The sequence below is a fragment of the Ruegeria sp. BJ6 genome (assembly GCF_056537885.1).
The window spans coordinates 112,486-167,980 of record NZ_JBQFSG010000007.1 but is presented as its reverse complement, the minus strand read 5'-3'; the positions used below and the strand labels follow the sequence as shown (position 1 = coordinate 167,980).

Annotated in this window: 59 protein-coding genes (2 of these 59 running past the window's edge); 38 read left to right on the top strand and 21 right to left on the bottom strand. The window is 59.7% G+C overall.

Annotated features, from left to right (window positions below; translation table 11 throughout):
- Positions 1 to 688, bottom strand: partial view of a hemin-degrading factor gene (locus tag ACR0D6_RS15485; protein WP_480766138.1) — the 5' portion only. Its footprint begins 368 nt before the window's first position; 688 of the gene's 1,056 nt are visible here — the first part of the coding sequence; it begins with the start codon at positions 686 to 688; its stop codon lies beyond the left edge, outside the window.
- 230 nt (positions 689 to 918) lie between these two features.
- On the opposite strand from ACR0D6_RS15485, the gene ACR0D6_RS15480 reads away from it, so the two are divergent.
- The 16 genes from ACR0D6_RS15480 (at position 919) to rarD (ending at position 17,110) form a co-directional block, all read left to right on the top strand.
- Complete coding sequence (locus ACR0D6_RS15480; RefSeq protein WP_480766137.1) at positions 919 to 2,931, top strand: TonB-dependent receptor domain-containing protein; 2,013 nt, start codon at positions 919 to 921, stop codon at positions 2,929 to 2,931.
- 20 nt (positions 2,932 to 2,951) lie between these two features.
- A complete protein-coding gene (locus tag ACR0D6_RS15475; protein WP_480766136.1) occupies positions 2,952 to 3,398 on the top strand; it encodes a hypothetical protein in 447 nt (148 codons plus the stop codon).
- A 4-nt stretch (positions 3,399 to 3,402) separates the two neighbouring features.
- A complete protein-coding gene (locus ACR0D6_RS15470; protein WP_480766135.1) occupies positions 3,403 to 4,071 on the top strand; it encodes a MotA/TolQ/ExbB proton channel family protein in 669 nt (222 codons plus the stop codon).
- On the top strand, positions 4,061 to 4,432 hold the full coding sequence (locus ACR0D6_RS15465; protein WP_480766134.1) for an ExbD/TolR family protein: 372 nt from the start codon (positions 4,061 to 4,063) through the stop codon (positions 4,430 to 4,432). The genes ACR0D6_RS15470 and ACR0D6_RS15465 overlap by 11 nt, the downstream gene beginning before the upstream one ends.
- On the top strand, positions 4,432 to 4,824 hold the full coding sequence (locus tag ACR0D6_RS15460) for an ExbD/TolR family protein (protein ID WP_480766133.1): 393 nt from the start codon (positions 4,432 to 4,434) through the stop codon (positions 4,822 to 4,824). Before ACR0D6_RS15465 ends, ACR0D6_RS15460 begins: the two co-directional genes overlap by 1 nt.
- Positions 4,821 to 5,645 carry a TonB family protein gene (locus ACR0D6_RS15455; protein WP_480766132.1) on the top strand — a complete coding sequence of 275 codons (825 nt, stop codon included), beginning with the start codon at positions 4,821 to 4,823 and terminating at the stop codon, positions 5,643 to 5,645. The genes ACR0D6_RS15460 and ACR0D6_RS15455 overlap by 4 nt, the downstream gene beginning before the upstream one ends.
- A 288-nt stretch (positions 5,646 to 5,933) precedes the next feature.
- Positions 5,934 to 6,503: a helix-turn-helix domain-containing protein gene (locus ACR0D6_RS15450; protein ID WP_480452358.1), complete on the top strand. Its 570-nt coding sequence runs from the start codon at positions 5,934 to 5,936 to the stop codon at positions 6,501 to 6,503.
- Positions 6,503 to 7,126, top strand: coding sequence for a LysE family translocator (locus ACR0D6_RS15445; protein WP_170655951.1), 624 nt, complete (start codon positions 6,503 to 6,505; stop codon positions 7,124 to 7,126). Before ACR0D6_RS15450 ends, ACR0D6_RS15445 begins: the two co-directional genes overlap by 1 nt.
- Positions 7,127 to 7,130: 4 nt before the next feature.
- Entirely contained in the window at positions 7,131 to 7,511 is a 381-nt protein-coding gene (locus tag ACR0D6_RS15440) for a GFA family protein (RefSeq protein ID WP_170655953.1), read from the top strand.
- Between the two features lie 15 nt (positions 7,512 to 7,526).
- Complete coding sequence (locus tag ACR0D6_RS15435; protein ID WP_480766131.1) at positions 7,527 to 9,974, top strand: GcvT family protein; 2,448 nt, start codon at positions 7,527 to 7,529, stop codon at positions 9,972 to 9,974.
- Between the two features lie 19 nt (positions 9,975 to 9,993).
- Positions 9,994 to 10,470, top strand: a complete 477-nt coding sequence (locus ACR0D6_RS15430; RefSeq protein WP_480766130.1) for a cupin domain-containing protein — start codon at positions 9,994 to 9,996, stop codon at positions 10,468 to 10,470.
- Positions 10,471 to 10,473: 3 nt separating this feature from the next.
- The gene (locus ACR0D6_RS15425) at positions 10,474 to 11,526 is read left to right on the top strand and encodes an alcohol dehydrogenase family protein (RefSeq protein WP_480766129.1); all 1,053 of its coding nucleotides are present in this window, start codon (positions 10,474 to 10,476) and stop codon (positions 11,524 to 11,526) included.
- Between the two features lie 13 nt (positions 11,527 to 11,539).
- Positions 11,540 to 12,433 (top strand): homocysteine S-methyltransferase family protein, encoded by an 894-nt coding sequence (locus tag ACR0D6_RS15420; RefSeq protein WP_480766128.1) that lies wholly within the window; start codon positions 11,540 to 11,542, stop codon positions 12,431 to 12,433.
- A 13-nt stretch (positions 12,434 to 12,446) separates the two neighbouring features.
- Positions 12,447 to 13,403 carry a GlxA family transcriptional regulator gene (locus ACR0D6_RS15415; RefSeq protein ID WP_480766127.1) on the top strand — a complete coding sequence of 319 codons (957 nt, stop codon included), beginning with the start codon at positions 12,447 to 12,449 and terminating at the stop codon, positions 13,401 to 13,403.
- Between the two features lie 89 nt (positions 13,404 to 13,492).
- Positions 13,493 to 15,946 carry a GcvT family protein gene (locus ACR0D6_RS15410; RefSeq protein WP_480766126.1) on the top strand — a complete coding sequence of 818 codons (2,454 nt, stop codon included), beginning with the start codon at positions 13,493 to 13,495 and terminating at the stop codon, positions 15,944 to 15,946.
- 258 nt (positions 15,947 to 16,204) lie between these two features.
- Positions 16,205 to 17,110: an EamA family transporter RarD gene (gene rarD, locus ACR0D6_RS15405; protein WP_480766125.1), complete on the top strand. Its 906-nt coding sequence runs from the start codon at positions 16,205 to 16,207 to the stop codon at positions 17,108 to 17,110.
- Here rarD and ACR0D6_RS15400 read toward each other — a convergent pair.
- The gene (locus ACR0D6_RS15400) at positions 17,101 to 17,814 is read right to left on the bottom strand and encodes an SGNH/GDSL hydrolase family protein (protein WP_480766124.1); all 714 of its coding nucleotides are present in this window, start codon (positions 17,812 to 17,814) and stop codon (positions 17,101 to 17,103) included. The genes rarD and ACR0D6_RS15400 overlap by 10 nt on opposite strands.
- A gap of 2 nt (positions 17,815 to 17,816) precedes the next feature.
- Positions 17,817 to 18,227 carry a nuclear transport factor 2 family protein gene (locus ACR0D6_RS15395; protein WP_480766123.1) on the bottom strand — a complete coding sequence of 137 codons (411 nt, stop codon included), beginning with the start codon at positions 18,225 to 18,227 and terminating at the stop codon, positions 17,817 to 17,819.
- Between the two features lie 96 nt (positions 18,228 to 18,323).
- On the opposite strand from ACR0D6_RS15395, the gene ACR0D6_RS15390 reads away from it, so the two are divergent.
- The 3 genes from ACR0D6_RS15390 (at position 18,324) to ACR0D6_RS15380 (ending at position 20,225) form a co-directional block, all read left to right on the top strand.
- A complete protein-coding gene (locus ACR0D6_RS15390) occupies positions 18,324 to 18,971 on the top strand; it encodes an RluA family pseudouridine synthase (protein WP_480766122.1) in 648 nt (215 codons plus the stop codon).
- Between the two features lie 184 nt (positions 18,972 to 19,155).
- The gene (locus tag ACR0D6_RS15385) at positions 19,156 to 19,590 is read left to right on the top strand and encodes a glyoxalase superfamily protein (protein ID WP_480766121.1); all 435 of its coding nucleotides are present in this window, start codon (positions 19,156 to 19,158) and stop codon (positions 19,588 to 19,590) included.
- A 218-nt stretch (positions 19,591 to 19,808) separates the two neighbouring features.
- Positions 19,809 to 20,225, top strand: coding sequence for a VOC family protein (locus ACR0D6_RS15380; RefSeq protein WP_480766120.1), 417 nt, complete (start codon positions 19,809 to 19,811; stop codon positions 20,223 to 20,225).
- Positions 20,226 to 20,264: 39 nt separating this feature from the next.
- Here ACR0D6_RS15380 and ACR0D6_RS15375 read toward each other — a convergent pair whose 3' ends face one another.
- On the bottom strand, positions 20,265 to 20,720 hold the full coding sequence (locus ACR0D6_RS15375; protein WP_170655979.1) for a GAF domain-containing protein: 456 nt from the start codon (positions 20,718 to 20,720) through the stop codon (positions 20,265 to 20,267).
- A gap of 97 nt (positions 20,721 to 20,817) precedes the next feature.
- Positions 20,818 to 21,990: a thiolase family protein gene (locus ACR0D6_RS15370; protein WP_480766119.1), complete on the bottom strand. Its 1,173-nt coding sequence runs from the start codon at positions 21,988 to 21,990 to the stop codon at positions 20,818 to 20,820.
- A 102-nt stretch (positions 21,991 to 22,092) separates the two neighbouring features.
- Here ACR0D6_RS15370 and ACR0D6_RS15365 point away from each other — a divergent pair, with 102 nt between their 5' ends.
- From ACR0D6_RS15365 to ACR0D6_RS15355, 3 genes are all read left to right on the top strand, one after another.
- Positions 22,093 to 22,431, top strand: a complete 339-nt coding sequence (locus tag ACR0D6_RS15365) for an STAS domain-containing protein (RefSeq protein ID WP_480766118.1) — start codon at positions 22,093 to 22,095, stop codon at positions 22,429 to 22,431.
- Positions 22,421 to 22,915: an ATP-binding protein gene (locus tag ACR0D6_RS15360; protein WP_480766117.1), complete on the top strand. Its 495-nt coding sequence runs from the start codon at positions 22,421 to 22,423 to the stop codon at positions 22,913 to 22,915. The genes ACR0D6_RS15365 and ACR0D6_RS15360 overlap by 11 nt, the downstream gene beginning before the upstream one ends.
- Positions 22,916 to 23,113: 198 nt before the next feature.
- Positions 23,114 to 24,691 carry a gamma-glutamyltransferase family protein gene (locus ACR0D6_RS15355; protein ID WP_480766116.1) on the top strand — a complete coding sequence of 526 codons (1,578 nt, stop codon included), beginning with the start codon at positions 23,114 to 23,116 and terminating at the stop codon, positions 24,689 to 24,691.
- Positions 24,692 to 24,726: 35 nt separating this feature from the next.
- Here the strand turns inward: ACR0D6_RS15355 and hspQ are convergent, their stop codons facing one another.
- A complete protein-coding gene (gene hspQ / locus ACR0D6_RS15350) occupies positions 24,727 to 25,053 on the bottom strand; it encodes a heat shock protein HspQ (protein ID WP_170655988.1) in 327 nt (108 codons plus the stop codon).
- A gap of 80 nt (positions 25,054 to 25,133) precedes the next feature.
- Between hspQ and ACR0D6_RS15345 the strand changes: the two genes are divergently transcribed.
- Positions 25,134 to 25,940, top strand: a complete 807-nt coding sequence (locus tag ACR0D6_RS15345) for an AEC family transporter (RefSeq protein WP_480766115.1) — start codon at positions 25,134 to 25,136, stop codon at positions 25,938 to 25,940.
- Between the two features lie 63 nt (positions 25,941 to 26,003).
- Positions 26,004 to 26,585 carry a transglycosylase SLT domain-containing protein gene (locus ACR0D6_RS15340; RefSeq protein ID WP_170655992.1) on the top strand — a complete coding sequence of 194 codons (582 nt, stop codon included), beginning with the start codon at positions 26,004 to 26,006 and terminating at the stop codon, positions 26,583 to 26,585.
- 15 nt (positions 26,586 to 26,600) lie between these two features.
- Here the strand turns inward: ACR0D6_RS15340 and ACR0D6_RS15335 are convergent, their stop codons facing one another.
- From ACR0D6_RS15335 to ACR0D6_RS15320, 4 genes are all read right to left on the bottom strand, one after another.
- Positions 26,601 to 27,197, bottom strand: a complete 597-nt coding sequence (locus ACR0D6_RS15335) for an outer membrane lipoprotein carrier protein LolA (protein ID WP_170655994.1) — start codon at positions 27,195 to 27,197, stop codon at positions 26,601 to 26,603.
- A 40-nt stretch (positions 27,198 to 27,237) separates the two neighbouring features.
- Complete coding sequence (locus tag ACR0D6_RS15330) at positions 27,238 to 30,168, bottom strand: DNA translocase FtsK (RefSeq protein WP_480766114.1); 2,931 nt, start codon at positions 30,166 to 30,168, stop codon at positions 27,238 to 27,240.
- Between the two features lie 14 nt (positions 30,169 to 30,182).
- Positions 30,183 to 31,364: an aminotransferase class I/II-fold pyridoxal phosphate-dependent enzyme gene (locus tag ACR0D6_RS15325; RefSeq protein ID WP_480766113.1), complete on the bottom strand. Its 1,182-nt coding sequence runs from the start codon at positions 31,362 to 31,364 to the stop codon at positions 30,183 to 30,185.
- 108 nt (positions 31,365 to 31,472) lie between these two features.
- Positions 31,473 to 32,801: an amidase gene (locus tag ACR0D6_RS15320; RefSeq protein ID WP_480766112.1), complete on the bottom strand. Its 1,329-nt coding sequence runs from the start codon at positions 32,799 to 32,801 to the stop codon at positions 31,473 to 31,475.
- A gap of 88 nt (positions 32,802 to 32,889) precedes the next feature.
- Here ACR0D6_RS15320 and ACR0D6_RS15315 point away from each other — a divergent pair, with 88 nt between their 5' ends.
- The gene (locus ACR0D6_RS15315) at positions 32,890 to 34,116 is read left to right on the top strand and encodes an FAD-dependent monooxygenase (RefSeq protein ID WP_480766187.1); all 1,227 of its coding nucleotides are present in this window, start codon (positions 32,890 to 32,892) and stop codon (positions 34,114 to 34,116) included.
- Here ACR0D6_RS15315 and ACR0D6_RS15310 read toward each other — a convergent pair.
- The 4 genes from ACR0D6_RS15310 to ACR0D6_RS15295 form a co-directional block, all read right to left on the bottom strand.
- Positions 34,113 to 34,298, bottom strand: a complete 186-nt coding sequence (locus ACR0D6_RS15310; RefSeq protein ID WP_170656004.1) for a Trm112 family protein — start codon at positions 34,296 to 34,298, stop codon at positions 34,113 to 34,115. The genes ACR0D6_RS15315 and ACR0D6_RS15310 overlap by 4 nt on opposite strands.
- Positions 34,295 to 34,936 (bottom strand): LON peptidase substrate-binding domain-containing protein, encoded by a 642-nt coding sequence (locus ACR0D6_RS15305; protein WP_170656006.1) that lies wholly within the window; start codon positions 34,934 to 34,936, stop codon positions 34,295 to 34,297. The genes ACR0D6_RS15310 and ACR0D6_RS15305 overlap by 4 nt, the downstream gene beginning before the upstream one ends.
- 27 nt (positions 34,937 to 34,963) lie before the next feature.
- Complete coding sequence (trxA, locus tag ACR0D6_RS15300) at positions 34,964 to 35,881, bottom strand: thioredoxin (RefSeq protein WP_480766111.1); 918 nt, start codon at positions 35,879 to 35,881, stop codon at positions 34,964 to 34,966.
- Between the two features lie 86 nt (positions 35,882 to 35,967).
- On the bottom strand, positions 35,968 to 36,756 hold the full coding sequence (locus ACR0D6_RS15295) for an exodeoxyribonuclease III (protein ID WP_480766110.1): 789 nt from the start codon (positions 36,754 to 36,756) through the stop codon (positions 35,968 to 35,970).
- Between the two features lie 275 nt (positions 36,757 to 37,031).
- Between ACR0D6_RS15295 and ACR0D6_RS15290 the strand changes: the two genes are divergently transcribed.
- On the top strand, positions 37,032 to 37,274 hold the full coding sequence (locus tag ACR0D6_RS15290) for a hypothetical protein (RefSeq protein ID WP_480730315.1): 243 nt from the start codon (positions 37,032 to 37,034) through the stop codon (positions 37,272 to 37,274).
- Positions 37,275 to 37,429: 155 nt separating this feature from the next.
- Here ACR0D6_RS15290 and ACR0D6_RS15285 read toward each other — a convergent pair whose 3' ends face one another.
- Positions 37,430 to 38,116 carry a response regulator transcription factor gene (locus ACR0D6_RS15285; protein ID WP_170656011.1) on the bottom strand — a complete coding sequence of 229 codons (687 nt, stop codon included), beginning with the start codon at positions 38,114 to 38,116 and terminating at the stop codon, positions 37,430 to 37,432.
- A 161-nt stretch (positions 38,117 to 38,277) separates the two neighbouring features.
- On the opposite strand from ACR0D6_RS15285, the gene ribA reads away from it, so the two are divergent.
- Positions 38,278 to 39,372: a GTP cyclohydrolase II gene (gene ribA / locus ACR0D6_RS15280; protein ID WP_480766109.1), complete on the top strand. Its 1,095-nt coding sequence runs from the start codon at positions 38,278 to 38,280 to the stop codon at positions 39,370 to 39,372.
- Positions 39,369 to 39,869 (top strand): L,D-transpeptidase family protein, encoded by a 501-nt coding sequence (locus tag ACR0D6_RS15275; protein WP_480766108.1) that lies wholly within the window; start codon positions 39,369 to 39,371, stop codon positions 39,867 to 39,869. The genes ribA and ACR0D6_RS15275 overlap by 4 nt, the downstream gene beginning before the upstream one ends.
- On the opposite strand, the gene ACR0D6_RS15270 is transcribed toward ACR0D6_RS15275, so the two are convergent.
- Positions 39,853 to 40,512, bottom strand: coding sequence for a YggS family pyridoxal phosphate-dependent enzyme (locus ACR0D6_RS15270; RefSeq protein ID WP_480766107.1), 660 nt, complete (start codon positions 40,510 to 40,512; stop codon positions 39,853 to 39,855). The two genes, ACR0D6_RS15275 and ACR0D6_RS15270, sit on opposite strands and share 17 nt — an antisense overlap.
- Before the next feature lie 109 nt (positions 40,513 to 40,621).
- The gene (locus tag ACR0D6_RS15265; protein WP_170656017.1) at positions 40,622 to 41,647 is read right to left on the bottom strand and encodes a porin; all 1,026 of its coding nucleotides are present in this window, start codon (positions 41,645 to 41,647) and stop codon (positions 40,622 to 40,624) included.
- A 269-nt stretch (positions 41,648 to 41,916) separates the two neighbouring features.
- On the opposite strand from ACR0D6_RS15265, the gene ACR0D6_RS15260 reads away from it, so the two are divergent.
- The 5 genes from ACR0D6_RS15260 to ACR0D6_RS15240 all read left to right on the top strand — a co-directional run bounded on the left by ACR0D6_RS15260 (position 41,917) and on the right by ACR0D6_RS15240 (position 47,216).
- Positions 41,917 to 42,423, top strand: a complete 507-nt coding sequence (locus tag ACR0D6_RS15260) for a DUF3576 domain-containing protein (RefSeq protein ID WP_170656019.1) — start codon at positions 41,917 to 41,919, stop codon at positions 42,421 to 42,423.
- A 72-nt stretch (positions 42,424 to 42,495) separates the two neighbouring features.
- Positions 42,496 to 45,036 carry a leucine--tRNA ligase gene (leuS, locus tag ACR0D6_RS15255; protein ID WP_480766106.1) on the top strand — a complete coding sequence of 847 codons (2,541 nt, stop codon included), beginning with the start codon at positions 42,496 to 42,498 and terminating at the stop codon, positions 45,034 to 45,036.
- Positions 45,023 to 45,514 (top strand): LPS assembly lipoprotein LptE, encoded by a 492-nt coding sequence (gene lptE / locus ACR0D6_RS15250; RefSeq protein ID WP_170656023.1) that lies wholly within the window; start codon positions 45,023 to 45,025, stop codon positions 45,512 to 45,514. The genes leuS and lptE overlap by 14 nt, the downstream gene beginning before the upstream one ends.
- Positions 45,511 to 46,539, top strand: a complete 1,029-nt coding sequence (gene holA / locus ACR0D6_RS15245) for a DNA polymerase III subunit delta (RefSeq protein ID WP_480766105.1) — start codon at positions 45,511 to 45,513, stop codon at positions 46,537 to 46,539. The genes lptE and holA overlap by 4 nt, the downstream gene beginning before the upstream one ends.
- An 80-nt stretch (positions 46,540 to 46,619) precedes the next feature.
- Positions 46,620 to 47,216: a glutathione S-transferase family protein gene (locus ACR0D6_RS15240; RefSeq protein WP_480766104.1), complete on the top strand. Its 597-nt coding sequence runs from the start codon at positions 46,620 to 46,622 to the stop codon at positions 47,214 to 47,216.
- Here the strand turns inward: ACR0D6_RS15240 and ACR0D6_RS15235 are convergent.
- A complete protein-coding gene (locus tag ACR0D6_RS15235) occupies positions 47,213 to 48,403 on the bottom strand; it encodes a TIGR03862 family flavoprotein (RefSeq protein ID WP_480766103.1) in 1,191 nt (396 codons plus the stop codon). The genes ACR0D6_RS15240 and ACR0D6_RS15235 overlap by 4 nt on opposite strands.
- A 46-nt stretch (positions 48,404 to 48,449) precedes the next feature.
- Here ACR0D6_RS15235 and ACR0D6_RS15230 point away from each other — a divergent pair, with 46 nt between their 5' ends.
- Entirely contained in the window at positions 48,450 to 48,746 is a 297-nt protein-coding gene (locus ACR0D6_RS15230; RefSeq protein WP_480766102.1) for an HNH endonuclease, read from the top strand.
- Here ACR0D6_RS15230 and ACR0D6_RS15225 read toward each other — a convergent pair whose 3' ends face one another.
- Genes ACR0D6_RS15225 through ACR0D6_RS15215 form a run of 3 tightly spaced genes read right to left on the bottom strand, consistent with a single transcriptional unit; the run spans position 48,747 to position 50,835 of the window.
- On the bottom strand, positions 48,747 to 49,484 hold the full coding sequence (locus ACR0D6_RS15225; RefSeq protein ID WP_480766101.1) for a VOC family protein: 738 nt from the start codon (positions 49,482 to 49,484) through the stop codon (positions 48,747 to 48,749). It abuts the gene before it with no gap.
- Entirely contained in the window at positions 49,481 to 50,089 is a 609-nt protein-coding gene (locus ACR0D6_RS15220; protein WP_480766100.1) for an enoyl-CoA hydratase/isomerase family protein, read from the bottom strand. The genes ACR0D6_RS15225 and ACR0D6_RS15220 overlap by 4 nt, the downstream gene beginning before the upstream one ends.
- A complete protein-coding gene (locus ACR0D6_RS15215) occupies positions 50,086 to 50,835 on the bottom strand; it encodes an SDR family oxidoreductase (protein ID WP_480452455.1) in 750 nt (249 codons plus the stop codon). The genes ACR0D6_RS15220 and ACR0D6_RS15215 overlap by 4 nt, the downstream gene beginning before the upstream one ends.
- Before the next feature lie 133 nt (positions 50,836 to 50,968).
- On the opposite strand from ACR0D6_RS15215, the gene ACR0D6_RS15210 reads away from it, so the two are divergent.
- The 4 genes from ACR0D6_RS15210 to ACR0D6_RS15195 all read left to right on the top strand — a co-directional run.
- Positions 50,969 to 52,492, top strand: a complete 1,524-nt coding sequence (locus ACR0D6_RS15210) for a DUF2125 domain-containing protein (RefSeq protein ID WP_480766099.1) — start codon at positions 50,969 to 50,971, stop codon at positions 52,490 to 52,492.
- Between the two features lie 117 nt (positions 52,493 to 52,609).
- Positions 52,610 to 53,956 (top strand): TldD/PmbA family protein, encoded by a 1,347-nt coding sequence (locus tag ACR0D6_RS15205; RefSeq protein ID WP_480766098.1) that lies wholly within the window; start codon positions 52,610 to 52,612, stop codon positions 53,954 to 53,956.
- A complete protein-coding gene (locus ACR0D6_RS15200) occupies positions 53,943 to 54,743 on the top strand; it encodes a 3'(2'),5'-bisphosphate nucleotidase CysQ (RefSeq protein ID WP_480766097.1) in 801 nt (266 codons plus the stop codon). The genes ACR0D6_RS15205 and ACR0D6_RS15200 overlap by 14 nt, the downstream gene beginning before the upstream one ends.
- Positions 54,740 to 55,495, top strand: partial view of a 3-deoxy-D-manno-octulosonic acid transferase gene (locus tag ACR0D6_RS15195; protein WP_480766096.1) — the 5' portion only. The gene runs 480 nt beyond the window's last position; the window shows 756 of its 1,236 coding nt (coding positions 1-756); it begins with the start codon at positions 54,740 to 54,742; its stop codon lies off the right edge, out of view. The genes ACR0D6_RS15200 and ACR0D6_RS15195 overlap by 4 nt, the downstream gene beginning before the upstream one ends.

The following is a 55,495-nucleotide window of genomic DNA, read 5'->3' as shown; positions in this document are numbered from 1 at the left end:
CCTCCAGCGCGCGCACCAACGGCTCGCCAGCGATCCGATATGCGCCCAGGCGATTCATTTTGAGCTTTGAAGTCAGGCGCAGGAATTGGTGGGTATCGGTCATCTTTGCCCATTCGGTGCGCAGGGCGTCGGCCTTTTCGGCGTTGGCCTTTGGCGCTTCGGCCGGTTGGCGGGGCGCGACATCGAGCACCTGCGCCTGATCTTCTGATTTCAGCGCCGCAACAAGGTCGTGCCAATGCCCATGGTTTGAATCGTCACGCAGATGAATCTTGTGCACCGCATCGCCCGCGGCATCAAAAAACTGCAAAGACCGCTTTGTTCCCTTGTCGCCGTCGCGTTCAACGGCAAAGGCATGGACCCAGTGTTTTGGGAACATGCGCAGATCAATATCTTCGGTCAGAACCATCGAGGCATGCGCGCCGGAATGATAGCTGTCGTACTGCCCTACTTTTTCAATCACACAGGACGGGTTCCGGGTGAGTGCCAGAACCTCACCCAGCCCGTTGAGGCGCGGGAAAATCTCGTCAAGATCTGCCGACAGCCGAGTCGCACCGTGGCCAACAAACGCGGCAACCAGCTGTGCCTCGGCAAGTCCGAGCGAGTCAGCAAGATCACGGTCACGACGTCCGGGGTTCTCATTGTATGCGGCACGCACCTGTTCTGGTGCCATAAGCGCCTGTTCCATCATGGTTTTCCCATCTGCAAGATTTGGATTTGGTTCAGCTGGCGCTGCGAGTGCTGATATCAGCCGCATGCTGGCAGGGGTCGTCAGAACGGCCCCGATTTATTGTTGACTAATTTAGTAAGCTTTATTAACGAACACAAGCCGCCAAATGGTGGATTTAAAAAACAACAAAAAAGACCAGCGCCAGCGCCCTGCCAGCCCTTCCGGTCCTTGTACGTATCGAAGGGACAGATATGCGTGCGCAATTACAGATGATGAGGCTGTGGGGAACAGCCTCAGGCCTCAGCCTTATGGCAGCCGCAGCCTGGGGGCAGGAACAGGGTGACGGTTTCCTAGGCACCCTTGAACTGGGCGAAAGCAAGCGGGAAATTCAGACGGATACTGCAGTTCCCGTGACCAACATCGATCAGGAAGAGATCAACGACCGGCAGGCGAACACAGTCGCGGAACTGATCGACAGCGTGCCGGGCGTGACCCTGGTGAACGGTTCGACCCCGCAGGGTTCAGGTATCAACATTCGCGGCTTCGGGGCCAACGGCACCTTTGGCACTGACCAGAAAGTGCTTGTCCTGATCGATGGAGCGACGACTGGCGGCGAGGAGCTGTACCGCATCGGCAACCAGCTGTTTACGGACCCGCAGCTGTACAAAAGTGTTTCGGTGATCCGCGGAACCGTTGGGTCGTTCGAATACGGCTCGGGTGTGGTCGGCGGTGTCGTTCAGCTGGAAACCAAGGACGCGTCCGACTTTACCGGAGGCGAGCCGGGATTCCGGTTCCGCCAGACGCTGGAGGGGTATTCGAACGGCAACGGATTTGCCTCGTCGTCGATCCTGGCCTGGCAGCCAATCGAGCAGGCCGAGTTCCTGTTGAACTATACCTATCGCGATCAGGACATTCAGCAGGACGGTAATGGACAGGACATCGGCAACAGCGCCTTCACGCTGCCGTCCTTTCTGGCCAAGGGTAAATACAGTTTTGGCGACAACCTCGAACATTCGCTGACTGCATCCTGGAATCAGTCCCAGTCAGAAGAGCGCGATGTGCCATATGACTCGTTTGGTACAACATCCGATGCATTTGGCAACGTTGACCGTGACATCGATACAAAAATTGCCATCTTGCGTTATCAGTACCGCCCGGCAGGCAACGACCTGGTCGATCTGGACGTCAACCTCAGCTATTCGGACCAGACAATCGACAGCTCTTATGTCGAGGGGTCCTCGAGTCTGGAGGGAACGCCCTTTTTCCCGTCAGTTCGGGCTCTGGCCGATGCGGATCATCAATACGAGACGACAAAGCTGACGGTGAAGAACGCGTCGTATTTTCAGACCGGAAACGTATCGCACGACCTGCGTACCGGTATCGAGTTCATCAATCGGGACCGGCTTGATGCGGCAGCGGCGCCCGGAGGCACCGACCGCCGGATCGCTGTGTTTGCGGTTGACGACATGCAGATCGGTGATCAGCTGACGATCACACCTGCGCTGCGGTACGAGACACAGGATATCAAGGGCAACAGCGACGCGACCCCCCCTGCAAACGCAAGCTATGACAACAGCGCTTTGATGGGCGGCCTTTCAGCGCGGTACGAGTTTGCCAGCGGCTTCGCGATTTTCGGCGGCGGCGCATACACCGAAAGCCTGCCGATCATCGACGATCTGGGTACGCCGATATTCATGACGCAACCCGAAAAATCGACGACCTGGGAAGCCGGGTTCTCGTATAATCAGGGCGATATCTTTGCCTCGGGCGACGTCGTGCGCGCCAAGGTAAACCTATATGACACAACCCTGCGGGACATTACGTCCTATTCAGGCGCAGATGAGGTCAATGCTCAGGGTGTGGAAATCGAAGCGTCCTATGCGGTGGCCAGCGGATTTTACGCCGATTTCAACGCCAATATTGTCAAAGCCACGGAAACCAGTGCAACCGGTTCCGAAACACGGTGGCGCAATGAACCGGCAGATACCGCACGGCTGACAGTGGGCAAACGGTTTGGCCGGACACTTGATGTCAGCTGGGAAATCCTGGGGTCCAGAGCGGGCTTTGATTCGTCGGGTAATCCAATCGGCGGCTATGGCCTGAACACGCTGCGCGCCACGTACCTGCCGCAAGAGGGCGCATTCGAAGGTTTCGAGGTACGCGTTGGCATCGAGAACATCTTTGACAAAGATTACCAGTCCAGCCTTTCGACCCGCAAATCGCCGGGGCGGAACTTTAAGCTGACGCTGGCGAAGACCTTCTGAGACAAGCGAAAGGGCCGGTCATGTCGACACCCCCATATTCCATCGTTCGAGCGGCCCTGCTGGCCCTGTCCCCTTTCGTGGGGACAGGGCCAGCAGCCGCCGAGGAACCTGTCCCCAACGGTGGCATATCCCTTGAACTCAGCGCGGCAGAGTTGCGCGGGCAGAGCTGCCTTCTGAGTTTCGTGGCCGAGAACACAACCAATGACGACCTCTCCGAGGTGGTTTTCGAAACGGTTCTGTTTGGCGCCGAGGGACAGGTCGCACTTTTGACATTGCTGGATTTCGAACAATTGCCGGTTGGGCGTCCAAGGGTCCGGCAGTTTCAGTTCAACGGCCTGAGCTGCGACCAAATCAGTCGCGTTCTGATCAACGGGGCCGAACAATGCCAGACCAAAGTCGGTCCGACGGATGCCTGCATGGATGCGCTGCGCGTCAAGAGCCGTCTGACCATCGACATGATCGGATAGCGGGATGACAGACATCAAACAATCTCTTCTCAATATTGTCGAACTGGGCGGCCCGGTTGTAGCCGTCCTGATCGCGACATCCGTCGCGACGCTGTCGCTGGTTCTATACAAGCTCTGGCAATACAGGGCGGCGGGCGTCTCCAGACATCTGGAACTTTCTCAGGCCATCGACGCATGGGACAGGGGCAACAAAGGCGAAGCCTGGACCCATCTGGACAAAAGCCGCAGCTATCTGGCGCCGGTGGTACGGATGGCGTTTTCCGGTGACGGGCAAAACCTGTCGGAACGCGCAGATGCCGAGGCCGAAGCCCGGTTTGCGCGGTTGGAGCAAGGCCTGAACGTGCTGGACATGGTGGCGCAGCTTGCTCCGCTGTTGGGGTTGTTCGGCACGGTCATCGGTATGATCGACGCATTCCGGACATTACAGGGAGCGGGCAGTTCCGTTGACCCGTCGCTGTTGGCTGGCGGTATCTGGGTGGCACTGCTGACAACTGCAGCCGGTTTGGCGGTTGCCATGCCCGCATCCATGATCCTGACCTGGTTCGAGGCCCGGATGAGACGCGAGCGCATTTTTGCAAATCGAGCATTTCGCACGGTATTTGCACCCGGTCATACCCTGTCAGAGCCGGAAGTCGGTTCGCCGCATAACGCGCTGGCCGCCAATGGCGCTTGATGTACTGAAGAAGCGGCGCAAACGCCTTTCGATGACATCGCTTATCGATGTCATCTTTTTGCTGTTGCTGTTCTTCATGCTGAGCTCGACCTTTTCCAAACATGGCGAGATCGAGTTGACGTCTTCGACTGGCGGGGGCGCAGATACGGACCGCACGGTTCGGTTCCTGAAACTGAATGCAGAACAAATTCTGCTTGATGGGCAGACTGTATCGCTGCAGCAGGTCACATCAGTTCTGCAATCCGATAAACCTCAGACCGTTGTGATCAGCCTTGGGCAGGAAACCACCTCGCAGCAATTGATTGACCTGATGGCAGTGCTGCGACCGGTAAAGCTTCTGCAAACCCGAGTGTTGGGATGATGCGGCTGGAATCTAGGCCCAAAAATGCCAGGGAACCGACGATTGCGTTGATCAACGTTGTTTTCCTGCTGTTGGTCTTTTTCATGATCGCAGGAACGCTGGCGCCGCCAATGAATAGTGATGTGCAGCTTGTGCAAACGCAGGATCTGGACGGGCGTGAACCGCCGGATGCTCTGGTGATCCGGGCGGATGGAACGATGGAATACCGGGGCGCCGAGCTGACGTCTGCGGCAGCCTATGTGGACCGGGCCTCGATCGATTTGCCTTTGGACGCGGTGCGGATCGTGCCGGATCGGTCCCTGCCGGCAATCCAGCTGGTCCGGGTCAGTTCGGATCTGCGGGCGCTTGGCGCAAAACAGATATTCGTGGTGACTGAAAGAGCGTTGCAATGATCCCTTCATCGTACCGTGTGGCTGTAATCGCAGTCTTCCTTGCCATTGCAACGCATGGTTTGGCCTTGCAGGATTATTCGACATCGGAACCCGCACAAACCGAGGGTAGCGGGTCGGTCGAGGTCGCCGCCTTCGGGTCATCTTTTAAGGATCTTGTCGACGGAGGGGCCGCATCGGCCCCGCCGCCATCGCGTCATCAGGCGCAACCGCCGCAGCCAACCCAACCCGTCGAAAAACAGACGCTCAGCCCAAACGCAAACGCTCCGGCCCTGCAGGGAACCACAGGGGTCAGCAAGGTGACGGCGCCTCGTGCCTCAAACACTCATTCATCGGCTGTTTCGCAAAAAGCCCTTGCGCCTGCGCAATCGACGAATGTTGTGAGCGCAAAAACAGCCAAGACTAAAATTAAGCCTGAAGCAGAGCCCAAACCCAAGGGTCAGGTCGCATCGCAACAGGGAAACGCAAACAAAACCGCCAAAAAGGGCAGCGACACAGGTCGCAAACGGGACGGTTCCAGCAAGGCCACACAGAACCGGGTCGCGTCGGCCAAGCAGGGCGATGCGGATGTGGATAATTACAAAGGTCTGGTGTTGCGGAAAATTTCTCGGACGCGGCGCAAAAGTGTCAACATTCGCGGAACTGCCGTGGTCCGGTTTCAAATAGCCGATAGCGGATCACTTGCGTCATTGTCGATCAGCCGCAGCTCGGGCTCAAAGCGTCTGGATCAGGTGGCATTGGCGCAGATCAGAACTGCGGCGCCGTTTCCGCCACCGCCCGCCGGTGCCCGGCGTAACTATACAATCGAGATCGTCGGTCAGTAGCATTCGGATCCTCTGGCAGGCTGCCGATGCCTGTTCTCTTCCATCTCTGTTCTAGGAAAACATGCCTCTGACGCGGCATGTGGATGTCATTGAGTGGCCGGCGCTGCGGTTCGGTAATTCAGGGCACACACAGCCGGGATCATTTGATCGCCGAAAAGGCTGGCCAACCCGCGTCGCTGGCTCGATACAGCCGGACTTGGATGTCTCGTGAAAAAATGCTTGGTTTTTTCATCAGATTGCGTCACGGTGAAAAACGAGGAGAAAATTTCACGAGATTCGGAGCGACAGGTGAACGACCAGGCCCCACACAGCGCGACACTTGGTGCCGATATCCGCGCCCTGAGAAAGGCGCGCGGGCTGACGCTTGCCGAAATTGCCGCAAAGCTTGATCGGTCGGTCGGCTGGTTCAGCCAGGTCGAACGCGACATGTCCGAGCCTTCGATCTCAGATCTGCGCCAGATTGCCCAATGTCTGGGTGTGCCGATGTCGATGCTGTTTGCCCATTCCGCGGCACCCGCCGATGAACAGGGATATGTCGTGCGCGCCGGGTCGCGCCGCCCTATGGGGTCGGGCGAGGAAGGGCTGATCGAAGAGTTGCTCTCACCCGACCTGACCGATGATTTCGAGATGGTGCATTCGACCTTTCAACCCCATTCCCGCATGCAGACCCCGGCGAACCGGCCCACGCAGGAGGTTGGTTACATGGTCTCTGGTCAGCTTGATCTCAGGATTGGCGGCCGTGCCTACACCGTGGGACCGGGCGACAGTTTCCGGATCAAGCACGAACCCTACCAGTGGTCCAACCCCTATGACGAGCCCGCCGTTGCCGTCTGGGTCATCGCCCCGCCGGTGTACTGATGAGTTTCGAGGCCTGGACCATATTCGCGCTGTTCTGGGTGGTGTTCGTCACCACACCGGGGCCGAATGCGGTCAATTGCATCTCGAACGGGATGAGCCTGCCGTTTCCCAAAGCGATGCTGGGTGTGCTGGCCATCCTGACACAGGCCAGTGCCTTTCTGATCCTGTCGGCGCTGGGTGTCACTGCCCTGATCGCGGCATCACCGACCGGGTTCTTCATCGCCAAGCTGATCGGCGCAGGGTTCCTGATCTGGCTGGGCGTGCGCGGCTGGATGAATTCCACAAGGCCAGTCCCGGCCACCGAACGCCCCGCGCGGCACATCTATCTGCACGCGCTGGCCGTCGCCACGATCAACCCCAAAAGCGTTGCAGGATACCTCGCGGCGTTTTCGCAATTCGTGCAGCCGGACGTGCCGATCTGGCAGCAGATGGCGGTGATTATGCCGACGGCTCTGATCATCACGACGCTCAGCTATACTGGGTTCACCCTGCTTGGCGCGCTGATGGGAAAGGCCGCGCTGGGGGCCGTCTTCAACACATGGGTTCGCCGGGTGATGGCGACCTGCTTCATCATCTACGGCGTGTTGCTGGGGGCCAGCACCACGCCCACAGCAAGGGGGTAAAGACATGCATACCGGTTCCTGCCTCTGCGGCGCCGTCGCATTCAATATTGATGGAGACCTGTCGCCACCATCCGCCTGCCATTGCGGCCAGTGCCGCAAGCAATCGGGCCATGTCTGGGCCTCGACCTCGACCCATCAGGACAACCTGAGCTTTACCGCCAGCGACACGCTGAGCTGGTTTCGCGCATCCGACATTGCAAAGCGCGGATTCTGCCGCGCCTGCGGTTCGTTCCTCTTCTGGCAGCACAACGACGAGGACACGATTTCGATTTCCATGGGGGCGCTGGACGCACCTACCGGACTGAAACTCGCCCGGCACATCTTTGTGGCCGACAAGGGCGATTACTACGACATCACGGACGACCTGCCCCAACGGGCGCAATAACAGGAACTGAAAGACATGAGTGATTTTCCGACAAAAGCCCGCGTGGTTATTATCGGTGGCGGTGTGGTGGGGACCTCCTCGCTCTACCATCTGGCCAAGAAAGGCTGGACCGACTGCGTCCTGCTGGAAAAGAACGAGCTGACCGCAGGCTCGACTTGGCATGCGGCGGGGAACGTGCCGACCTTCTCGACCTCGTGGGCGATCATGAACATGCAGCGGTATTCGACCGAGCTTTATTCCCGTCTGGGGGATGAGGTCGATTATCCGATGAACTATCACCAGACCGGCTCGATCCGTCTGGCGCATACGAAAGAGCGTGTGCAGGAGTTCGAACGCGCCTGCGCCATGGGGCGCTATCAAGGCATCGAGATGGAGATGTGGACGCCTGAACAGGCCAAGGAACAGTACCCGTTCCTTGAAACCCACGACCTTGAGGGCGTGCTGTTCGACCCCAGCGACGGTGACATCGACCCGGCGCAGCTGACACAAGCGCTGGCTAAGGGCGCCCGCGACATGGGTGCAAAAATCCTGCGCTTTACCCCTGCAACCGGCGTGACCCAGCACGACGATGGCACTTGGACCGTCAGCACCGAAAAAGGTGACATTGACTGTGACTATGTGGTGAACGCGGCAGGGTACTATGCCCAGCGCGTGGGTGAGTGGTTCAAGCCCTTTGGCGGGCGCACTGTTCCGATGATGGTGATGAGCCACCAGTACCTGCTGACCGAGGAAATCCCCGAGATCGAGGCATGGTCGAAGCAAAGCGGACAAAAGCTGCCGCTGCTGCGCGATGTGGATGTGTCGTACTACCTGCGTCAGGAAAAGCACGGCTTCAACATCGGCCCGTACGAGCCCAACTGCCGCGCGCATTGGGAAACCGAAGCCGACCCGATGCCGGACGATTTCAGCTTCCAGCTGTGGTCCGACGATCTGGACCGGATCGAGGACATCGTTGCCGACGCGATGGAGCGTGTGCCGTTGTCCGGTGAGGCCGGTATCTCGCGCATCATCAACGGCCCGATCCCCTATGCACCGGATGGCTTGCCTCTGATCGGTCCTATGCCCGGCGTGAAAAACGCGTTCGAGGCCTGCGTCTTTACCTTTGGCATCGCGCAAGGCGGCGGTGCTGGCAAGGTGCTGGCGGAATGGATCGTCGACGGGTTCACCGAGTGGGACATGTGGTCGGTCGATCCGCGCCGCTACACCGATTACACCGATCACGACTATTGCGTGAAAAAAGGCATGGAGGTTTACGGCAACGAATACGCCATGCACTTCCCGCATCACGAATGGCCCGCCGCGCGCGACAAGAAACTGTCGCCGGTACATGCCAAGGTCAAGGAACTGGGCGGTGTCATGGGCGCCTATAACGGGTGGGAGCGTGCTAACTGGTTCGCACAGCCCGGTGACGACGTGACCGAAGAAAGCACACACACATGGGGCCGGTCCGGCCCGTGGGAGCAGCGGATCAAGGAAGAATGCGAGGCCGTGCGAGACCATTGTGGCGTTTTAGATTTGCCAGGCTTCTCGCGCTTCATGGTCAAGGGAGAGGGTGCCGCCGAGGCACTGCGCGGTCTCGCAACCGGCGGTTTGCCCAAGGTTGGCCGGATGAACCTGATCTACGTCTCCGACGATCGTGGCCGTATCCTGACCGAAATGTCCTGCATTCGTCTGGGCGAAGATGAGTTCGTGATGATCACTGCTGCCACCGCGCAGTGGCATGACCGGGACATCCTGCTGAATGCGATGCCCGCAGGTGTCAGTGTCGAGGATGTGACCACCACACGCGACACGCTGATCGTCACCGGCCCGAAATCGCGCGAGATCCTGTCGGGTCTGACCGATGCGGACCTGTCGGCCGGATGGCTGACGCACCAGTCCGCAACCGTTGCAGGCCAGCCCGCCTATCTGATCCGCGTGTCCTTCGCCGGTGAACTGGGGTGGGAGGTTCATGCCCTGAACGAGCATATGCCTGCCATCTACGGTGCCATCATCGACGCAGGCGCCAAGCCGTTCGGCATGTATGCGCTGAACTCCTTGCGTATCGAAAAGGGCTACCGTGCGTGGAAGGGCGATCTGTCGACCGACTTCTCGCTGCTCGAAGGTGGGCTGGGCCGGTTCGTCAAGCTGGACAAGCCGCAGGACTTCCCCGGCAAGGCCGCGATCCAGAACGAAAAGCAGCAGGGCGCGAAAAAGCAGTTCGTTACCCTGCTGGTCGAGGCAAAGGATTGCGACGCGCCCTACATGTCCTGCATCTGGCATGATGGTCAGATCGTCGGTGAAACCACGTCCGGCGCATGGGGCTATCGCATCGATGCATCGGTCGCGCTGGGCATGGTGCGTCCGGATCTGGCAACCCCGGGCACCGAGCTTGAGGTCGAAATCTACGGCGAAAAGTGTCGCGCTGTGGTACAGGAAGATCAGCCGCTTTGGGACCCAGCGAACGAGCGGCTCCGCGCCTGATCGCGACAAGGAGGCCTCCATGGGCAAGCGCTATGCCAAACTGGGACCCGGTGAGGGTCCCAACTATGACTGGGAAAACGATCATACCTTTGTCAAAGTGTCCGGTCAGGACACCGGCGGCGCCTATACGCTCATGGAGGACAACCTCAAATCCAACTTTGCGCTGGGTCTGCATCGGCATGATAGCCATGCCGAGACATTCTATTTCCTCGAAGGTCAGGTCGATTTCTATGTCGATGGTGACTGGCATCGCTGCACTCCGGGCACCACGATGCACGTGCCACCCGGAGTGCCACATGCCTGCCGTGTCGCGGGCAACGCACCTGCGAAAATGCTCATGATTTTTCAGCCATCGGGTTTTGATGGGTTTCTGACGGAACTGGCAACGATGGATGAAGCGGATTTTGCAGATGAGGCGAAGATGGCCGATCTAAACGCCCGCTATGACATCGTGCCGATGGGGCCGGTGCCACCGCATCCGGACGACGGGGGCTGAGCGATGAGCATACCAGCCGTCATGTCCGGCGTTCACCTGACCTGCCACGGCGGGCCGGAGGCGCTGGAATGGCGCGACGACATTCCCGTTCCGACCGCCGGCCCCGGGCAGGTGCTGGTCAGGGTCGCGGCAGCCGGGGTCAACAACACCGATATCAACACCCGAGTCGGGTGGTATTCGTCCGATGTGACCGGGGCCACCGATGCCGTCGATCAGGATGTCGAGGCTGGAGGCTGGGGCGGCGCGCTGGCCTTTCCCCGCATTCAGGGCGGCGATCTCTGTGGCATTGTCGCGGCTGTCGGGGCCGGTGTTCCGTTCAAACCCGGTCAACGCGTGACCTGCCCGATCAACCTGCCGCGTTCGCGCCCCGGCAACCCGCACGGGTTCATCGCGCTGGGCTCGGAGATCGATGGCGCATTTGCCCAATATTGCCTCGTCGGCGCCGACGACCTGTATGACGTAACCGCTTCACCGCTTTCCAACGTGGAGATCGCCGCGATCCCCTGCGCATTTGGTACGGCCGAGAACCTGTTGACCCGCGCGGGTGTGACGGCGGGACACAAGGTGCTGATCACCGGTGCATCCGGTGGCGTCGGATTGGCGGCGGTGCAACTGGCCGCCCTGCGCGGTGCCGCCGTCTGGGGCGTGACCGGCCCGGCCAAGGCCGAAGTGGTCAAAGGACAGGGTGCAACGGACACGTTCGGCCGCGACGCCACCTTGCCGCAGGACATGTTCGATGTTGTCATCGACGTAGTAGGAGGCCCGGCCTGGCCCGGCCTGATCCTTGCGCTTAAACCCGGCGGGCACTACGCCGTGTCTGGTGCCATCGCCGGGCCGATGGTTCAGGCCGATCTGCGCGACATCTACCTGCGTGACATCACCATCCACGGATGCACCCATCAGGCGTTCGAGGTCTTTGGCCGGTTGGTTACACTGATGAACGAAGGCCGGATCAAACCGCTGATCTCAAAAACCTACCCTTTGCAGGACATTGCCAAGGCGCAGCAGGATTTTCAGTCCAAGGCGCTGCCCGGAAAACTGGTCCTGATCCCATGACGGAGGCTGACCAATGGCTGACATAACCCTACTGGATGGTTCGATCGGGCAGGAACTGGTCAAACGCAGCGGCGACCGCGCGACGCCGCTTTGGTCGACCCGCGTGATGATCGACCACCCCGATCTGGTGGGCGATGTCCATGCCGATTATTTCCGGCGGGGCGCCACCATTGCCACGACCAACACCTACGCCGTTCATCGCTCGCGTCTTGTCCGCGTGGGGATGGAGGATCAGGTTCCGAACCTGATCGACGTTGCGCTATCGCAGGCCGAACGCGCCCGCAAGGGAACCGCCGTTCGTATCGCGGGATCGCTCGGGCCGCTTCTGGCATCCTACCGCCCGGACCTGAACCCCGACCCCGCCGATGCCGCCGACAAATTTGCCGAGCTTGCCACCATGATGGCCCCGCGCGTCGATCTGCTCCTTATCGAAACCGTGTCGTCAGTACAGGAGGCCGAGGGCGCCCTGCGCGGCACGCAAGGCTGCGGAAAACCGGTCTGGCTGGCGCTGACAGTGATGGATGATGACGGCACCCGACTGCGTTCAGGCGAACCGTTGGGCGACATCGCCCCCCTTGTCGAGCGATTTGATCCGCAGGCCGTACTGATCAATTGCTCGCGCCCCGAGGCGATCCCGGCTGCACTGGGGATCATCGCCACGATGGGTCGCCCCTTTGGGGCTTATGCCAATGGTTTTACCCGCATCTCCGAAGGGTTCCTGAAAGACGCCCCTACCGTGGATGCGTTGGAACAAAGAACGGACCTTGGCCCCGGTGCTTATGCCGATCACGTCATGGGCTGGGTCGAGCAGGGCGCCACCATCGTCGGCGGCTGTTGCGAGGTCGGACCCGACCACATCACGGAATTGGCGCAGCGCCTGCGCGCAGCGGGCCACCGGATCGTCTGAGCGGGAGGGCACGATGACGACCGAACGGCAATGGCATTTCGACATTATCGTCGCTGACGGTTTCGTCCTCAGCGAACTGGCCGGGATCGTGGATGTGCTGCGCATCGCCAACCGGGTGTGCCCGCAGCCGCCCTTTACCTATCGCTATCGGTCCCTGACCGGGGGGGCTGTGTGCAGCAGCGCTAAGGCATCAGTGGAAACCGAACCGGTCTCGTCCCAGGCCAGTGCCGACTATGTGTTTGTCATCGGAAATTCCGACCCCGACCATCCCGCCCTGTCCCTGACCCGCGTCGTGTCGGATTATACCTATCGCGGTGCGCAGGTGTTTTTGCTGGCCGAGGCTGCAAGCCGCTATATCAAGGACAAGGGCGCGGATGATCACGCGACGCATTGGGAAAACGCCTCGTTCCTGCGCGAGCGTGGGGCCGGGTTCGACGCCAAGTTCTCAATCGCGACAGAGCACGGTCAGGTCGTCACCTGCGCCGGCATGGGGGCGACAGTCGATGTGGCGCTGTCGGTCATCGGGCGCCATATCTCGGGCGCGGGAAAGATGACCGTGGCGGATATCATGCTGCACGAGAACATCCGCGACTTCAGCTCAATGCAGCCCTTCTCAGGCGTCAAATCAACCACCACCGGCGACAACAAGCTGGACCAGTGCATCAAGATCATGCAGGCCAACATTGAAGAACCCGTGCCGATCAACGAAATCGTCTCGGCGCTTGGCCTGTCCAACCGCTCGCTGGAACGCAAGTTCAAATCCTATCTGGGCACAACCCCCAACAACTTCTACCGCGAAATGCGACTGGCCAAGGCCAACAACCTGCTGCTGAACACAACCATGAGCGTGCGCGAGATCGGCTTTGCCTGCGGTTTCCCGAATGGTTTCTCGGCCGTCTATAAAAGTGTCTACGGCATTACGCCATTCACCCTGCGCCGTCAGAGAAGGCGGGTGGATACCGAAGGGTGAAAACCCCAGCCGTTCTGACGCTTTTGATGGATTTCCTGCCGCCTCTACGTGGCAGTATGCGCCAAATCTGAAGATTCGGAGACTTCACAATGGTTGATCTTCCTACCAAGGCCCGCGTGGTCATCATCGGCGGCGGCGTTATCGGATGCTCGGTCGCGTATCACCTGACCAAAAAGGGCTGGAACGACGTTGTGCTGCTGGAGCGCAAACAGCTGACCAGCGGCACCACATGGCACGCGGCCGGTCTGATCGCGCAGCTGCGGGCGACAGCAAACATGACCAAGCTGGCGAAATACAGTCAGGAGCTTTATGGCTCGCTCGAGGAAGAAACCGGTGTGGCCACCGGGTTCAAGAGGGTCGGTTCGATCACTGTTGCGCTGACCGAAGAGCGCAAGGAAGAGATTTACCGCCAGGCCGCCATGGCGCGTGCCTTTGGCGTCGAGGTCGAAGAGATTTCGAACGAGCGCGTGGCCGAGCTTTATCCGCACCTCAACCTTGAAGGCGTCAAAGGCGCGGTTCATCTGCCGCTGGACGGACAGGGCGATCCGGCGAATATCGCACTAGCGCTGGCCAAAGGCGCACGCCAGCGGGGCGGCATTGTCAAAGAACGCGTGAAAGTCACCGATATTGTCAAGCAGGGCCGCAAGGTCACAGGCGTGGACTGGGTTGCCGACGATGGCAGCGCTTCGGGCCATATCGAATGCGACATGGTGGTGAACTGCGCCGGTATGTGGGGACACGAGGTGGGCCGCATGGCCGGTGTCAACGTGCCGCTGCACGCCTGCGAACACTTCTACATTGTCTCCGAGCCGATCGAGGGCCTGACCCCGCTGCCGGTGCTGCGCGTGCCTGACGAATGTGCCTATTACAAGGAAGACGCGGGCAAGATGATGCTGGGCGCGTTCGAACCCAATGCCAAGCCATGGGCGATGGACGGCATTCCTGACAGTTTTGAATTCGACCAGCTGCCCGAGGATTTCGACCATTTCGAACCGATCCTCGAAGATGCCTGCAACCGGATGCCAATGCTGGCCGAAGCGGGGATTCACACGTTCTTCAACGGCCCGGAATCCTTTACCCCAGACGACGCCTATCACCTTGGGCTGGCGCCCGAGATGGACAATGTCTGGGTTGCTGCCGGGTTCAACTCGATCGGCATCCAGTCCGCCGGTGGTGCGGGCATGGCGCTGGCCGAGTGGATGGACAGCGGTGAAAAGCCCTTTGATCTGGGTGATGTAGATATCGGGCGGATGCAGCCGTTCCAGGGCAACAAGAAGTACCTGTTCGAACGCTCGAAAGAGACGCTTGGCCTGCTCTATGCAGATCACTACCCCTATCGTCAGAAAGCCACGGCGCGCGGTGTTCGCCGGACGCCTTTCCACCATCACCTGAAAGAACAAGGCGCCGTATTTGGTGAACTTGCTGGCTGGGAACGCGCCAACTGGTTCGCGAATGAGGGGCAGGAGCGCGAATACCAGTACAGCTGGAAGCGCCAGAACTGGTTCGAAAACTCGGCCGCCGAGCACCGCGCCGTGCGTGAGAATGTCGGCATGTACGACATGTCTTCCTTCGGCAAGATCCGGGTCGAAGGTCCGGATGCCGAGGCCTTCATGAACAATATCGGTGGCGGCGATTACTCGGTGCCGAATGGCAAGATCGTCTATACCCAGTTCCTCAACCGCACTGGCGGGATCGAGGCGGATGTGACCGTCACCCGCCTGACCGAAACCTCCTATCTGGTTGTCACCCCGGCGGCGACGCGACTGGCTGATCAGGCGTGGATGCAGCGCCATGTAGGCGATTATCGCGTTGTCATCACCGACGTCACCGCGGGCGAGGGCGTTCTGGCGGTCATGGGCCCGAATGCGCGTGCGCTGCTGGAAAAGGTTTCACCGGCTGATTTCTCGAACGCCACCAACCCGTTCGGCACCGCGCAGGAAATCGAGATCGGCATGGGACTGGCCCGTGCACATCGCGTGACCTACGTGGGCGAGCTTGGCTGGGAGGTCTATGTCTCCTCGGACATGGCGGGGCACGTTTTCGAGACCCTGCATGAGGCAGGTCAGGACATGGGGCTGAAACTGTGTGGCATGCACATGATGGACAGCTGCCGGATCGAAAAAGGTTTCCGCCATTTCGGTCATGACATCACATGCGAGGATCACGTTGTCGATGCCGGCCTCGGCTTTGCGGTTAAGGTCGACAAAGGCAGTGACTTTATCGGGCGCGAGGCGGTGATTGCCCGCAAGGAAAGCGGGCCGAAAAACCGTCTGGTCCAGTTCAAACTGACCGATCCCGAACCGCTTCTGTTCCATAATGAGCCGATCATCCGCGACGGCGAATATGTGGGCTATCTGAGCTCGGGCAACTACGGTCACACGCTGGGCGGCGCCATCGGTATGGGTTATGTGCCCTGCGAAGGTGAAAAGGCCGCTGACGTGCTGGCGTCGAGTTACGAAATCGACGTCTGCGGCGTGAAGGTAAAGGCCGAAGCATCGCTGAAGCCGATGTATGACCCGAAATCGGAGCGTGTGAAGGTCTGATCCGATCAGGCAAAGGGGCTCTGCCCCCGCCGCGGCAAACCGCGTCTCTCGCGGAGTATTTTCCGGCCAGATGAACAAGGGTTCCTTCGTTCATCTGGCCTCAAATTCTCCGGAGCGCGAGGCAGAACCTCGCTATTTCCTTCTCCCTGCATATGAGATGACCCATCAAGGAATGTGATGGGTCGACCCACAGTTTACGGAGTTTTCAACGCCCCCCCGTTTGCCGTAGATACCATTGGTGTCAAACGGAGACGGTAAATGTCCGCAAACAGAAACCCAGACGAAAACGCGGATTCGCCAAAGGGGCTGGCGTTGGCGATCACTGCCTATGTTCTGTGGGGGTTTCTGCCGCTTTACATGAAGGCTATGGCGCATATCCCGCCCGTCGAAATTGTTGCTCACAGGATCATCTGGTCCGTCCCGGTCGCCGGGTTATTGCTGATTGTGCTTGGACGCACACGTGATCTCCAATCTGCGCTGCGTAACCCGAGGATGCTGGGAATGGCCTGCCTGACGGCGGCGCTGATTTCGGTGAACTGGGCGATTTATGTCTGGGCGATTGCCAATGGCAAGGCGCTGGATGCGGCGCTTGGCTATTACATTAACCCGCTTTTCAGCATTGCTCTTGGTGCGCTTTTGCTGCGCGAGCCGCTGAGCCGCACGCAAATTGCGGCGGTGGCTCTGGCGGCGGTGGGCGTTGTGGTTCTGGTGCTTGAGGCCGGAAAACTCCCCTGGGCGGCCTTGGGTATGATGATCACATGGGGGTTCTACGCGTTTTTTAAACGGTCCCTTCCCATCGGGCCAAATCAGGGCTTCCTGCTGGAGGTTTTGATCCTGCTGATCCCCGCCTTGGCCTATGTCACTTGGATGGGCGTGCAGGGGGCCGGAAATTTCGGAGTGGCGACGACAGACACTCTGCTGCTGGCTGGTGCTGGGATTGTCACGGCGGTTCCCCTGCTGGTTTATGCGAACGGTGCCAAACTGGTTCGTCTCTCGACAATGGGTATCCTGCAATACATTGCGCCGACGATGATCTTCATTACCGCCATCACCCTGTTCGGAGAGCACATAGACCGGGGCCGCATGATCGCCTTTCCGATGATCTGGGCGGCGCTGATCGTCTATTCAATTCCGATGGTGCGCCAGATGCGGGCTCAGTCCTGACTGCGAATGGCCAATGCCAGTTGCTCGGCCCACAAGGCATAGGCTCTGGGGCTTGGGTGATATCCGTCCGGGGCGGCTAGGGCCGGGTCTTCGGGCAAGTGCAATGACAGGTGCCGGGCCTGCGGAAACTGATTTGCGACCTGCTGCAATCCCTGATCCAACCGGCCCGCCTGCCGGCCCAACACCCAGGCTAAGGGCTGCGGCAAAGCCGGAAACCGGTGCATCTGCGGCACGCCCGAGAGCACGACACGGCGCACCCCGAGTGTGCCAGTCAGCAAATTCAGCAACTCTGTCTGCCGCCGCATGAACTGCGCTTTTGTCACGGCACGCGTCACGTCGTTCACGCCCAGAGCAGTCACTGCAACATCGAACTCGCCGCCGATGTCGCGCAGCCTGTCAATCGTGTCCGCGGTGGTGTGCCCTGTCGTTGCCTCGAGCCGCCATTCAACCGTGTGGTGCCTGCTCAGTTGACGGACCAACTGCCCGGCCAAAGCCTGTTGTTGCGTTCCCGCCCCGACCCCGGCGGCCGAACTGTCCCCGACGATCAGCAACCGCAAACGGGGTCCGCGCCCCTCGCGCCCTTCACGCGGACCTGCTGGTTCGGGCAGTAACTGTGCCTTACGCCGGACGGACAGCCCTTGAACAGCCAGAACCGGCAGTAGCGGCACCCGCAAAATCTGATCGGCGGCAACCGGACCGGGCATTGTCAGGACAGCGCGTCGCGATATTCAAGGAAACGGGGATCGGTCATCACCCGCGCATTCATTGCTTCGCGCAACGCTCCAATAGTCTTGTAAGGTCGCATGACCACTTCGAATTCCTGAATCAGCCCGTCATCGTTCAGCGTGATCAGATCGACGCCCACCGCATCCAGATCCCCGACCCTGCACTGAAACTCCAAGGCCCAATCCTTTCCGTCGCCCATCACCCGACGGTAGCGAAAATCGGAAAACACCTGTCCGACATGTCCCAACACGGCAGCCACCGGTGCCCGTCCGGTCCATGTCTTATAGTAGGTCGGCGGCAGAAACCGCACATCCTCGGCCAGAATGTCATGGATCAGGTTTTCATCGCCTTTGGCGACCACTTCCTGCATTTTTTCGATTGTGGGGTGCATGTCCTCTCCTCTCCGCTACCACAAGATTTGCCCAAGCCCCGCGCGCGGGCAAGGACGACGTTGCGGGAGGTGGCGCGCTGCGATAGGCAGGCGCGCATGAGCGAGACTTACGATCCCCCGAAAACGCCGCTGGATGTGCTGCACGAGGATGCGCAGCTGATCGTGGTGAACAAACCCTCGGGCCTGTTGTCCGTGCCGGGCCGGGGGGAACATCTGGCCGATTGCCTGCTGACCCGCGTGCAGGCTGCATTTCCGCAGGCGCTGCTGGTGCATCGGCTGGATCGTGACACGTCGGGCGTGATGGTCTTTGCCCAGACGCCTCATGCGCAGCGGGCACTGGGGATGCAATTCGAAAAGCGCCAGACCAGAAAAACCTATGTCGCCCGTGTCTGGGGTCAGCTGGAGCCGAAAACCGGCACCGTCGATCTGCCGCTGATCGTCGACTGGCCCAATCGCCCGCTGCAGATGGTCTGCCACGATACAGGCAAGCCCGCCGTCACCGACTGGCGCGTGGTGAAAAGCGAGGAAGACACGACCCGCGTTCGCCTGTTTCCCAAAACCGGGCGCTCGCACCAATTGCGGGTGCATATGCAGGCGCTTGGTCATCCGATCCTTGGCGATCCGTTCTATGCCAGCGGTGCAGCGCGCGAATTCCCCCGCCTGATGTTGCACTCGGAAGAACTGCGGCTGAAACATCCCGAGGGCGGTGTGTCGATGAAGTTCCGCGCTGCACCGGATTTCTGAGCGTACGTTGACAAATTTCAGGTGTGGTGCGAAGGATGCCTCAGGTTTGGGTCTCCTGCCGCTCGCGGCCTTCGGGCTTTGGTGAAACCCTATCAATTTTCATCTGTTGCCCCTTTTCCGGCGCGCGGATGGCAATGCGAGCCCCGTCCATTCCAACGCGCCCGTTTCAGGAAACGAGGCAAGAATGACTGTATCTGAAAACATAGCTCCGGTGGAGGAGCTGAAATCGCAGGCCAGACGCCTGCGGGAAAAACTGCGCGTCAGTGGGGTGGAGGTGTCCCACGGCAAGGCGCTGGAACTGATCGCCCATCAGCACGGTGCGCGCGACTGGAACACGCTGCACGCCAAGGCGGGAAATCGCATGATCCTGCGTGTCGGCGACCGGGTCGAAGGCCAATACCTTGGTCAGCCCTTTACGGCGGAAATCCGAGGATTGTCGGTCATGGGTGACGGTTCTTATCGCCGGATCACGCTGCACCTCGACGAGGCGGTCGATGTGGTCACATTCGACAGCTTTTCATCTTACCGTCAGCGGGTGAACGGTCAGATCGGGTGGGACGGACGCTCGGTCCGTCATACATCGGACGGTCAGCCGCATCTGGTTGTCCGGCCAATCTGATAGACTGCTAATCTGGTGACTGCCCGGAACACTCCGGGCAGTCCCTATAGCGTTGGGCTTTTTTAAGCCGGATTGCTTTTTGTATGATTGGCGTGTGTTCCGGAAAACCGGGGATGCGTCGTTTCGTATCGCGGTCATTGAGGCGAAGGGTGTGTTGGTCTAGCGTAACCCAATACCTTCGTTGCCATAATCAAACTTACGGAAAGGTAACACGCAGCATGATTGCCTACGTCACCGTTGGTGCCGATGACATCGCGCAAGCAAAGCGGTTTTATTCTGCGTTCCTGCCAGCCCTTGATTACGAACTTGAGGAAGGGCCTGAGGGCCTGAGCTACGCGCTGCCCGTCGAACCGGGCCAATCTCCGGTTCTACCGGATTTTTATGTGAAACCTCCGTTCGATGGACGTCCGGCCTCGGTTGGGAATGGTGGTATGGTCGCATTTGAGGCGCGCAGTCAAAAGCAGGTTCGTGATCTTCACGCCGCGGCACTTACCGCAGGCGGCTTTGATGAGGGCCAGCCGGGGTTCCGTGACTTGTACGGCCCCCAATTCTATGTTGGCTACCTCCGCGATCCTCAAGGCAACAAGATTGCACTGTTTTCCTGCAACCCGGATGAACCCGGACGAGACGGGTAGCGCGGGCTTTACAGACCGTACATTTACGATTTCGGCGAATTAACAGCGCCCAAAGGCGCTCGACAGGATCTCGCCCAGGCTGCTTGCGTCATATTCCGAAAACGCGTCCGGCTGGTTGCTGTCGATGTCGAAGACAGCAATGATCTCGCCCGCGGCATTTCGGACCGGCAGCACCAGTTCCGACCGCGTGGAAGAGGCACAGGCGATGTGGCCGGGGAAGGCGTCCACGTCAGGGACCAGCTGCACGGCACCCGTCCGGGCGGCAGCGCCGCATACGCCACGGTCGAATGGAATGACAAGACAGCCGTGGCCACCCTGATAGGGTCCGATTTTCAGCAGGCCGGGTTCGGTCACCCGGTAGAAACCGGTCCAGTCGAAACGGTCATCGGAATGATGCACTTCGCAGGTGATGGTCGCCATCAGGGCGACCTCGTCTGTCTCACCTTCAGTCAAGGCGGCGATGGTTTTGGCGAGTGTGTCGTAGTCGGCGGTCATGTCGGTGTTCTTTTTCGTGCGAAGGTAAGGGGACTGTGTGCCCCCTCTTTACCCGGGGGTCAATTCACCCCCGAGAATATTTCAGGCAAGAGGAAGTTCAGAGGCGTTCGATTGCGATGGCGGTACCTTCGCCCCCGCCGATGCAGATGGCGGCGACACCTCGTTTAAGATCGCGCTTTTCCAGCGCGTTCAGAAGTGTAACCATGATACGCGCGCCGGATGCACCGATGGGGTGCCCCAGCGCGCAGGCGCCGCCGTTGACGTTCACCTTGTCGCGCGGCAGGTCCATTTCATGCATGAATGCCATCGGAACCACAGCAAAGGCCTCATTGACTTCCCAGAGGTCCACGTCGTCCTTGCTCCAACCGATACGGTTCAGAAGGTTTTGCGCGGCCGGCACAGGGGCGGTGGTGAAAAGACCCGGTGCCTGCGCGTGGCTGGCGTGGCCAACGATCCGGGCGCGGATGGTGAGCCCTTGGGCCTCAGCCGCTTCGGCAGAGGCCAAAACAAGTGCTGCGGCGCCATCGGAGATCGAAGATGCATTGGCCGCTGTCACGGTTCCGTCCTTGCGGAAGGCGGGTTTCAGGGTCGGAATCTTTTCGGGGCGGGCCGATCCGGGTTGTTCATCGGCGTCCTGCGATATCTCGCCTTTTCGGGTTTTAACGGTGATGGGCGTGATTTCACCTTCAAACGCGCCGTTCTTCTGCGCAGCCAGTGCGTTTGACAACGATTGCAGGGCGTATTCGTCCTGTGCTTCGCGGGTGAACTGATAGGCCTGAGCGCAGTCTTCGGCGAAGGTGCCCATCAGGCGGCCCTTGTCATAGGCGTCTTCGAGACCATCGAGGAACATGTGATCCACCACCTGACCGTGCCCGATACGGGCGCCACTGCGCATTTTGGGCAGCAGATAGGGGGCATTGGTCATGCTCTCCATCCCGCCGGCGACCATGGTGTCGGCATGGCCCAGAGCGATCTGGTCAAAGGCCATCATCGCCGCCTTCATGCCCGATCCGCACATCTTGTTGAGGGTCGTGGCGGGCACCTCTTCGCCAAGGCCGGCTGCGAATCCGGCCTGTCGCGCCGGGGCCTGCCCCTGCCCCGCGGGCAGAACGCAACCCATCAGAACCTCATCAACCGTTTGCGCACCCGCGCCTTCGAGGGCGGCCCGGATGGCAGCTCCTCCAAGATCCGCGGCAGCGACCCCGTCGAACATGCCCTGAAATCCACCCATCGGCGTGCGGGACGCACCGGCGATCACGACCTCTTTCATCTCAACTCCTCCTCTTTCTGAGATGTTGAATACCGAATGGTAAGAATTGCCGTCTAGCGTATTTCTACGAAGAAAACCCATAATCATCGGAGGGCACCGGAAATGAGCCTGACCAGCAGCACAACCGGCGCAATACAGGTTATCACGGTTCGGGCGGACCGGATCGACGCGGCGATGGCGATTCAGTTCAAGGAAGACATGCGCGCCGAAACCGAAGGCAGGTTGGAACGGGTGGTGCTGGACTTGTCGGATGTTGAATTCATCGACTCCAGCGGATTGGGCGCGATCGTGGCGTCGATGAAACAACTCGGCGCGGATCGCACACTGGATCTGGCCGGGCTACATCCGGTGGTGGAAAAGGTGTTTCGCCTGACCCGGATGGACACGGTGTTCCGGCTGTTTCCGTCCCTTGGTGATGCGCTGTCCGCGCGTGCCGAGTGACGTTGAACGGGACGTGACCGACATGGATCGGACCGATGATCAGGACCATCTGGATTTATCCTTTCCCGCAACTAGGGATCAGGCCAGCGCAGGAATCGCGAGCCTGAGCAAAGGCCTTGCGGCACAAGGGTTACCCGCCGAAAAAGCCGGGGATGTAAGGATCGCGCTTGCCGAGGCCATCAACAACGTGGTTGAGCACGCATATGCGGGCACGGCACCCGCCAACGTTCAGGTGAACTGCCGGTTGCATCGGGATCGGTTGGACATCCTCGTGTCGGATACCGGCAACCCGATGCCCGATTGTCACCCGCCGAGCGGGACGCCTGCACAGATCGGGTCGGTTATTCAGGAACTGCCGGAAGGGGGCTTTGGCTGGTTTCTGATCCGGCAATTGACCAGTGAGATTCGGTATGAACGCCGCAACGGGTGTAATCATCTATCTTTGCGGTTTGATCTGCCAAAACCCCGAAAGTACAGCAAATAGCCACAATAACGCCCAGATCGAACCATTGTCCCGCCGCAAACCGGGGCAATAAAAGCAGGGTAGCTCAGTTAGCTTCCCTCGGCGCCGAGCGTCACAGCCCCCACCCAGTGATCGGCGTCGAGGACCTTACCCCAACAGATGACTGGACAACCGGAACAAGCGTTCTAGTGTCGGATTGTCAAAGGGGAGATCACCCAAATGCGAGATTTGCACAGGCCGGGCCGGTCACAGGTTCTGGCAACTGATGGCATGTGTGCGACGTCACATCCGCTGGCGGCGCAGGCAGCGCTGGACATTCTCAAATCCGGCGGGAATGCGATGGACGCGGCCATTGCCGGGGCCGTGTTGCTTGGCATATGCGAACCTCAGATGACCGGCATCGGTGGGGATTGCTTTGTCCTTTACAACCGCGCCGGAGAAAACACGGTTCGCGCGCTGAACGGATCCGGGCGCGCTCCGGCTGCGGCCCGGGCGGACGTTCTGCGTGATCAGGGGGTGCAGAGCATACCACTGGGCAGCCCGGATGCGGTTACGGTGCCCTGCGCCATTGATGCATTCTGTCATTTGTCCGAACGCGAAGGTCGTCTGGGGCTGGATGCCGTGCTGCAGCCCGCCATTCACTATGCCGAAACGGGGGTTCCCGTCGCGCCGCGCGTGGCGTTTGACTGGGCGACCGGCGCTGCAACCCTGAAGGGGGCGGCAAGAGATTTCTATTTGATGGGCGGACAGGCCCCTGAAATCGGGCAAATCTTTCGCGCTCCGAAACAGGCAGAGGTTCTGCGCCGGATAGCCCAAAGTGGTCGGGATGCGTTTTACAGCGGCGAAATTGCCTACGACATGGTGGCCGCGCTGAACGCGCTCGGTGGTGTTCACAGCGCCGAGGATTTTGCCTCCAACACATGCACTGAAACCGAACCTTTGAGCGGCGATTACAAAACCGTCGAACTGGTCGAACATCCACCCAACGGTCAGGGTGCCACGGCCATTTTGCTGCTGAACATCCTGAAACACTTCGATCTGGCCGCCATGGATCCGCTGGGGGCCGAGCGCGTGCATATCGAGGCCGAGGCATCAAAACTGGCCTACGACGCGCGCAACAGGTTCATTGCCGATCCCGACCACACCTCGCGAATCGAGCGGTTTCTGGCACCGGAAACCGCCGCAGAACTGGCCGCTTTGATTGATCCCAATCGTGCAATGCCTGCCGCCGCACCACTGACCGAAGCGGTGCACAAGGACACCGTCTATATCACTGTGGTGGATCGGGACCGGATGGCCGTATCTCTGATCTATTCGATCTTTCACAGTTTCGGGTCAGGCATCGCCTCGGAAAAGTTCGGGATATTGCTTCAGAACCGCGGGGCGGGTTTCACGCTGGAGCCGGGTCATCCGAACGAGCTGGCGGGCGGGAAAAGACCGATGCACACGATCATTCCCGGGATGCTGCGCGAAGGCGGCAGGGTCACCATGCCATTCGGTGTGATGGGCGGCGCCTTTCAGCCGACCGGGCATGCGCGATTTGTGTCGAACCTGCTGGATGCCGGGATGGATTTGCAATCAGCCATCGATGCGCCCCGCGCGTTTGCCGATGCAGGAATTTTAAAAGTCGAAAAAGGCTATTCCAAGCAAGTTCTGAGCCAATTATCCGATTTGGGACACACTGTTGAGCAACCGGAAACACCCTTGGGTGGAGCGCAGGCGATCCGGATCAAAGAGGATGGCGTACTGGAAGGCGGCAGCGATCCCAGAAAGGACGGCTGTGCGTTGGGGTATTAAAGGCGGGATCGCTAAGGATGTCCGCAGATCCAAATTCAATTCAGGTTAAAATGCAACGGGTATGCGCCGTCCCGAAATGGGCCGAACATGTCTGGAATATCAGGGTGATCCACCGGTTCACCCGTCCTGTCCTCCACAAGATTTTGTTCGGAAACGTAAGCCACGTAATAGGACTGGTCGTTTTCGGCCAGCAGGTGATAGAACGGCTGCTCCTTGACCGGGCGGCTGTCCTCGGGAATGGCCTGATACCATTCTTCGGTATTGGAGAATTGCGGATCCACGTCAAAGACCACCCCTCGGAAAGGGTGTTTCCTGTGACGAACCACCTGACCCAGATGGTACTTTGCTTGCGTCTTCAACATTGTGTGTGCCCCCACACCATTAATACCTGCAACCAGCCCCCCATGTCCAATATTTGATCAGAAATCCAGGGAAACAGACTGTGAACCTTATCCTGACAGTGTTCGAAATCGTGACGCCTGTATTTCTGCTGGCCGGGATTGGGTTTACCTGGGTGAAGCTTGGTTTCGAGTATCGGATTCAGTTCGTCACGCGTTTTGCCATGACCCTTGCAGTGCCAAGTCTCATCTTTGTGGCGCTGATGCAAACGGATATCCCGGGCGGTGACCTGTCCAGGTTCACACTGGCAACAATTGGCGCAAATCTGGCGCTAACCGTGGTGTTCTGGCTGTTTGTGCGGCTGACCGGGCTTGAACAGCGCACCTATCTGTCCCCGCTTGTGTTCGGAAATACCGGGAATCTGGGCCTGCCGCTGTGCATTTTCGCGTTTGGACAGGCCGGGCGGGGTTCGTTCGGGAAAGTGATACGCGAGCCCATGGTCTGGGCCACATTGCTGGGGGCGCTGTTTCTGTGGCGGGATTGGGAAACGCCGCTGTTTCTGACCAATACACTGGACCTGCTGGGCCAGATGGCGGTTCCGATGATGCTGATCACACTTGGCGTGGCCGTCGCGCGCCTGACGACCCGCAAACTGGGCCAGGCCGTGTGGCTGTCTCTGATCAAGGTCGGCATCTGCTTTGCGCTGGGTTGGACCGTGGCAGATCTGTTCTCCTTGGGAACCATAGCGTTTGGCGTGCTGGTCCTGCAGATGTGCACCCCTGTCGCGGTCACGTCCTATCTGCTGGCGGAACGGTTTGGCGCGGATTCGGATGCAGTGGCGGGCATGGTCATGGTGTCGACGATTATGGCTATTGCGACACTCCCCGCTATTCTTGCTATGGTTTTGTAAGGATTATGATTTTCTATCTGCGTAAATTGCGCTAAACTGCCAAAAAAAACAGGCACGAGACAAATGAGCAGATTTATCTATGCACTCCTTGGGGTGTTGCTTGTGGCATCCTGTGGCGGCGGGTCAAAGACTCCGCCCAGCAACCTAAATGATGCCTGCAGCATCGCTCGCGAGCGGCCCGATTACATGAAAGCGTTCAGAAGCACCGAGCGCAAATGGGGCGTTCCGGTTCATGTTCAGATGGCCACGATCTATCAGGAAAGCCGGTATCGCCATAACGCACGCACGCCGCACAAATATGTGCTGGGCGTCATCCCGATGGGCCGCCAAAGCAGCGCCTATGGATTCAGTCAGGCGCTGGATGGCACGTGGGAACAGTATCAGCGTGAAACCGGCAAACGCCGCGCCAAGCGGGACCGTATCCGGGATGCGTCGGATTTTGTCGGCTGGTACATGAACAAAAGCCATAAGCGAAACGGCATCCATCCCAGCGACACGCGCAACCAGTATCTGGCCTATCATGAGGGCCATACCGGCTTTGCGCGCGGTAGTTATAACAGCAAGTCATGGCTGTTGCGGGTGGCAAACGATGTCGACAGCCGCGCCCAACTGTATCAGGCGCAGCTGGCAAGCTGCAGGTATTAAAACTGTCAGGGTGTCTCAGCGATTGTCCGAGACACCCGGTTCGCCATCCACAAAGAGGTTCTGGTTCAGGCTGTTGCCCTTGGTCAGCGGCCCCAGCAGCACTGTGGTCTGGGACCCAGCGCTGTCATGTACCACCCATTTGCGCAGTTCCACCGGATCGCCGGTGAACATCAGTTCAATCTTGCCATATTCCGGGTTTTTAGGATCCTGCGCGGTCACAACCGTTGCGGTGCCGTCAAAGTCGTGTCCAACAACCATATTGGCCTGACCCAGATCCACCGAACGCGCCAGAACGATAGATAGGGGCGTCCGGCTGAGCGGGTATTGCTCAGGCGGCTGGTTGGATTTGGGATCGTGGATGATCACCGTTCCACCCTTGGCCACCACCACGGCCTGTTGCGGAGGGTCGTATTCGAACCGCATCCGTCCGGGACGTTGCAGCCACAGTTTTCCTGTGCTGAGCGATCCGTCGTCATTGACCTGCGTGAACGAGGTCTGAACCGTCGACAGGCTGTTCAGGTACGCGGAAATTTCCGAAAGCGGCAGTTTGTCAGCCGCCCACGCGGCGGGCGCTGCCAGAGAAAGGACAAGGGCAAAGGCAATCTGTTTCATAAGAAACCAGATAGGCACTCTGCCCCCGTTTGAAAATGCCTTACTGTTCGGGCACCAGAATTTCGCGCTTGCCGACGTGGTTGGCCGGCGAAACTACGCCTTCGTCTTCCATCTGTTCGACCAGACGCGCGGCCTTGTTATAGCCGATGGCAAGCTTGCGCTGGATGTACGAGGTGGAACACTTGCGGTCCTTGATCACGATGGCCACCGCCTGATCGTAAAGCGCGTCTTCGCCATTGGTGTTGCCACCGGTATTCAGGCCCAGAACGGCGTCGATATTGTCAGCTTTTTCTTCGGCTGGCCCATCGACCACCCCACCCACATAATCTGGCGGGCCGTATTGTTTCAGATGGTTGACGACCTCTTCAACCTCTTCATCCGAGACAAACGGGCCGTGACAACGGGTGATTTTGGCGCCACCCGCCATATAAAGCATGTCACCCTGCCCCAGCAGTTGCTCGGCTCCCATCTCGCCCAGAATGGTGCGGCTGTCGACCTTGGACGTGACCTGGAACGAAATCCGGGTGGGGAAGTTCGCCTTGATCGTGCCGGTGATCACGTCAACCGACGGGCGCTGCGTGGCCATGATCAGGTGAATGCCCGAAGCACGCGCCATCTGCGCCAGACGCTGGATGCAGGCCTCGATCTCTTTGCCCGCGACCATCATCAGGTCGGCCATTTCGTCGACTATAACGACGATATAGGGCATGGCCTTGGGCTCGAACTCATCCGTCTCGAACACCGGTTCTCCGGTTTCATCGTCAAAGCCGGTCTGAACCGTGCGGCTGAACATCTCGCCCTTGGACAGCGCATCTTTCACCCGGCCGTTGTAACCGGCGATGTTGCGGACGCCCATCTTCGACATCTTGCGATAGCGGTCCTCCATCTCGCCCACGACCCATTTCAGCGCGACGACCGCCTTTTTCGGATCGGTCACCACAGGCGAGAGCAGATGCGGGATGCCGTCGTAAACGGAAAGTTCCAGCATCTTGGGGTCGATCATGATCAGACGGCATTCGTCCGGTGTCAGCTTGTAAAGCAGGGACAGGATCATGGTGTTGATCGCCACCGACTTACCCGAACCGGTGGTACCGGCGATCAGAAGGTGGGGCATCTTGGCCAGGTTCGCCACGACCGAGTCGCCACCGATATCCTTGCCCAGCGCCAGCGGCAGCGACTGGTTGCCGTCGCCAAAGTCACGGCTGGCCAGTATCTCGCGCAGCACGACCATTTCACGGTTTTCGTTCGGCAGTTCGATACCGATGACCGAGCGGCCCGGCAGCGTGGAAACCCGTGCCGACAAAGCGGACATCGACCGAGCGATATCATCGGCCAGACCGATCACACGGCTGGCTTTCAGGCCCGGAGCCGGCTCCAGTTCATACATGGTGACAACTGGACCGGGGCGTACACTTACAATCTCGCCCTTGACGCCATAGTCATCCAGCACGTTTTCCAACATCCGCGCGTTTTCTTCCAGCGCCTCATCGCTGAGGTGGTGGCGTTGGATGCCTGCCGGGTTGGACAACAGGCCCAGAGGAGGCAGTTCGAAATCGGAATGCTGTTCTTCGAAAGACAGCGCCGGCTGCGCCTCGGCCTGCGCGCGGCGCGACGGCATTACATTGCGGCGAATTGGCTGAGCCACGACAGGTTTGCGCGGCTCGGCCACGGGGATTTTCATCGCCGGTTTGGCTTGCGGCGCGGGCTGTGGTGCGTCTTCGAACACCTCTTCTTCGTCGTAGTCGGCTTCCGGCTGATAAGACTGGGCGTATTCCGGCTGTTCGTCATAGCCAGGCGTCGCGGAATCGTAACGGTCCTGCATGGGTTCAGCTGTCAGTACAGGTTCAGGCGGCAATCCGGCCGATGTCAGCGGCGGTTCGGGCGGCAGTTCATCCGCCCGCGCGGCGTTCAGAATCAGCGGGTCCGGCCCCCTGCCCCGCCCCTTCGTCAGCGGACGGTTGGGATCGGGTTCGGGCGCCATCTCGCCCGCGGCCACCTTGCGATTGCGCACAGCCGCCGAAATCTTGGAACGGATGCGATCCTCGCCCGGCATTTCGTCATAACCATGCACGGGTTCTGGATCGACAAGTTCCGGCTCGGGCATCGGTTCGGGGCGGCGGATCAGGGCGGGCATGCGGGCCAGCAGGCCGGTTTTGGGTGCGGGTTCCGGCGTCTCGATCATCGGTTCTTCGAAAACGGGTTCATCGGCATAGGCCAGTTCGTCATCGAATACGGCCTCGGCGGCTTCTGGTCGCATCGCCCTGCGTTCGGCCCATTGCGCGCGACGGTCGCGTGCGGCCTGCGCAGTGGCAGATGCCCCGCGCCCCAGCAGGTTCATCAGCATGTCATAGGACATCACCAGCCCCAGCAGGAAGGCACGGAAACCACGCTGCACGTCGGTTTTGGTGAACCCCAGCACAAACACACCCAGCGCCAGCATGCCCAGAGCCATGGCCAGAGACATCAGTTTAACCATGAAATGCGAGGAGATCGGCAACAGCGTCAGCAGCGCACCCATCACTGTGTCGCCGAACAGACCACCCAGGCCAAAGCTGTGCGTCGCCCGCCACGCGTCACCGGGAACAAGCGTTGCCGCATAGACCGAGACAACGGCGATCCAGATCGGCGCAAAGATCAGGCGGGCGATGGCGCGTTCTTCACCAAAATGCCCGGCAAAACGTACGCCCCAGCCAATGAGGACCAGGGCGATACCCCAGCTGCCCCAGCCCACGATCATGAACAGCGGCGCCGCGATCGAAGCGCCGATCCGGCCCATCCAGTTCTGCACCGGTGCATCGGTCGAAACCATCCAGTTCGGATCGTCTGGCGTGTAGGACCAGATCATCGCCGCAGCGGCAAGACCAAGCAGGATCAGACCGATACCGATCAGTTCCTTGCTGCGCCGTTCGATGGCCGCCTGTGTGCTGCTGTCCAGCAAAGGATCGCGGTTGCGCGCGTTCAATGATGCCATTTTGCCCTCGTACCTCACGAATAGATGCAGTCGCGGAGCGTGATCAGCCCGCGCTTCATCTCTGTTTTTGGGGCCACCATGGCGACCCTGATAAATTGTTCGCCCGGGTTTTGCCCCGGATCGCCCTGAGAAAGATATGCGCCCGGCAGAACCCGGACACCGGTTTCCTGCCACAGCTTCAACGCGGTTTCCTCGCCGTTATCCACCGGCAGCCACAGGAAAAACCCGGCCTCAGGCGGCATGTAGCCCTGAACGCCTGCAAACACCTCATCCGCGATGGTGTATTTTTCCTGATAAAGCGCGCGGTTTTCGGCGACATGTTCTTCGTCCGCCCAGACCCGGGCCGCGGCAGCCTGCAACGGTGCGGGCAGCGGAGCGCCGGAATAGGCCCGCAGCTGTTTGACCCGCCTGATCGTCTCGGGGCCACCGGCAATCAGGCCCGAGCGCAGACCGGCAAGGTTCGACCGCTTCGAAAGCGAGTTGAACAGGGTGATCCGTTCGGGATCGGCACCCAATTCCTGTGCGACGGTCAGAACACCTGTGGGGGCCTCGTCGCGGTAAATCTCGGAATAGCACTCATCCGCGAAGATGCGGAAATCGTACTTTTCTGCCAGCTGGATCAGCTCGGCCCAGTATTCACGCGACGCAACCGCGCCCTGCGGGTTCGCGGGCGAGCAGATATAGGCCACTGCTGTGCGGTTCAGCACATCCTCGGGCAAGCTGGCATAATCGGGCAGGTGCCCCGTTGCGGCAGTGGCCGACACGAAATACGGCTGCGCCCCGACCGAGATCGAAGCGACCATGTAGACCTGATAAAACGGGTTCGGGCACAGGATAATTGGCTGCTGACCGTTTTTCTGCTCAGGGCACAGCGCCATTGCGGCGTTATACAAGCCCTCACGCGTACCGTTCAGAGCCATGACATTGGTTTCAGGGTCCAGCGCGACACCGTACCTGCACCTGATCCAGTCAGTGATCGCGCCACGCAGATCGGCTGAACCTTCGTTCGGCGGATATCCCTGAAAATCAGCAGCATTTTCCATGATGACATCCGTCACCCAGCCCGGAAAATCGTGCATGGGTGTCCCAATCGTCATATGCACGACCTCGCCGCCCGGCTGATGGTGATCCAGCAGGGCGCGCAGACGCGGAAATGCATAAGCCGGTAGGTTCGAAAACCGCTCGGGGAAAGTCATAACTACTGCCTCAATACCGGGGTCATTTTCGCCCCGTTTTTTAGCAGATTACAGCCAGCGCCGACTTTCGTCCAGACAAAGAGGTTCCGAATCAGGGGATTGTGGCATTCAGGCCAGTGCTTTTTCTGCAGCCGCCCCGACACGCAACAAGGCCTCTTCGGACCCCGGATAACCCAGCATCATCAGCCCGCAGCCCGGTGTTGAAGTCGGCAATGTCAGCGCCGCCAGCCCCATCAGGTTGCCGATACGCGTATTGCGCAGCGCCAGCAGATTCTCGGTCACATAGTAGTCGTGATCCGTCATCAGCCGGTCCAGATTCGGTGGCATGATCGGTGCGGTTGGGGCCAGCACCGCGTCAAACCCCGCAGTGGCGGCATCCCACGCGCCACGGCACGCCTTGAGCTTGGACCAAGCGGCCACATAGTCAGGGCCGGAAACGTCTTTGCCTGCGCGGAACCGTTCGAGTATCTCGGGATACATCGCGTCGGGGTTTGCCTCGATCACATCGCCCCACAATCCGTAGGCTTCGGTCGTGTAAAGCGTGCCAGAAAGACCCATGGCTTCGTTCAGTTCGGGCACCTCGAGCGGCACGATCTCGGCGCCGGCTTCCCGCAAGCGCTGCAAGGCTTCGTCATAGGCCTTGCCCGGTGCATCGCGCAGATCGTCCTTGGCCACGTTTTGCAAATCTGCGAACCGGCGACCTTTCAGCGTTGCACCACGCAGATCAGCGGGGGCGCCGCCCTCCAGCAGTGCCAACATCTGGGCTGCGTCCTCGACCGACCGGGTCAACGGACCAACCGTGTCAAACCGCAGGCAGAGGGGCACGACCCCTTCAAGACTTATACGTCCGGCGGTAGTTTTCAGGCCGACCAGATCGTTCCAGGCCGACGGAATGCGGACTGATCCGCCGGTGTCGGACCCGATGCCACAGGCCGCCAGCCCCCAGGCCACCGATGCCGCTGCACCCGAGGATGAGCCCCCGGGAACTGCCGCTTCGTCATTGATACAAGGCGGAGTGTTGGTGATGGGGTTCAGGCCTAGCCCGGAAAAGGCCAGTTCGCTCATGTGGGTCTTGCCCAGACAGACGGTGCCCATTTCTGTCGCGTTACGAACCACAACGGCATCCGCTTCGGGCACGCGGTCCTTCAGCAGGGCCGAACCGGATTCAGTTGCGATTCCGGCAGTATCAAACAGGTCTTTCCAGCTGATCGGAACGCCGTCCAGCAGAGAACGGCGCAGGCCCAGCTCGGCCCGCTTTTGTGCGGCACGGGCTTCGGCGCGAGCGCGGTCATGGGTGACGCGGGCATAAATGCGGTCGCGATGCGGATGCGCGTCAATCGCCGCAAGATAGGTTTCCGTCAGTTCGACCGGATCGATCTGGCCCATACCGATGCCGCGGCCCAGATCGCATGCTGTCATCGTCAACCAGTCCTGCATCACACCCTCCCCCGATTTTGCAGTTTCGGAGACGGTAGCGACAGGACCGCACATGGACAATCCCGAAAGGGCGCGCATATTGCACCCCATGGAAAAGGCATCGGATATTCTGATTGTAGGCGGCGGCCTGAACGGCCCTGCCCTGGCGCTGGCACTGGCCCGGACGGGGCATTCCGTTACGGTGGTCGACGCACTGGCCGAACAGGTGCGCAAGGATGCGGCCTTTGACGGACGTGCCTATGCGCTGGCGCTGGCCTCGCAGAGGTTGCTGAAGGCCATAGGCGTCTGGGATGCGGTGGCCGGGAACGCGCAACCGATGCTCGAGATCAAGGTGACGGACGGCCATGCAGGGGCTGGCCCGTCTCCGTTTTTTATGCATTTCGATCATGCCGAAATCGAAGAAGGCCCGATGGGCTACATGGTCGAGGACCGCCACCTGCGTCGCGCGTTTCTGGAGGCGATGGCCAGTGAACCCGGTATCACGCAGCTCAGCGGCAGGACCGTAGTCGCGCAAATGGTCGATGTTTCAGGTGTGGCCGTGACGCTCGATGACGGAACCGAACTGCGTGGACAGGTTCTGGTGGGTTGCGATGGCCGCCGAAGCGGCACGGCGACGCGTGCCGGGATCAAGCGGTCCGGCTGGGAGTACGGGCAAACAGCACTGGTTTGTGCCATCGCGCATGAATTGCCCCATCATGGCGTCGCACATCAGTTCTTTATGCCGCCCGGACCGCTGGCAATCCTGCCGCTGACCGGCAATCGCAGCTCCATCGTCTGGAGTGAACGCACCGAGATGGCGCAGCGTATCAACGCCATGCCCGAGGCAGATTACATGCAGGTTCTGCGGCCGCGTTTTGGCGATTTCCTGGGCGAAATCAATCTTGAAGGCGACCGGTTCACCTATCCGCTGAACCTGACCATCGCCAATTCCTTTGTAGCTGACAGGCTGGCACTGGTCGGAGACGCCGCGCATGGTATGCACCCGATTGCGGGGCAAGGCCTGAACGCGGGTCTGCGGGATGTGGGCGCGCTGGCCGAAGTGCTGACACTAGCGGGCCGGCGTGGCGAGGATATCGGATCAACCCTCGTGCTTGAGCGGTATCAGGAATGGCGTCGGTTCGACACCGCCTCGTTGGCGATGGCGACGGATGTATTCAACCGGCTGTTTTCCAACGACAACCCGATATTGCGACTTGGCCGGGATATCGGCATGGGTATCGTGGGATCCCTGCCCGGTCTGCGGCGCGGCTTTGTGCGCGAGGCGGCGGGCCTGACTGGCGATTTACCCAAACTGCTGCAAGGCCGCGAAATCTAGTCCAGTTCCCGCGCCTCATCTACCAGCATGACCGGAATACCGTTGCGGATCGGAAAGGCCAGACCGGCGGCTTTCGAGACCAGTTCCTGCTTTTCGGCGTCATAGTGGAGGGTCGAATGGGTCTGCGGGCAAATCAGCGCCTCAAGCATGTGACGGTCGAAGGCGGGATTAGGTTCGGTCATTGCAGGGTTTCCTCGTTTGAGCCACCGCGCAGGGAGAACTCGATCAGGGTGACCAGCGTCTCGCGCCGGGTTCTCAGGCAGGGTGCCTCAAGCAGCGCCTGTTTGTCTTCGGGGTCGAACTCCAGCAGCATGGACAGAGAGTTGACCAGCAATTCGTCATCCGCATCTTTCAGCGTGTCCCAGTCCGTCGAAAGCTGACGGGACGAGAAAAAACGCTCGAGCAGGTGCAAAAAGCGCATCCGGTCCAGGCTATCATCCGCCTCTGCCTTGCCCAGATCCCGATCAAACCCGTCCCAGGACACTGAACAGCGCCGATATGGCGTGAAACTGTCCAGTTCCGAACGGATGCGGAACCGGGAAATACCGGTCAGCGTGATCAGATATCGGCCGTCTTCGGTTTCAGAAAACTGCGTGACACGTCCCGCACACCCGATCTGATGCAGCTTGTCATCACTGCTTTGACAGGGATTGGGCTGAACCATACCGATCAGACGCTCCTGTGTTTTCAGGGCGTCATCCAGCATCTGCAGATATCGCGGTTCGAATATATGCAGCGGCAGGCGTGAACGGGGCAGCAAAAGCGCCCCTGGCAAAGGAAACACGGACACCGTGTCCGGCAAATCAGCGGGATGCATCATATACCCGAGTGTAGCCCCGATCCGGAATTAGGCAAATATCATCGAGCTGAGCTTGCGTCGACCGTTCAGAACAATCGGGTCATTGGGCTTGAGCGCGTCAAAGATCGTGAACAGCTGCGCCTTGGCCGCACCGTCGTTCCATTCACGGTCGCGACGGAACAGTTCCAGCAGCTGCGCCACCGCATCCTCGATGTTGCCATTGGCGTGCAGAGCCTGCGCCAGATCGAACCGGGCCTGATGGTTGTCAGGGTCGGCCTCGACCGTTGCCGAAAGCTCGGCCACCGGGCCAGCATCAGCGGCCTGTTTGGCCAGTTCCAACTGCGCATGAGCCGCCTCAACTTCGGCTGACGTCAAAATTTCCGTCGGTGCACCGTTTAGAATCGCTTCGGCCTGATCCAGATCACCAAGCGCGATATGAGCCCGTACCAGACCGCCATAAGCGGCCGCATGGTTCGGTTCTTCGCCCAGAATGGCCGCAAAGGTCTGGGCCGCATCGACCGCAGCGCCCTCGGACAGCATTTCCTCGGCGGCCTGAACGGCATCGTCCAGCTGACCGCCCGGGCTTTCGCCGCCTGCGGCCTCGATCACGCGATCCACGAACGCCTTGATTTCGGAACCGGGCAGCGCGCCCTGAAAACCGTCAACCGGCTGACCCTTGTAGAATGCATAGACGGTCGGAATCGACTGGACCCGCATTTGCGAGGCGATCATCTGTGCCTCGTCCACATTGATCTTGACCATCTTCACCGCGCCTTTGGCGGCGGTCACTGCCTCTTCCAGCAATGGACCCAGCGTCTTGCACGGGCCGCACCACGGTGCCCAGAAATCCACGATCACCGGAATGTCCTGCGATGCCTCGACCACATCGGCCATGAAGGTGGCCTCGGATGAGTCCTTGATCAGGTCGGCGGCGTCGGGGCTGGCTGCACCGTTCAGAAGGTCCATGGCATATATTCTCCGGTTCGAACTAGCGCCCTATATGCAACTGCTTGATCAGGAAACCAAGAGCAGAGTTTGGGCTTGCGGTTTGATCAAAGGTCGAAGGTTGCGAAAACGGGGGCGTGGTCACTGGGCTTTTCCCAGCCGCGTGCGTCCCGCACGATCCGGCTGGAATGGCCCGCGTTCGAGATGTCCGGCGTGGCCCAGACATGATCCAGCCGCCGCCCCTTGTCCGCCGCGTCCCAATCCCGCGCGCGATAGGACCACCAGCTGTAAAGCTGCCCTTCGGGAATGTCCTGCCGCGTGATGTCGACCCAGCCGCCCGCATCCTGTGTCTCGCCCAGATGTTCAACCTCGATCGGGGTGTGCGACACGATCTTGAGCAACTGCTTGTGCGACCAGACGTCATCTTCGCGCGGGGCGATGTTCAGATCGCCAACCAGAATGGATTTTTCGGGCTTTTCAGCATGAAACCAGTCGCGCATATCGGTGAGGTAGTCGAGTTTCTGGCCGAATTTCTCGTTCACCTCGCGATCAGGCACATCCCCGCCAGCCGGGACATAGAAGTTCTGGATGGTCACGCCGTTTTCCAGCCGACCAGCAACGTGGCGGGCGTGGCCAAGGCCTGCGAAATCCTTGTCGCCCACATCCTCGATGGGCAGTCGGGACAGGATGGCGACGCCATTGTAGCCTTTTTGCCCCCGCGCAATCATGTGGGTATATCCCAGCGCCGCAAATGCTTCGGTCGGGATTTTTTCGACCGGGGATTTGCACTCCTGCAGACACAGGACATCCGGCGCCTCTTCCTGCAACAGTTTCAATACGATGGGCTCACGCAAACGGACCGAATTGATGTTCCAGGTGGCAAGGGTAAAGGGCATGGCGGATTTCCTTTGTCGCGGTTGGCGCAACCTAGCGCGGGCAGAGACAGCGTGCCACGAGAAAAAGACGACCCAGACAGTTTGGCTTGATCCGCATTCGGTAAGGCGATTTTCCAGATTGTGCGGATCGAAAGGGAACCGAATAAGCTGGGGGGCACTTTTGCCCACCCCAAGTTTTTTTACAAAGATCGCCAATCTCTTGTGACTTCCTGCCAACGGGCTTGTCAGCTCTGTTCCCGACCCCAAGTGTGCCGGGAACAGAAAGAGGTCACCCCATGAATGATGACAAACCTCTGCCAGCGGCTTACTACGATCAGGAAAACATCTGGACCCCGGTTCCAACGGTCGTTGACAATCTGGTATGCGATATCTTCGCCTCGGGCGTGGCCGACCTTTTACAGGTGTTGGACGACAGCAAGCCCAAGTTGTCTCGGGACGTTTATGCCCGGCTGTTTGCATCGCTTCGGGATATGTCCCGTTTGCTGGGAGAGTACGAAGATCGCTGGAATGGCACCTGACGGACATCGACAGCGCGGTCTGGCAAAAAAAGGCCGGGCCAATGGCCCGGCAGTCCAACAGGGAGGTGCATGTCATTGCCCGGACATGCACGGGTTGGGAGTAACCTAAATATACCTACAGAGTATCACTTTGATCCAAGTCAATCCACATCCAGTTACGACACCAGCCTATATCCACCCGATTCTGTGACCAAAAGGCGCGCATTCGAGGGGTCGGGCTCGATTTTCTGCCGCAAACGGTAGATGTGCGTTTCCAGCGTGTGGGTCGTGACACCGGCGTTGTAGCCCCACACCTCATGCAGCAGCACATCGCGGGCGACCACACCATCGGTAGATCGGTACAGGAACTTGAGGATGTTGGTTTCCTTCTCGGTCAGGCGAATCTTGCGGTCATCTTCGGTGATCAGCATCTTCATCGCCGGCTTGAACGTGTACGGACCAAGCGCAAAGACCGCGTCTTCGGATTGTTCGTGCTGACGCAGCTGGGCGCGAATGCGGGCCAGCAGGACCGGAAACTTGAAGGGTTTGCTGACATAATCATTTGCACCCGCATCCAGACCCAGAATCGTATCGGCGTCGGTGTCGTGGCCGGTCAGCATCAGGATCGGGCTTTTTACACCCTGTTTGCGCATCAGTCGGCACAGTTCGCGCCCGTCGGTATCGGGCAGGCCCACATCCAGAATGACCAGATCATAAATCGCCTCGCGAGCACGCTCCATCGCGCTTTGACCATCCGACGCTTCGAACACGTCGAAATCCTCGGTCATCACAAGTTGCTCGCTTAGCGCTTCGCGCAGATCCTCGTCGTCGTCCACCAACAGGATTTTCTTGAGTTGAGCCATGTCCCGGTCCTCCAAAGCTTTTTCCTCACTTGAGCGCGCTACACGCATTCGGCAAGTTTTACTGCAATGCTCTCACGCCCTCGTGTCCGATGCGGAGGAAATGTTTCACATTTGCATCGCAAAGGATTAGGAAAGTCGCCGAACGTTACAGGATAACATACATGAGTCTTTTCCCGGATATCACCGAACTGCTGGCCCGCGCGCGGGCTGATCTGCGCATGGGCGTACCGGTCGTGCTGTCCGATGACAGCGGTTCCGGGGTTTTGGCGCTGTCCGCCGAAACCCTAAGCGCGCAGCGACTAGCTGATCTGCGCGCGCTTGGTGATGAGCTGGTGGTGGCAATCACCGGGCGCCGGGCGGAAACGTTGAAAGCCCGCGCCTATGACGGCGATCTGGCCCGGGTGATGGTTCCGGCGGATGCGGACATGGCGTGGGTACAGGCAGTCGCCGACCCGTCGGACGACCTGAACGCGCCCATGAAGGGCCCGTTGATGACCGAGCGCAATGGCAGTGCCAGCCTGCACCGCATGGCGATCCGGGTGGCCAAATCGGCCCGTTTGCTGCCAGCCGCGCTGGTACTGGCTTTGGAAAACGCTCCGACATTTGCTGCCCAACACGGGCTGACATGCATCAGCCATGCTCAGGCCGCGCCACATCTGGCCGACCGCAGCCCCCTGCACCCGGTCGTCGCCGCGCGCCTGCCGATGGAGGTGTCGGAAGCCGGGCGGCTGCATGTGTTCCGACCCGAAGACGGCGGCGAAGAACACTATGCCGTCGAAATCGGTCGTCCGGATCGCGACAAGCCGGTTCTGGCGCGTCTGCACTCGGCCTGTTTTACGGGGGACCTGATGGGCAGCCTGAAATGTGATTGCGGCCCGCAATTGCGGGGCGCATTGGCCCAGATGGGTACAGAGGGTGCCGGAGTGCTGTTGTACCTCAATCAGGAAGGACGCGGGATCGGGCTGGCCAACAAGATGCGGGCCTATTTCCTGCAGGATCAGGGATTTGACACGGTTGAAGCCAACCATCGCCTTGGTTTTGAAGATGATGAAAGAGATTTCAGGCTGGGGTCGGACATTCTGAAATCGCTCGGTTTCAAGTCGGTGCGGTTGCTGACGAACAACCCCGCCAAGATCGCGATGATGGAACGTACCGGCATCGCCGTGACAGAACGTGTACCCCTTAAGGTCGGAGAAACTGCACATAATCAAGGGTATCTGGCGACCAAAGCCGCCAAGTCGGGCCATTTGTTGTGACGCCAGAGGATCTGGTTCTGACGCCCCTCGGAGTGCGGTTTCGGGGCCGGGTTTTCCCCTGCTCAATCGGCAAAGGCGGATTGAGCAACGACAAGCGCGAGGGGGATGGGGCGACGCCAACCGGTACGCACCGAATCGTGGGGATGCTGTATCGCCCTGATCGGATCGCCCCGCCCACATCCTGGGCATGTCCTGTCGGCCCCTCAGATCTGTGGTCGGACGACATGGCGGATGATGGCTATAACCATCTGGTTCGTGCGCCCTATGCCTTTAGCCACGAAAAGTTACGTCGGGCGGATCCGCTATATGATCTGGTGCTGATTACCGACTGGAACTGGCCAAACGCCGTGCGCGGACGGGGGTCGGCAATTTTTGTGCATCAGTGGCGGCGGCCCGGCTATCCGACCGAAGGGTGCGTTGCGTTTCGCCGCGATCATCTGCACTGGATTGCCGCGCGGATCGGTCAGGGGACGAGATTGATCATTCCAGCGGCCTGACCCGCTCGCCAAAGATGGCCGATCCGACCCGAACATGGGTCGCGCCAAGCGCAATGGCCGATTCAAAATCACCGCTCATTCCCATGGACAGGCCGTCCAAACCGTTGCGCGCGGCAATTTTTCCCAGCAGAGCGAAATGAAGTGATGGCTCTTCTTCCACCGGAGGAATGCACATCAGGCCGCGAATAGGCAAATCCATCTCGCGACATTCCGCGATGAAGGCGTCTGCATCTGCGGGCGTGACACCGGCCTTCTGCTCTTCTTCACCGGTATTGACCTGAATGAAAAGTTCCGGGCAGTTGCCGATCTCTTGCGCCAGACGCGCAAGGGTTTTTGCCAGTTTCGGGCGATCCAGTGAGTGGATGGCGTTGCACAGTTCCATCGCCTGCCGCGCCTTGTTGGTCTGCAAGGGACCGATGAGGTGCAGATCGATGTCATCAAAGCGCTCCATGAAGGTTGGCCATTTACCGGCCGCCTCCTGCACGCGGTTTTCGCCGAAACAACGGTGCCCCTGTTCCAGAACCGCCTCGACCCGTTCATTGGGTTGAACTTTGGACACCGCAATCAGTTTAACCGATCCGGTGGGGCGGTTAGCCGCTTTTTCAGCGGTGGCTATGCGGGCGGTGATGTCTTGCAGCGGCATCTGGTTCCTCGGCTTGCATTGTCAGCGCAGGAAAACACCAACCGGACGAAAAAGAAAAGGGCAGGTCCGAAGACCTGCCCCAATTTGATACCGTCAAGCGGTGTACAGCTTAGAAGCTGAAGTACACACCAGCCTGGAAGGTGTCGTTGTCGTTCGACGCGCGGCGGTAGCCGGTTTCGAACGATGCGCCGCCACCCAGGTCGTACGAGTAGTGGATACCGTACGAGGTGCCTTCGGTGCCGATGCCGGTTGCGTCGGTGTTGTCGGTACGACCAGCTGCAACGTCGGTTGCCGAAACTGCGTCTTCGTCGGTGACGAACAGCAGCAGGTTCGAAGCTGCGCCGATGTCAACGTTGCCGTACAGGCCCCATTTGCCGATGCCGTCGTTGTCGGCATAAGCAACGCGTGCACCCCAGCTGCCCGAGTCATAAGCAACTGCCAGTACGCCTTTGTCTTCCCAAAGGTTGCCGCTGTCCTGGTAAGCACCCGAGAAGGTGAAGCCTTCCCAGGAGTAGGTCAGCATGATGGCTGCGCGGTCTTCGCCAGGGATGACGGTGCCACCGGGGGTCAGGATGTCGTTGTCGGTCGAGTACGAAATGTGACCAACAAAGCCGCCTGCCGAGTACAGTGCTTCAACGCCGTTGGCGCCAACGCCTGCCGACGAGTATGCGTCCCAGTTGAACGATTCGTCGCTGACGTTAGCAACAACCGATACGAAGCCAGCGCCGTCGATGCCGATACCGGCGGTGCGGGTTTCGAGGTACAGACCGGGCATGTTTTCAACAGCACCGATGATGTTGCCGACGTTCAGGCGGAAGCCTTCGTATACAACGCCAAAGCGTGCACCGTTGAAGGTTGCGCCACCCGGACGGTTGTCACGGCTTTCAGCCTGTGCACGGAAACGAGCGTCAAACGCAACACCCGAGTCGGTTTCTGCCGACATGTCGAACTGCAGACGCAGACGGCTGGTGATGTTGGTCTCGCTGACGCCGTTGAAGTTCGGATCAGTAACGTCGCTGGAGTTGCCGTCGTTGTAATCCAGACCGAAGCGGCCGTAACCGCTGAGGCGAACGTCTGCGGCTGCGACGCTTGCGGTCGCGATCAGCGCAGTCGTTGCGAAGAGAACTTTTTTCATTTTGCTTCCCTCGGTTTCTATTCACATGCCCAAACCGGATCATCCGGCGTGGGTATGGACAGGGGTTTCGCTTTTTCACCCCTGATTTGGCAAGCGTCAGACGCAGCTGTGGCGCAAAGTCGTGCGGGATGGTGCAGCTTTGCCACACTGGCAAGTCACCGCCGATCAATGATCCCGGTCTTTTGAAACATCCTTTGCAGGATACGGACTTGCCCATATCAGCACGCTTTTGTAGGACTTCTGCACGCACAGCACGGCGGGAGCCACGAATGAACATTCAAAAGACCCTAATCGTCACATTGTTCCTGACCATGGGACTTGGCCTTACCGCCTGCGGCAATCGCGGCGCCGGAATCAGTGTTGCGGACGCTCCGCCAACTAATGACGGTATTGTCTCAAACAACCGCGAATCTGCCGCGCAAGACTATGAGAAGTCATCGATTTGGGATGTGTTCGGCCCGGACAGGTCCGAACAGACCGGCAATGTGAACCGTTACCTTTGGGCGGCCTCGCTGGATGTTCTCAGCTTTTTGCCCGTACAAGAGGTCGATCCGTTTACCGGTGTGATCGTAACAGGTTACGGCAGACCGCCGGGTGGCGGACGGTCTTATCGAGCCACAGTTCATATAAGGGACCCCGCCCTAGAGGCGCGGTCATTGAACGTTTCGCTGCAAACCAGCGGTGGTGCGCCCGTAAGTGCAGCAACTGCCCGCGCGGTCGAGGATGCGATTCTGTCCCGCGCACGCCAGCTACGCGTTCAGGACGACAAACTCTAGCAACCCGCGCCAATTCGAATTATCACCACGCCGGGCCACCGCCCGGCGTTTTCATTCACGAAGGACCGTAAGATGTCTCGCTATTCCGCCAACGAAATCGAAGCAAAATGGCAGGAGGCCTGGGACAAGGCCGGAATCTTCACCGCCACACGGCAAGCGGACAAGCCGAAATACTATGTGCTCGAGATGTTCCCGTATCCTTCCGGGCGCATCCATATGGGACATGTGCGCAACTATACGATGGGTGACGTGATCGCACGGTACAAGCTGGCCACGGGCCACAACGTGCTGCACCCGATGGGATGGGATGCGTTCGGGATGCCCGCGGAAAACGCAGCTATGGCGATCGGTGGCCATCCAAAAGAGTGGACATACGGTAATATCGCCGACATGCGCGGGCAGATGAAGCCGCTGGGCTTATCGATCGACTGGTCCCGCGAATTCGCCACCTGTGATCCGGAATATTACGGTCAGCAGCAGGCATTGTTCCTGGATATGCTTGATGCCGGGCTGGTTTACCGCAAGAACGCCGTCGTGAACTGGGACCCGGTCGACATGACCGTTCTGGCCAACGAACAGGTTGAAAACGGCCGCGGCTGGCGGTCAGGCGCGCTGGTGGAGCGTCGGGAACTGACACAGTGGTTCTTTAATATTTCCTCGATGTCGGAAGAGTTGCTTTCGGCATTGGACACGCTTGAGAATTGGCCCGCCAAGGTGCGGCTGATGCAGGAGAACTGGATCGGCAAGTCACGCGGACTGCAATTCTCGTTCGAACGCACCGATGGCGGTGAGCCGATCACCGTTTATACGACACGCCCCGATACGTTGTTGGGTGCGTCATTTGTTGGTATCTCGCCAGATCATCCGATTGCAAAGCAGCTTGAAGCCGAAAACCCCGAAGTTGCCAGTTTCGTCGCGGAATGCCGCAAGGGCGGCACCACTGAAGAGGCTATCGAGACCGCCGAAAAGCTGGGCTATGACACTGGTATCAGGGTCAAACACCCGCTGGACCCCAGTTGGGAACTGCCGGTCTGGATCGCGAACTTCATCCTGATGGATTACGGAACAGGCGCGATCTTCGCCTGCCCGGCACATGACCAGCGCGACCTGGATTTCTGCCGCAAGTATGGCCTGCCGGTAGTCGACACCTTCTTTGCATTGGATGACGAAACGCCAGTGGACAAGATCGCCTTTGTACCGCCCAAGGAACAAAAGGTGCGCTGGGTAAACCATTTTGCGGGCCTTACCGAGACCACGGGTGACGAAGCCATCAACGCAACCGTGGAATTCGCCGAAAAGGCGGGCTGGGGTGAAGGCGTCACCAAATATCGTCTGCGCGACTGGGGCTTATCTCGCCAGCGCTATTGGGGCTGCCCGATTCCCGTGGTGCATTGCGAAAGCTGCGGTGTGGTGCCAGAGAAAAAGGAAAATCTGCCGGTTCGCCTGCCTGATGACGTCACATTCGACAAACCGGGCAATCCGCTGGACCGTCATCCGACCTGGCGCGATTGTGCCTGCCCCTCCTGCGGCGCACCGGCCAGACGCGAGACCGATACGATGGACACGTTCGTCGATTCGTCTTGGTACTTCGCCCGCTTCACCGCTCCGCATGCCGCAACACCGACCGATCCGGCCGAAGCTGAATACTGGATGAATGTCGACCAGTATATCGGCGGTATCGAGCATGCGATCCTGCATCTGCTTTATTCTCGCTTCTTCGCACGGGCGATGAACATCACCGGCCACCTGCCGAAAAAGGCCATCGAGCCCTTCGATGCGCTGTTCACGCAGGGCATGGTGACCCACGAGATTTATCAGACGCGCGATGAAAAGGGGCGCCCGGTCTATCACCTGCCCGAAGACGTCGAAGATGGTAAACTCAAGGCCACTGGCGAAGCGGTCGAGATCATTCCGTCGGCCAAAATGTCAAAGTCCAAGAAGAACGTGGTCGATCCCGTCTCGATCATCTCGGCCTTTGGTGCCGACACCGCACGGTGGTTCGTGCTGTCCGATTCGCCCCCCGAACGCGACGTGGAATGGACGGCCGCCGGAGCCGAAGCGGCATACAAACACCTGAACCGGGTTTGGAACCTCTGCGACAAGATTGGCGCAATGGACACCGATGCGAAAGGCGAAGGGGATGAGGATCTGCTGCGCGAGATGCACAAGACCATCCGGGATGTGACACTTGGGGTCGACAGCTTTGGCTTCAACGCAGCCATCGCCAAGCTTTATGCATTTACGAACACGCTGGCAAAATCGAAAGCGGGCGCTGCGTCGCAAAAACAGGCGATTAAGACTCTGGCTCAGCTGATGTCACCGATGACACCCCATCTGGCCGAGGATATCTGGGCACATCAGGGTGGCGAAGGACTTATTGCCGTCGCGCCCTGGCCCGTGGCGGATGAGGCCATGCTGGTCGATGACACCGTAACTCTGCCAATCCAGATTAACGGCAAGCGCCGCGCGGAAATCAGCGTTGCGAAGGATCTGGCAAAGGCAGAGGTTGAAAAAATCGCGCTCAGCACCGAAGCTGTGCAGCGTGCGCTGGATGGCGCCGCACCGAAGAAAGTAATCGTAGTACCGGGCCGGATCGTGAATGTCGTCGTTTGATCGCAGAACCTTGCTGATGCTCCCGCTGGCGCTGGCCGCCTGTGGGTTTCAGCCGGTCTATGCGCCGGGTGGCGCAGGATCAGCCCTGTATGGCAACGTCGCGGTGTCCGCGCCGAAAGATGTGGAAAGCTATCTTCTGGTCCAGAATCTGGAACAGCGATTGGGACGCAGCGCAGGTTCCGGCGGGGATTACGATCTGAATGTGCGGGTTGCGACCGTAACCCGGGCCGCCGCGATCACCACGTCGAACGAAACAAACCGGTACTCAATCACCGGAAACGCAAACTTCACTTTGAAGAATGCAGCGTCAGGTGACGTCGTGGCTAAGGGGTTGGTGACGGATTTCGTTGGCTATTCCGCGTCAGGATCGACCGTGGACACATTGGCTGACGAGCGGGATGCGCGCGGACGTCTGATGGAGATTCTGGCAGATCACATCATAACGCGTCTTTATTCCACGGTGGGCCAGCCCGAATGAAGCTGAGCCCACGCGACGCCGAAGGCTATTTCGCAAAGCCGGACGCGGACAAGGCTGGGCTATTGATTTATGGCGCGGACGCAATGCGTGTTGCGTTGAAGCGGCAGCAGGTCATCCCAGCCCTTCTTGGTGCCAATGCCGAAGAAGAAATGCGGCTGACCCGCATGCCCGGTGCTGACCTGCGCGGTGATCCGGCCCGGTTGCTGGACGCCATCAAGGCTGTTGGGTTTTTTCCCGGTCCGCGAGCAGCCTTTGTCGAAGATGCCGGTGAAGCCGCGGCTCAGGCGATCCTGAACGCGCTGGAGGAATGGGCGCCGGGAGATGCCCAGATCATCGTTACAGCCGGGCAACTGAAACCGACGTCCAAGATTCGCAAGGCGTTTGAGGCACATCCAATCGCTTATGCCGTCGGGATTTACGACGACCCGCCCTCGCGCGCCGAAATCGAGCGGACATTGTCAGCGGCCGGATTACAGAGCATCCCGCGCGATGCTATGTCGGCATTGACCGATCTGGCCGGGGAATTGAGCCCGGGTGATTTTGCGCAAACGGTTGAAAAGCTGGCACTGTACAAGCGCGGCGATACATCCGAGCTGACGATCGACGATATCGACGCCTGCGCGCCACGCTCCAACGAAGCGGCGCTGGACGACGTTCTGAATGTCGTGGCCGAAGGTCAGGCCGGGGAAATCGGCCCGCTGATCCGGCGGCTGCAGGCACAGGGCACAAACGCCGTCAGCCTGTGCATTGGCGCGACCCGCCATTTTCGCACGCTTTACGCCTGTGCCTCGGATCCGGGCGGAGCGGCGCAGGGAATCGGCAAGCTGCGCCCCCCTGTTTATGGCAAGCGGCGCGATCGCATCCTGCGACAGGCGCAGGGCTGGGGTGCACACAGGCTGGAAACCGCCCTAACTGTTCTGACCGATACCGACCTGTCGCTGAGGTCCGCGGGGCAAACCGCGCCCGCCATGGCACTGGTCGAACGTGCGATGATTCGTCTGGCCATGCTGGCACGGTCACGGTGAAGTGATCTGACACGCGTTTTGCTTGACCCGTTCGCGCGGGGCTTCACATTGGCAGCGTATCGGAGAAATTGGAGCGCATCATGTACAAGGTCTATGGACGCATTCAAAGCCGCGCCTCGCGCGTTTTGTGGCTGCTGGAAGAGTTGGGGCAGGAGTACGAGTTCATAAATGTCGGGCCGCATGATCCGCAGGTGCTGGCGCTGAACCCGTCCGGCAAAATCCCGGTGCTTGTGGACGGGGAAACCGTCATAACCGACAGTTCGGCGATCATGACCTATCTGGCGGACAAACATGGCGATTTCACCTACCCCGCCGGAACAAAGGAGCGTGCAGCGCAGGATTCGTTGTTCAATACCTTGCTGGATGAATTCGACGCGGTGCTTTGGGTCGCTGCACGCCACGGCTTTGCGCTGCCCGAAGACAAGCGCGTACCGCAGATCGCCGATGCCGCAAAGTGGGAGTTTGATCGTAATTTCCAGCGGATGGGCGAACGTTTCAAAGGCCCCTTTCTGCAGGGCGACAAGATGACCATTGCAGACATTCTGTGCATCCACTGCATGAGCTGGGCAAAAAGTGCCGGGTTCCCGATGAATTCGGATAATCTCAAGGCTTACGGCAAGGAGCTACGCAATCGCCCCGCCTTTCTGCGTATGGGTGCATTGGCGCAGGCTGCCTAGCCCTTACCGGTCTGCCGCAACCATTCGGCGGCGGACCGGCCTGCCCATCTGCCGGTGGCAAGGCAGGCTGTCAGCAAATAGCCACCTGTCGGGGCCTCCCAGTCCAGCATTTCACCAGCGCAGAACACCCCCGGCAGTGCGTTCAGCATCAAACCTTCATCCACGGCGGATTGGCGAACACCACCGGCTGTCGAGATCGCCTCATCCATCGGGCGCAGACCTGCGTGATTGACCGGCAGAGATTTGATCAGGTTGGACAAGGCGCCGGGTTCGTTTGGCAGGGGGCGCCCGAACTCCATCAACAATGCTGTTCTGACCGGCCCCAGGCTCAGCACCTTGCGAAGGTGATTGGACAGGCTGGTTTTGCCGCGCGGTTTACTCAGTCTGCCGAGCAGGTCCTCGCTGGGCAGATCCGGCATCAGGTCGATCGTTAAAGCGGCCCCTTCCCGAACCGCCTTGCAGATGCTGTAAATGCCCCCGCCTTCCAATCCACGGGCCGAGATGACGGCCTCTCCGCGGGTGCGTTTCGTTCCGGCATGCAGGGCCACACCCTTGATCGGTTCACCAAAGAGCGGTCGCATATGTTCGGACCAATCTACCAGAAGGCCAGCATTTGCCGGGGCGAAATCGGCAAGGGATACGCCCTTTTCCACCAGCAAGGGCGCCCATGCGCCATCTGAACCCAACCGCGCCCAGCTGGCACCACCCAGTGCCAGAACAACGGCATCTGGGTTCAGCAATTCCTGACCATCGGGTGTGTCAAACGTCAGCGCATCATCCTGCCATCCGGTCCAGCGCCACCGCGTCTGGATGACAACCCCGGCCTGCCCCAGCCGCGCCAACCATTCCCGCAAAAGCGGTGAGGCTTTCATGACCGTGGGAAAGACCCGACCTGTCGAGCCGGTGAACAGCTCCTGCCCCAGACCGCGCGCCCAGCCCTGCACAGCCTGCGCGTCAAACTCGGCGATCATCGGGCTCAGCCAGTCGGCGGCCTCGTCATAGGCACTTATGAACTCTCTGAACGGTTCGTCCTTGGTCAGGTTCAGACCGGATTTACCCGCCATGAGGAATTTGCGCGCGACTGATGGCTTGGCCTCGGCGACCAGCACCGCGTGACCCGCACGGGCAAGTTCCTGCGCCGCCATAAGTCCTGCCGGCCCCGCTCCGATCACGACTGCCTGCGCCATCATCTTCCCCTTGCCTCATGCACCCTTTGGCGCGACCCTGTTTGCCATGACGAACAGCGATCCCGTCTGCCCGCTTTGCGACCGACCGATCCCCGAGGGGAGCGGCAGCCTGCACCATCTGATCCCAAAACTCAAAGGTGGCAAGGGCGGGCCGACAGTTCTGCTGCATCAGATTTGCCACAAAGAGGTACATGCGACGCTGACCGAGGCGGAAATGGCACGGGAATACCACACAGTCGAAGCGTTGCGAGGTCATCCAAGGTTGGAAAAATTCCTGTTGTGGGTTCGAAAGCGACCGCCCGGATTTCGCTCAAAAGTACCAGGACGACGACGCAAGCGGTGATCAGCCCGGCAGCAGCGGGCCACCATGCGCGTCTTTGGCAGCCCTTTCCAGCCCTTCCATTTCAAGGCCCAGATAATCCGGTACCGGGGCGAAGCGCGCACCCGGAATGTGCTGAAATTCCAATGTCGTATAAGGGCGCTTCCACAACCATTCACGGTTTTCAACGGCCCACACGTCCGGATTGGGCAGGGGGTCATCGGTAAAGGCATAGAAATGCAGGTCAAACCCGTAGGGCTCGACATCCTGAACAGACAGTAATCGCATACCCAGCGCCGTACATGCTGTGTCCTCGGCTGTGATATCGCCCGTGCGCAGTGTGATCTGACCGATACGGGCATCAGAAAACGGAGCCTCGGGATCAGCCGCACCATCCGGACGATTTCCTTCGAAATCATGCTGAAGCAGTTCGATGACAAAACCTTCGGGATCGCTCAGGTGGCACATATAGCCGATGTCGAGGAACTGGCGCGGGGAACTGACCGGGACACCCAATGCACGCAAATGTGCAGCTGCAAGATCCACATCCGGCAGAGTGACGCCGATCTTCCAGTATCTTTGTCCCTGATCATGTGCATATGCGCCACCACCGGGCGTCAACATCAGATCGGCATCCTGACCCGCATATCCAACACGCCAGTTTTGCCCCTCGGGCCGGGCCGACATGCCCAGCGCATCGCAATAGAACATGGCCAGTCTTTGCGGATCGGCCACACGAAGGTGAAGCGCGGACAGCCTCATCTGCACATCCCGGCGATTCCGGCGGCGATGTCCGGGCGGGCGGCAACACTGTCGGCCACGAGGTCCTGTGCGGTCGACATCAGTGCGTCCGATTCGACCACCCTGTCCACAAGACCAAAGGCAAACGCCTCATCGGCCGTGATTTTTTGCCCCGCCATGAGGATCAGTTTGGTTCTTGCCGGGCCGATTAGCGCAGCCATGCGTTTCGTGTCGGAAGGTTGCGGCAGAAAGCCAAGCTTCATAACCGGATAGAAAAATTTGGCCGCGGGCACCGCGATGCGCAAGTCGCAGGCCAGAGCCATACCATTTGCGCCGCCTGCAAGCGTGCCATTCAGTGCCGCAACGGTCAGACAGGGCAACGCGGCGATTGCGCCGGACAGGCGTTCCCACACGTCCGAGGTGGCAAGACCAGCCCGCGCCTCGTCCAGATCGGCCCCGGCGCTGAAGACCTTGCCGGTTCCGGTCAGGATCAAAGCCCGGGCTTCGGTCGCAGCTTCGGCAATTCCGGCCAGTTCCTCCAGCATTGCGCCGGTCAGGGAATTGGCCTTGTCCGGACGATTGATGGTGACGATCCACAATCCGTCCTCTTTGGTCAGTTCGATCATATCAGACCGGCCCGCTTACGGATGTCTTCGCTGCGCAACGAAATCTCGGCCCCCAGAAACTCGTCCGCGTCTTCGGAACACATCCACAACAGTGCCCGCGCAGGCCAATCTGCTGGGATATGATCGTCCCAGTCCAGCTGGCTGACCGGGTTGATACCACTGGTTTTTATTGCCCGCTGCATATCGGTGGCGACTGTTCCCGGTGACAGCCCCATGGCCCGGATGCCGTTATGGGCCTCTTCCAGATGCAGGCATTCAGTCAGCATCTTTGCACCGGCTTTGGACGCGCAATAGTGGCTCCAGGCCTCGATCGGGTTCGACGCGGCCCCTGACGAGATGGTCAGGATACTGCCGCCGCCTGCGGCCCTCATGATCGGCAGAGCCGCGCGCATTCCATAGAAGACGCCTTTGAGGTTGATGTCGATGGCCTGCCCCCACCCTGCCGGATCCGCATTGGACAAATGAAAGATCGGCTCGATCACACCAGCATTTCCGATCAGTACATCCAGCCCGCCAAACCGCGCCACACAATCCGCGACGGCCTGCTCGACCTGAGCGAAATCGCTGACGTCGCAGCCAAGGGCGATTGCGTTATCGCCCAGTGCGGCGGCCAAAGCCTCGATCTGATCTTTGCTGCGTGCGAGCAGTGCCACATTGGCCCCGGCTGCGGCAAAAACGCGCCCGGCCTCGGCGCCGATACCCCGGCTTGCACCCGTTATCAGTACGGTTTTTCCCCGCATCTCCATATTCTCACCCTTTCGAAACTGCATTTACCCCGAGTCGTACTGTGCAATGGGGGAAAGGGTCCAGCCCTTGCCCCTTGACGCCCGTCGCCACAGGCACGACGATGCGCGCAAAATTGATCAGGAAGGGTTCCTTATGTCTTTGTTCCTTCGCCGCAGCGCTGGTGCTGTTATTGCTTATGCCGTTGCCACCCAGGGTGCCTGGGCCGATCTGACCGCCGAAGATGTGTGGGCGGACTGGCAGGCCTATCTGGGCGGGATGGGCTATGAGGTGACGGGCGACAAAAGCAGCTCGGGTGATGTCACGACGATTGCCAACATGGCCATGGCAATGGCCATTCCCGAGACTGATGACCGATTCAAAATGACCATCCCGGAAATGACGTTGACGGAAAACGGTGACGGAACCGTTACCATCGGCTTTCCGACCTCTTTCCCGATGGTCATTTCCGGCGAAGGCGAAGGTGAGGAGTTCAACGCAGTTCTGACCTACAGCCATGACGCTCTGAACATGGTCGTTTCGGGTTCACCCGACAACATGACCTATACCTATTCCGCGAACAGTCTTGGCATTGCGCTGACCTCGATCGAAGCCGATGGTGAAACCGTGCCTGCCGATGCGCTGAAGGTGAACATGGACATGGCTGATGTCAACGGAACCTCAGTTATGAAAATCGGCGAAGGCCGTGACATTGATCAAAGCTTCACCGCCGGAAGCCTGACCTATGACCTTGCCTTCGATGATCCCGAAAGTGGCGATTCCGGCAAGATCAAAGGGAAACTGGATGCCCTTGCCTTCGAGGGTACCGGTACCATCCCGACTGATTTCAGCGCCAGCGACTATCAAAGCATGATCGATGCCGGGTTCGGCTTTACCGGCGCGTTCTCATACGGATCGGGTGCAACTGAAATCGCCGGTACGGGTGAAGGCGAAGATTTCACCATGAACAGCTCATCCGAAGGCGGTCGCTTTGCGGTTAGCATGGATCAGGATCACATCGGCTATGATGTTGTTCAAAATGGCGTAAATCTGGGGGTTACAACGGCGGAACTGCCCTTCCCTATCGAAATGGCCATGGCCAAGGCCGGGTTCAAATTCGATCTTCCGGTTCAAGCATCCGATGCCGAACAGCCATTCGGCTTTGCGATGAACCTGACCGATTTCACGATGTCGGATATTCTGTGGGGCATGTTTGACCCGGCAGGTGCGTTGCCGCGCGACCCGGCCACCATCGCGCTGGACACAACGGGTACAGCGAAGGTGAAGGTAAACTTCCTTGATCCAGCCGTGGCCGAGACGCTGGAGGCCACTCAAACACCGCCGGGTGAGCTGCATTCGCTGAAGATCAACGAATTACTGGTGTCGATGGTTGGCGCAAAGCTAACCGGCGACGGCGAGTTCAAGTTCGACAATTCGAACGTAAGCGAGTTTGACGGAATGCCCGCGCCATCCGGTGTGGCGAACCTGCATCTGACCGGCGCAAACGCCCTGATCGACAAGTTGATCGGCATGGGCCTGATGTCGGACAGTGACGCCATGGGCGCACGGATGATGATGGGTATGCTGGCCGTACCCGGCGACGCGCCGGACTCGTTGAAGTCGACAATCGAAGTCAAGGAAGATGGCCAGATTCTGGCCAACGGTCAGCGGATCAAGTAGTCCGCCGTCAATCTTTTACGAAGGGCCGCCCGTCGCGCGGCCCTTTTTTGTTATCGGTTCGGGTCTTGCGGGACGGGCAGAGCAAGGCTAGGTCCATTGCTATCGAACGGAGGCCTTATGACGCGAACACCCGAAGAACTCAGCCATAATTTGCTGGATGCCGCCCGCAAGGCCGGGGCAGAGGCAGCGGATGCCATCGTAATCGACGGATCCTCGGTTTCGGTTGAAGTACGCAATGGCGCATTGGAACATGCCGAACGGTCCGAGGGAACGGATCTGGGCTTACGGGTTCTGATCGGCAAACGGCAGGCCATCGTCTCAAGCTCAGACAGCCGACCGGAAACGCTGGCAGCGATGGCCGAGCGTGCGGTGGCCATGGCCCACGAAGCACCGGAAGATCCGTTTGCCGGCCTCGCCGCGCCGGACCAGTTGGCACTGAATTGGGACATGGAAGCGCTGGAGCTGTTCGATCCGACACCAGAGCCATCCGCGGATACACTGATGCAGGACGCGCTGGCCGCCGAAGCTGCCGCGATGGCGGTAAAAGGAGTGTCGCAGGTTTCCGACGCCGCGGCGAGCTATGGCATCCACAACATCCATCTTGCTGCCACCAATGGTTTCTCGGGCGGGTATGCCCGGTCCAGCCGGTCTGTTTCCTGTGTCGCCATATCTGGCGAAGGCACAGGGATGGAGCGTGACTATGACGGCGACAGCCGCACGTTTCAGGCCGATCTGCGAGACCCGGCTGAGATCGGGCGCACAGCAGGCGAACGCGCGGTGCTATCGGTTGGTGCGCGTCAGCCATCGACCGGAACCTATCCGGTGCTGTTCGACGAGCGCATTTCATCCTCGCTGATCGGACATCTTCTGGCGGCCAGCAACGGGTCCGCCATCGCGCGCGGCGCGTCGTGGCTGAAGGACAGTCTGGGTGATCAGGTCCTGCCCGAGCACATTTCACTCATTGAAGAACCGCACAGGCCGCGCATTTCGGGATCGCGCCCGTTTGACGCCGAGGGTTTGCCCACGCGTCGACGGTCGATTGTCGAGAACGGTGTCCTGAGCGGCTGGACACTGGATTTGTCCAGCGCGCGGAAGCTGGAGATGACATCGACAGGCAACGCGGCACGGGGTGTGTCCGGCCCACCTTCGCCCAGCAACTGGAACCTGAGCCTGACGCAAGGCGACAAAAGCCGCGAAGAGCTACTGCAGGATATGGGAACCGGTCTGTTGGTCACCTCGATGATCGGATCGACGATCAACCCGAATACAGGCGATTACTCGCGCGGCGCATCCGGTTTCTGGGTGGAAAACGGTGAAATCGCATTTCCTGTCAACGAATGCACCATTGCGGGTAATCTGCGCGACATGCTGATGCGGATCATTCCGGCAAATGACGCGCGAACCTACCTGTCGCGCGTGGTTCCATCGCTTTTGATCGAAGGGATAACACTTGCCGGCAACTGACCTGTCATTGCTGATTGACGCCGCACTTGAGGCCGGAAAGATCGCCACGCGCTATTCCGGTCACACGGCCCAGCGCTGGGACAAGCCTGAAGGCGCAGGGCCGGTGACCGAAGCGGATCTGGCGGTCAACGCCATGCTGGAACAGCGGCTGCCTGCAGCCCGGCCAGGCTATGGCTGGCTGAGCGAGGAAACCGAGGATTCCGCGGACCGGCTGGAACGCGACCGTGTGTTCATCATCGACCCTATTGACGGCACACGCAGTTTTGCCGAAGGGTCGCGCACTTGGGCGCATTCTCTGGCGATCGCGGAAAACGGGGTGATCACCGCTGCGGTCGTCTATCTGCCAAGGCGTGATCTGTTGTACGCCGCCGCACAGGGCGCAGGGGCAACATTGAACGGTGAGCCCATCCACACCTCACGCGCTTCGGTATTGACCGAGGCCGAAATTCTGGCCGCGCGCCCAAATCTGGAACCGCGCCATTGGCATGCAGGTCAGCCACCCGAGTTCAAACGCGCGTACCGACCATCGCTGGCTTATCGAATGGCTCTTGTGGGTCAGGGCCGGTTCGATGGTATGCTGACATTGCGGCCAAGCTGGGAGTGGGACATAGCCGCCGGAGATCTGATCCTGCGCGAAGCGCAAGGGACCTGTACGGACCGGCAAGGTCAGCCCCTGCGATTCAACAACGCACATCCGCGTCTGAACGGCGTGGTTGCAGCCGGCACACAGGTACATCAGCTTTTGTGCGCGCAACTCGATCCGAAAGGAACGGGGATCGAAGCATGAGCAAACCCCGCTCTCTCAGCCTTGCCGCCTATCGCGTGTTGTCGTGGGGCGGTCAGAACGGAAACCGCGACGCAGCCCGCCCCCGCCCCGATGGCGAGTTGTTATGGGTTCATGTCGGCGAGCGCGCCCGGCTGCGGGCGGTGGACGATTTTTGCCGCAGATTGCTGCCGACACGCGCGGGGCTTTCGGTTTTGCTGACCGCACCAACGGATGCGACTCTGGCGGCTTGGGACGGGTGCGTGGAACCCGTGGTGAACCTGCCGCATGACCAATCCGGCGCGGCGCGCGGGTTTCTGGAACACTGGCGACCCGACATCGGGCTTTGGGTGGGTGGCGGCCTGATGCCCAACCTTATCACCCGGGCGGAAGAGCACGGAATCCCTCTGGTGTTGCTGGAGGCAACCGCAGACGTAAACATTCAGCGAGGGGGCAGATGGCTGCCGGATATTAGCCGGTATACCTTGGACTGCTTTCAAACAATTCTTACCACAAACGAGGAAAATGCGCGCCAGATCAGGCGGTTGGGCATTCCCTCCTGGAAGGTTACAGTTAGCCCTGCTTTGGGTTTCAGCCCCAATCCGCGCCCGTGGCCCGAAGATGAGTTGATCGAAACCAATCATACACTTGCGGGGCGGCCGGTCTGGCTGGCGGCATGGGTACAGGCAAAAGAGTTCATCTCGGTTCTGTCGGCGCACAGACAGGCCTTGCGCATGTTGCCGCGTCTGGCGCTTATTCTGCACGTCGCAGATCAG

Coding starts and splice junctions, on each gene's coding strand:
- ribA (WP_480766109.1), top strand. CDS start 38,278: ATGAGTCTTTTCCCGGATATCACCGAACTGCTGGCCCGCGCGCGGGCT.
- ACR0D6_RS15295 (WP_480766110.1), bottom strand. CDS start 36,756: ATGCCCTTTACCCTTGCCACCTGGAACATCAATTCGGTCCGTTTGCGT.
- ACR0D6_RS15415 (WP_480766127.1), top strand. CDS start 12,447: ATGACGACCGAACGGCAATGGCATTTCGACATTATCGTCGCTGACGGT.
- ACR0D6_RS15390 (WP_480766122.1), top strand. CDS start 18,324: ATGAGCGAGACTTACGATCCCCCGAAAACGCCGCTGGATGTGCTGCAC.
- ACR0D6_RS15330 (WP_480766114.1), bottom strand. CDS start 30,168: ATGGCATCATTGAACGCGCGCAACCGCGATCCTTTGCTGGACAGCAGC.
- ACR0D6_RS15205 (WP_480766098.1), top strand. CDS start 52,610: ATGACGCGAACACCCGAAGAACTCAGCCATAATTTGCTGGATGCCGCC.
- ACR0D6_RS15290 (WP_480730315.1), top strand. CDS start 37,032: ATGAATGATGACAAACCTCTGCCAGCGGCTTACTACGATCAGGAAAAC.
- ACR0D6_RS15420 (WP_480766128.1), top strand. CDS start 11,540: ATGGCTGACATAACCCTACTGGATGGTTCGATCGGGCAGGAACTGGTC.
- ACR0D6_RS15380 (WP_480766120.1), top strand. CDS start 19,809: ATGATTGCCTACGTCACCGTTGGTGCCGATGACATCGCGCAAGCAAAG.
- ACR0D6_RS15395 (WP_480766123.1), bottom strand. CDS start 18,227: ATGCACCCCACAATCGAAAAAATGCAGGAAGTGGTCGCCAAAGGCGAT.
- holA (WP_480766105.1), top strand. CDS start 45,511: ATGAAGCTGAGCCCACGCGACGCCGAAGGCTATTTCGCAAAGCCGGAC.
- hspQ (WP_170655988.1), bottom strand. CDS start 25,053: ATGTTGAAGACGCAAGCAAAGTACCATCTGGGTCAGGTGGTTCGTCAC.
- ACR0D6_RS15325 (WP_480766113.1), bottom strand. CDS start 31,364: ATGACTTTCCCCGAGCGGTTTTCGAACCTACCGGCTTATGCATTTCCG.
- ACR0D6_RS15475 (WP_480766136.1), top strand. CDS start 2,952: ATGTCGACACCCCCATATTCCATCGTTCGAGCGGCCCTGCTGGCCCTG.
- ACR0D6_RS15340 (WP_170655992.1), top strand. CDS start 26,004: ATGAGCAGATTTATCTATGCACTCCTTGGGGTGTTGCTTGTGGCATCC.
- ACR0D6_RS15320 (WP_480766112.1), bottom strand. CDS start 32,801: ATGCAGGACTGGTTGACGATGACAGCATGCGATCTGGGCCGCGGCATC.
- trxA (WP_480766111.1), bottom strand. CDS start 35,881: ATGGACCTTCTGAACGGTGCAGCCAGCCCCGACGCCGCCGACCTGATC.
- ACR0D6_RS15355 (WP_480766116.1), top strand. CDS start 23,114: ATGCGAGATTTGCACAGGCCGGGCCGGTCACAGGTTCTGGCAACTGAT.
- ACR0D6_RS15270 (WP_480766107.1), bottom strand. CDS start 40,512: ATGCCGCTGCAAGACATCACCGCCCGCATAGCCACCGCTGAAAAAGCG.
- ACR0D6_RS15335 (WP_170655994.1), bottom strand. CDS start 27,197: ATGAAACAGATTGCCTTTGCCCTTGTCCTTTCTCTGGCAGCGCCCGCC.
- ACR0D6_RS15435 (WP_480766131.1), top strand. CDS start 7,527: ATGAGTGATTTTCCGACAAAAGCCCGCGTGGTTATTATCGGTGGCGGT.
- ACR0D6_RS15375 (WP_170655979.1), bottom strand. CDS start 20,720: ATGACCGCCGACTACGACACACTCGCCAAAACCATCGCCGCCTTGACT.
- ACR0D6_RS15430 (WP_480766130.1), top strand. CDS start 9,994: ATGGGCAAGCGCTATGCCAAACTGGGACCCGGTGAGGGTCCCAACTAT.
- ACR0D6_RS15210 (WP_480766099.1), top strand. CDS start 50,969: ATGTCTTTGTTCCTTCGCCGCAGCGCTGGTGCTGTTATTGCTTATGCC.
- ACR0D6_RS15470 (WP_480766135.1), top strand. CDS start 3,403: ATGACAGACATCAAACAATCTCTTCTCAATATTGTCGAACTGGGCGGC.
- ACR0D6_RS15400 (WP_480766124.1), bottom strand. CDS start 17,814: ATGCCCGGTCCGGTTGCCGCCGATCAGATTTTGCGGGTGCCGCTACTG.
- ACR0D6_RS15410 (WP_480766126.1), top strand. CDS start 13,493: ATGGTTGATCTTCCTACCAAGGCCCGCGTGGTCATCATCGGCGGCGGC.
- ACR0D6_RS15240 (WP_480766104.1), top strand. CDS start 46,620: ATGTACAAGGTCTATGGACGCATTCAAAGCCGCGCCTCGCGCGTTTTG.
- ACR0D6_RS15285 (WP_170656011.1), bottom strand. CDS start 38,116: ATGGCTCAACTCAAGAAAATCCTGTTGGTGGACGACGACGAGGATCTG.
- ACR0D6_RS15230 (WP_480766102.1), top strand. CDS start 48,450: ATGACGAACAGCGATCCCGTCTGCCCGCTTTGCGACCGACCGATCCCC.
- ACR0D6_RS15460 (WP_480766133.1), top strand. CDS start 4,432: ATGCGGCTGGAATCTAGGCCCAAAAATGCCAGGGAACCGACGATTGCG.
- ACR0D6_RS15455 (WP_480766132.1), top strand. CDS start 4,821: ATGATCCCTTCATCGTACCGTGTGGCTGTAATCGCAGTCTTCCTTGCC.
- ACR0D6_RS15365 (WP_480766118.1), top strand. CDS start 22,093: ATGAGCCTGACCAGCAGCACAACCGGCGCAATACAGGTTATCACGGTT.
- ACR0D6_RS15440 (WP_170655953.1), top strand. CDS start 7,131: ATGCATACCGGTTCCTGCCTCTGCGGCGCCGTCGCATTCAATATTGAT.
- ACR0D6_RS15310 (WP_170656004.1), bottom strand. CDS start 34,298: ATGACCGAACCTAATCCCGCCTTCGACCGTCACATGCTTGAGGCGCTG.
- ACR0D6_RS15215 (WP_480452455.1), bottom strand. CDS start 50,835: ATGGAGATGCGGGGAAAAACCGTACTGATAACGGGTGCAAGCCGGGGT.
- ACR0D6_RS15480 (WP_480766137.1), top strand. CDS start 919: ATGCGTGCGCAATTACAGATGATGAGGCTGTGGGGAACAGCCTCAGGC.
- ACR0D6_RS15385 (WP_480766121.1), top strand. CDS start 19,156: ATGACTGTATCTGAAAACATAGCTCCGGTGGAGGAGCTGAAATCGCAG.
- ACR0D6_RS15260 (WP_170656019.1), top strand. CDS start 41,917: ATGAACATTCAAAAGACCCTAATCGTCACATTGTTCCTGACCATGGGA.
- ACR0D6_RS15445 (WP_170655951.1), top strand. CDS start 6,503: ATGAGTTTCGAGGCCTGGACCATATTCGCGCTGTTCTGGGTGGTGTTC.
- ACR0D6_RS15305 (WP_170656006.1), bottom strand. CDS start 34,936: ATGATGCATCCCGCTGATTTGCCGGACACGGTGTCCGTGTTTCCTTTG.
- ACR0D6_RS15220 (WP_480766100.1), bottom strand. CDS start 50,089: ATGATCGAACTGACCAAAGAGGACGGATTGTGGATCGTCACCATCAAT.
- ACR0D6_RS15225 (WP_480766101.1), bottom strand. CDS start 49,484: ATGAGGCTGTCCGCGCTTCACCTTCGTGTGGCCGATCCGCAAAGACTG.
- ACR0D6_RS15235 (WP_480766103.1), bottom strand. CDS start 48,403: ATGGCGCAGGCAGTCGTGATCGGAGCGGGGCCGGCAGGACTTATGGCG.
- ACR0D6_RS15265 (WP_170656017.1), bottom strand. CDS start 41,647: ATGAAAAAAGTTCTCTTCGCAACGACTGCGCTGATCGCGACCGCAAGC.
- ACR0D6_RS15465 (WP_480766134.1), top strand. CDS start 4,061: ATGGCGCTTGATGTACTGAAGAAGCGGCGCAAACGCCTTTCGATGACA.
- lptE (WP_170656023.1), top strand. CDS start 45,023: ATGTCGTCGTTTGATCGCAGAACCTTGCTGATGCTCCCGCTGGCGCTG.
- leuS (WP_480766106.1), top strand. CDS start 42,496: ATGTCTCGCTATTCCGCCAACGAAATCGAAGCAAAATGGCAGGAGGCC.
- ACR0D6_RS15315 (WP_480766187.1), top strand. CDS start 32,890: ATGGAAAAGGCATCGGATATTCTGATTGTAGGCGGCGGCCTGAACGGC.
- ACR0D6_RS15425 (WP_480766129.1), top strand. CDS start 10,474: ATGAGCATACCAGCCGTCATGTCCGGCGTTCACCTGACCTGCCACGGC.
- rarD (WP_480766125.1), top strand. CDS start 16,205: ATGTCCGCAAACAGAAACCCAGACGAAAACGCGGATTCGCCAAAGGGG.
- ACR0D6_RS15370 (WP_480766119.1), bottom strand. CDS start 21,990: ATGAAAGAGGTCGTGATCGCCGGTGCGTCCCGCACGCCGATGGGTGGA.